This window comes from Microbacterium sp. MMO-10 (genome assembly GCF_037148715.1).
GTDB lineage: Bacteria > Actinomycetota > Actinomycetes > Actinomycetales > Microbacteriaceae > Microbacterium.
On the sequence record NZ_JBBCSV010000005.1, the window covers coordinates 227,267 to 284,050 of the forward strand.

General features: G+C 70.7%; 48 protein-coding genes (2 of these 48 only partly in view). 21 read left to right on the forward strand and 27 right to left on the reverse strand.

Features of this window, described 5'->3' with window-relative positions; all coding sequences use genetic code 11:
- Both mgtA and WFJ17_RS17110 read left to right on the forward strand, forming a co-directional pair.
- Positions 1 to 499, forward strand: partial view of a magnesium-translocating P-type ATPase gene (gene mgtA, locus WFJ17_RS17105; protein WP_336649030.1) — the final stretch only. Its footprint begins 2,174 nt before the window's first position; the window shows 499 of its 2,673 coding nt (coding positions 2,175-2,673); its start codon lies off the left edge, out of view; its stop codon occupies positions 497 to 499.
- Positions 500 to 586: 87 nt separating this feature from the next.
- Complete coding sequence (locus tag WFJ17_RS17110) at positions 587 to 997, forward strand: pyridoxamine 5'-phosphate oxidase family protein (RefSeq protein ID WP_336649031.1); 411 nt, start codon at positions 587 to 589, stop codon at positions 995 to 997.
- A gap of 29 nt (positions 998 to 1,026) precedes the next feature.
- Here the strand turns inward: WFJ17_RS17110 and WFJ17_RS17115 are convergent, their stop codons facing one another.
- Positions 1,027 to 1,245 carry a hypothetical protein gene (locus WFJ17_RS17115; protein WP_336649032.1) on the reverse strand — a complete coding sequence of 73 codons (219 nt, stop codon included), beginning with the start codon at positions 1,243 to 1,245 and terminating at the stop codon, positions 1,027 to 1,029.
- Between the two features lie 85 nt (positions 1,246 to 1,330).
- Between WFJ17_RS17115 and WFJ17_RS17120 the strand changes: the two genes are divergently transcribed.
- Both WFJ17_RS17120 and WFJ17_RS17125 read left to right on the forward strand, forming a co-directional pair.
- Entirely contained in the window at positions 1,331 to 2,350 is a 1,020-nt protein-coding gene (locus WFJ17_RS17120) for a helix-turn-helix domain-containing protein (RefSeq protein ID WP_336649033.1), read from the forward strand.
- Positions 2,351 to 2,418: 68 nt separating this feature from the next.
- Positions 2,419 to 3,492, forward strand: a complete 1,074-nt coding sequence (locus tag WFJ17_RS17125; RefSeq protein ID WP_336649034.1) for a flavin-containing monooxygenase — start codon at positions 2,419 to 2,421, stop codon at positions 3,490 to 3,492.
- A 22-nt stretch (positions 3,493 to 3,514) separates the two neighbouring features.
- On the opposite strand, the gene WFJ17_RS17130 is transcribed toward WFJ17_RS17125, so the two are convergent.
- The 6 genes from WFJ17_RS17130 to WFJ17_RS17155 form a co-directional block, all read right to left on the reverse strand.
- On the reverse strand, positions 3,515 to 4,093 hold the full coding sequence (locus WFJ17_RS17130) for a hypothetical protein (RefSeq protein ID WP_251441649.1): 579 nt from the start codon (positions 4,091 to 4,093) through the stop codon (positions 3,515 to 3,517).
- A complete protein-coding gene (locus WFJ17_RS17135) occupies positions 4,090 to 4,458 on the reverse strand; it encodes a hypothetical protein (protein ID WP_295033725.1) in 369 nt (122 codons plus the stop codon). Before WFJ17_RS17135 ends, WFJ17_RS17130 begins: the two co-directional genes overlap by 4 nt.
- Positions 4,455 to 6,269: a TIGR03767 family metallophosphoesterase gene (locus WFJ17_RS17140; RefSeq protein ID WP_336649035.1), complete on the reverse strand. Its 1,815-nt coding sequence runs from the start codon at positions 6,267 to 6,269 to the stop codon at positions 4,455 to 4,457. Before WFJ17_RS17140 ends, WFJ17_RS17135 begins: the two co-directional genes overlap by 4 nt.
- Positions 6,270 to 6,371: 102 nt before the next feature.
- Positions 6,372 to 7,664 (reverse strand): threonine/serine exporter family protein, encoded by a 1,293-nt coding sequence (locus tag WFJ17_RS17145; protein ID WP_251441644.1) that lies wholly within the window; start codon positions 7,662 to 7,664, stop codon positions 6,372 to 6,374.
- 70 nt (positions 7,665 to 7,734) lie between these two features.
- Positions 7,735 to 8,643: a 3-methyladenine DNA glycosylase gene (locus WFJ17_RS17150; protein WP_336649036.1), complete on the reverse strand. Its 909-nt coding sequence runs from the start codon at positions 8,641 to 8,643 to the stop codon at positions 7,735 to 7,737.
- The gene (locus WFJ17_RS17155) at positions 8,640 to 9,686 is read right to left on the reverse strand and encodes an App1 family protein (RefSeq protein WP_336649037.1); all 1,047 of its coding nucleotides are present in this window, start codon (positions 9,684 to 9,686) and stop codon (positions 8,640 to 8,642) included. The genes WFJ17_RS17150 and WFJ17_RS17155 overlap by 4 nt, the downstream gene beginning before the upstream one ends.
- A gap of 144 nt (positions 9,687 to 9,830) precedes the next feature.
- On the opposite strand from WFJ17_RS17155, the gene leuS reads away from it, so the two are divergent.
- Both leuS and WFJ17_RS17165 read left to right on the forward strand, forming a co-directional pair.
- Positions 9,831 to 12,428 (forward strand): leucine--tRNA ligase, encoded by a 2,598-nt coding sequence (gene leuS, locus WFJ17_RS17160; RefSeq protein WP_336649038.1) that lies wholly within the window; start codon positions 9,831 to 9,833, stop codon positions 12,426 to 12,428.
- Positions 12,429 to 12,471: 43 nt separating this feature from the next.
- Positions 12,472 to 14,211, forward strand: coding sequence for a GDSL-type esterase/lipase family protein (locus WFJ17_RS17165; RefSeq protein WP_336649148.1), 1,740 nt, complete (start codon positions 12,472 to 12,474; stop codon positions 14,209 to 14,211).
- Between the two features lie 19 nt (positions 14,212 to 14,230).
- Here the strand turns inward: WFJ17_RS17165 and WFJ17_RS17170 are convergent, their stop codons facing one another.
- From WFJ17_RS17170 to WFJ17_RS17205, 8 genes are all read right to left on the reverse strand, one after another.
- Complete coding sequence (locus tag WFJ17_RS17170) at positions 14,231 to 14,833, reverse strand: HD domain-containing protein (RefSeq protein WP_336649039.1); 603 nt, start codon at positions 14,831 to 14,833, stop codon at positions 14,231 to 14,233.
- A 78-nt stretch (positions 14,834 to 14,911) separates the two neighbouring features.
- A complete protein-coding gene (locus WFJ17_RS17175) occupies positions 14,912 to 15,886 on the reverse strand; it encodes a glycoside hydrolase family 130 protein (RefSeq protein ID WP_336649040.1) in 975 nt (324 codons plus the stop codon).
- 15 nt (positions 15,887 to 15,901) lie between these two features.
- Positions 15,902 to 16,738 carry a carbohydrate ABC transporter permease gene (locus tag WFJ17_RS17180; protein WP_374208765.1) on the reverse strand — a complete coding sequence of 279 codons (837 nt, stop codon included), beginning with the start codon at positions 16,736 to 16,738 and terminating at the stop codon, positions 15,902 to 15,904.
- Entirely contained in the window at positions 16,738 to 17,634 is an 897-nt protein-coding gene (locus WFJ17_RS17185; RefSeq protein WP_251441629.1) for a carbohydrate ABC transporter permease, read from the reverse strand. The genes WFJ17_RS17180 and WFJ17_RS17185 overlap by 1 nt, the downstream gene beginning before the upstream one ends.
- Positions 17,635 to 17,651: 17 nt before the next feature.
- A complete protein-coding gene (locus WFJ17_RS17190) occupies positions 17,652 to 18,908 on the reverse strand; it encodes an ABC transporter substrate-binding protein (protein ID WP_336649041.1) in 1,257 nt (418 codons plus the stop codon).
- Positions 18,905 to 19,936, reverse strand: a complete 1,032-nt coding sequence (locus WFJ17_RS17195) for a LacI family DNA-binding transcriptional regulator (RefSeq protein WP_336649042.1) — start codon at positions 19,934 to 19,936, stop codon at positions 18,905 to 18,907. The genes WFJ17_RS17190 and WFJ17_RS17195 overlap by 4 nt, the downstream gene beginning before the upstream one ends.
- Before the next feature lie 135 nt (positions 19,937 to 20,071).
- Positions 20,072 to 22,321, reverse strand: coding sequence for an arylsulfatase (locus tag WFJ17_RS17200; protein ID WP_336649043.1), 2,250 nt, complete (start codon positions 22,319 to 22,321; stop codon positions 20,072 to 20,074).
- 472 nt (positions 22,322 to 22,793) lie between these two features.
- Positions 22,794 to 23,846 carry a hypothetical protein gene (locus WFJ17_RS17205; RefSeq protein WP_336649044.1) on the reverse strand — a complete coding sequence of 351 codons (1,053 nt, stop codon included), beginning with the start codon at positions 23,844 to 23,846 and terminating at the stop codon, positions 22,794 to 22,796.
- Between the two features lie 496 nt (positions 23,847 to 24,342).
- Here WFJ17_RS17205 and WFJ17_RS17210 point away from each other — a divergent pair, with 496 nt between their 5' ends.
- Positions 24,343 to 25,581, forward strand: coding sequence for a helix-turn-helix domain-containing protein (locus WFJ17_RS17210; protein ID WP_251441615.1), 1,239 nt, complete (start codon positions 24,343 to 24,345; stop codon positions 25,579 to 25,581).
- 24 nt (positions 25,582 to 25,605) lie between these two features.
- Here WFJ17_RS17210 and WFJ17_RS17215 read toward each other — a convergent pair whose 3' ends face one another.
- From WFJ17_RS17215 to WFJ17_RS17230, 4 genes are all read right to left on the reverse strand, one after another.
- Positions 25,606 to 27,192 (reverse strand): AMP-binding protein, encoded by a 1,587-nt coding sequence (locus tag WFJ17_RS17215; RefSeq protein ID WP_336649045.1) that lies wholly within the window; start codon positions 27,190 to 27,192, stop codon positions 25,606 to 25,608.
- 19 nt (positions 27,193 to 27,211) lie between these two features.
- Complete coding sequence (locus WFJ17_RS17220; RefSeq protein ID WP_251441596.1) at positions 27,212 to 28,531, reverse strand: MFS transporter; 1,320 nt, start codon at positions 28,529 to 28,531, stop codon at positions 27,212 to 27,214.
- An 84-nt stretch (positions 28,532 to 28,615) separates the two neighbouring features.
- The gene (locus WFJ17_RS17225; protein ID WP_336649046.1) at positions 28,616 to 30,094 is read right to left on the reverse strand and encodes a flavin-containing monooxygenase; all 1,479 of its coding nucleotides are present in this window, start codon (positions 30,092 to 30,094) and stop codon (positions 28,616 to 28,618) included.
- Positions 30,091 to 31,035, reverse strand: a complete 945-nt coding sequence (locus WFJ17_RS17230) for an alpha/beta hydrolase fold domain-containing protein (protein WP_336649047.1) — start codon at positions 31,033 to 31,035, stop codon at positions 30,091 to 30,093. Before WFJ17_RS17230 ends, WFJ17_RS17225 begins: the two co-directional genes overlap by 4 nt.
- A 221-nt stretch (positions 31,036 to 31,256) precedes the next feature.
- Here WFJ17_RS17230 and WFJ17_RS17235 point away from each other — a divergent pair, with 221 nt between their 5' ends.
- The 4 genes from WFJ17_RS17235 to holA all read left to right on the forward strand — a co-directional run bounded on the left by WFJ17_RS17235 (position 31,257) and on the right by holA (position 36,680).
- Entirely contained in the window at positions 31,257 to 32,348 is a 1,092-nt protein-coding gene (locus tag WFJ17_RS17235; protein ID WP_336649048.1) for a zinc-binding dehydrogenase, read from the forward strand.
- 221 nt (positions 32,349 to 32,569) lie between these two features.
- The gene (locus WFJ17_RS17240; RefSeq protein WP_336649049.1) at positions 32,570 to 33,163 is read left to right on the forward strand and encodes a ComEA family DNA-binding protein; all 594 of its coding nucleotides are present in this window, start codon (positions 32,570 to 32,572) and stop codon (positions 33,161 to 33,163) included.
- Between the two features lie 89 nt (positions 33,164 to 33,252).
- Positions 33,253 to 35,598 (forward strand): ComEC/Rec2 family competence protein, encoded by a 2,346-nt coding sequence (locus WFJ17_RS17245; protein ID WP_336649149.1) that lies wholly within the window; start codon positions 33,253 to 33,255, stop codon positions 35,596 to 35,598.
- Positions 35,599 to 35,627: 29 nt separating this feature from the next.
- Complete coding sequence (gene holA / locus WFJ17_RS17250) at positions 35,628 to 36,680, forward strand: DNA polymerase III subunit delta (protein WP_336649050.1); 1,053 nt, start codon at positions 35,628 to 35,630, stop codon at positions 36,678 to 36,680.
- A 217-nt stretch (positions 36,681 to 36,897) separates the two neighbouring features.
- Here the strand turns inward: holA and rpsT are convergent, their stop codons facing one another.
- Complete coding sequence (gene rpsT, locus WFJ17_RS17255; protein ID WP_251441545.1) at positions 36,898 to 37,158, reverse strand: 30S ribosomal protein S20; 261 nt, start codon at positions 37,156 to 37,158, stop codon at positions 36,898 to 36,900.
- Between the two features lie 235 nt (positions 37,159 to 37,393).
- Here rpsT and WFJ17_RS17260 point away from each other — a divergent pair, with 235 nt between their 5' ends.
- Positions 37,394 to 38,749, forward strand: coding sequence for a GH1 family beta-glucosidase (locus WFJ17_RS17260; RefSeq protein WP_336649051.1), 1,356 nt, complete (start codon positions 37,394 to 37,396; stop codon positions 38,747 to 38,749).
- Entirely contained in the window at positions 38,746 to 40,029 is a 1,284-nt protein-coding gene (locus WFJ17_RS17265) for an MFS transporter (RefSeq protein ID WP_336649052.1), read from the forward strand. Before WFJ17_RS17260 ends, WFJ17_RS17265 begins: the two co-directional genes overlap by 4 nt.
- Here WFJ17_RS17265 and WFJ17_RS17270 read toward each other — a convergent pair.
- From WFJ17_RS17270 to WFJ17_RS17290, 5 genes are all read right to left on the reverse strand, one after another.
- Positions 39,980 to 40,717 (reverse strand): alpha/beta fold hydrolase, encoded by a 738-nt coding sequence (locus WFJ17_RS17270; protein ID WP_251441390.1) that lies wholly within the window; start codon positions 40,715 to 40,717, stop codon positions 39,980 to 39,982. The two genes, WFJ17_RS17265 and WFJ17_RS17270, sit on opposite strands and share 50 nt — an antisense overlap.
- A gap of 100 nt (positions 40,718 to 40,817) precedes the next feature.
- Positions 40,818 to 42,527 carry an ABC transporter family substrate-binding protein gene (locus WFJ17_RS17275; RefSeq protein ID WP_251441371.1) on the reverse strand — a complete coding sequence of 570 codons (1,710 nt, stop codon included), beginning with the start codon at positions 42,525 to 42,527 and terminating at the stop codon, positions 40,818 to 40,820.
- Positions 42,528 to 42,649: 122 nt separating this feature from the next.
- Positions 42,650 to 44,704: an ABC transporter ATP-binding protein gene (locus tag WFJ17_RS17280; RefSeq protein ID WP_336649053.1), complete on the reverse strand. Its 2,055-nt coding sequence runs from the start codon at positions 44,702 to 44,704 to the stop codon at positions 42,650 to 42,652.
- A complete protein-coding gene (locus WFJ17_RS17285; protein WP_251441357.1) occupies positions 44,701 to 45,621 on the reverse strand; it encodes an ABC transporter permease in 921 nt (306 codons plus the stop codon). Before WFJ17_RS17285 ends, WFJ17_RS17280 begins: the two co-directional genes overlap by 4 nt.
- Position 45,622: 1 nt before the next feature.
- A complete protein-coding gene (locus WFJ17_RS17290; protein WP_251441354.1) occupies positions 45,623 to 46,606 on the reverse strand; it encodes an ABC transporter permease in 984 nt (327 codons plus the stop codon).
- A gap of 344 nt (positions 46,607 to 46,950) precedes the next feature.
- On the opposite strand from WFJ17_RS17290, the gene lepA reads away from it, so the two are divergent.
- Positions 46,951 to 48,804, forward strand: a complete 1,854-nt coding sequence (lepA, locus tag WFJ17_RS17295; RefSeq protein ID WP_251441255.1) for a translation elongation factor 4 — start codon at positions 46,951 to 46,953, stop codon at positions 48,802 to 48,804.
- 9 nt (positions 48,805 to 48,813) lie between these two features.
- Here the strand turns inward: lepA and WFJ17_RS17300 are convergent, their stop codons facing one another.
- Positions 48,814 to 49,035 (reverse strand): hypothetical protein, encoded by a 222-nt coding sequence (locus WFJ17_RS17300; protein ID WP_251441227.1) that lies wholly within the window; start codon positions 49,033 to 49,035, stop codon positions 48,814 to 48,816.
- A 33-nt stretch (positions 49,036 to 49,068) separates the two neighbouring features.
- Here WFJ17_RS17300 and WFJ17_RS17305 point away from each other — a divergent pair, with 33 nt between their 5' ends.
- Genes WFJ17_RS17305 through hemW form a run of 3 tightly spaced genes read left to right on the forward strand, consistent with a single transcriptional unit; the run spans position 49,069 to position 51,924 of the window.
- Positions 49,069 to 49,977, forward strand: coding sequence for a DMT family transporter (locus WFJ17_RS17305; protein ID WP_336649054.1), 909 nt, complete (start codon positions 49,069 to 49,071; stop codon positions 49,975 to 49,977).
- Positions 49,978 to 50,009: 32 nt separating this feature from the next.
- Entirely contained in the window at positions 50,010 to 50,660 is a 651-nt protein-coding gene (locus tag WFJ17_RS17310; RefSeq protein ID WP_336649055.1) for a DUF1990 family protein, read from the forward strand.
- A 13-nt stretch (positions 50,661 to 50,673) separates the two neighbouring features.
- Positions 50,674 to 51,924: a radical SAM family heme chaperone HemW gene (hemW, locus tag WFJ17_RS17315; RefSeq protein WP_336649056.1), complete on the forward strand. Its 1,251-nt coding sequence runs from the start codon at positions 50,674 to 50,676 to the stop codon at positions 51,922 to 51,924.
- A gap of 27 nt (positions 51,925 to 51,951) precedes the next feature.
- Here the strand turns inward: hemW and WFJ17_RS17320 are convergent, their stop codons facing one another.
- Positions 51,952 to 53,394: a carboxylesterase/lipase family protein gene (locus tag WFJ17_RS17320; RefSeq protein ID WP_336649057.1), complete on the reverse strand. Its 1,443-nt coding sequence runs from the start codon at positions 53,392 to 53,394 to the stop codon at positions 51,952 to 51,954.
- A gap of 151 nt (positions 53,395 to 53,545) precedes the next feature.
- Between WFJ17_RS17320 and hrcA the strand changes: the two genes are divergently transcribed.
- The 4 genes in view from hrcA to WFJ17_RS17340 are tightly spaced (at most 49 nt apart) and all read left to right on the forward strand, a layout consistent with a single transcriptional unit that may run on beyond the window.
- On the forward strand, positions 53,546 to 54,580 hold the full coding sequence (gene hrcA, locus WFJ17_RS17325; protein WP_251441135.1) for a heat-inducible transcriptional repressor HrcA: 1,035 nt from the start codon (positions 53,546 to 53,548) through the stop codon (positions 54,578 to 54,580).
- Positions 54,581 to 54,629: 49 nt separating this feature from the next.
- Positions 54,630 to 55,736, forward strand: a complete 1,107-nt coding sequence (dnaJ, locus tag WFJ17_RS17330) for a molecular chaperone DnaJ (protein WP_251442379.1) — start codon at positions 54,630 to 54,632, stop codon at positions 55,734 to 55,736.
- Between the two features lie 5 nt (positions 55,737 to 55,741).
- A complete protein-coding gene (locus tag WFJ17_RS17335; RefSeq protein WP_251441121.1) occupies positions 55,742 to 56,470 on the forward strand; it encodes a 16S rRNA (uracil(1498)-N(3))-methyltransferase in 729 nt (242 codons plus the stop codon).
- Between the two features lie 39 nt (positions 56,471 to 56,509).
- Positions 56,510 to 56,784 carry the 5' portion of an HIT domain-containing protein gene (locus WFJ17_RS17340; RefSeq protein WP_251441107.1) on the forward strand. 73 nt of this gene lie beyond the right edge of the window, so only the first 275 of its 348 coding nucleotides appear in the window; the start codon lies at positions 56,510 to 56,512; its stop codon lies beyond the right edge, outside the window.

Consider the following 56,784-nt stretch of genomic DNA (forward strand, 5'->3'; position numbering starts at 1 on the left):
ACCCTCGCACTGGGACATCGCGGCGGTCCGCCGCTTCATGCTCCTGTTCGGCCCGATCTCCTCGCTCTTCGACTTCGCCACGTTCGGCCTGATGCTGTTCGTCTTCCATGCCGCACCGCCCGAGTTCCGCTCCGGATGGTTCATCGAGTCGATCGCCACGCAGACGCTCATCGTGTTCGCGATCCGCACCCATCGGGTGCCGTTCTTGCGCAGTCGGCCGGCGCCGGTGCTGGTCGTCACCGTGCTCGCGGCGATCGCGGTCGGAGCGTGGCTTCCCTACTCGCCTCTGAACGGGCTGCTCGGGTTCACGCCGCTTCCGGCGCCCTTCTTCCTCGCCCTCGTCGGCATGCTGATCCTGTATCTCGTGCTCGTCGAGCTCGCGAAGCGCGGGTACTTCCGGCGGGTGAGCGCGCGCCCTCCCGGGGCTCGCGCGCCCCGGCGTCCGGCACGGCGCGTGCTCCGCCGGGCCGCCCGGTTCACCGCGCGATCAGGACGCTGAGCGGAGGGACGCCGTCCGGGCCGTCCGGCGGATGCCGGCGGGACTTTCGGCCCGGGCCGTCGTCGCGGCAGGGCGCACGATCGGGACATGGACACCGAAGTGGAGAGGGAGCCGACACGGCCCCTCGAGGAGAGCGAATGCTGGGAGCGGATCCGCCGGGCGCCCTACGGGCGGATCGCCGTCGCCGCGGCGGACGAGATCGACGTCTTCCCGGTCAACCACGCCGTGCTCGACGGGACGATCGTGTTCCGCACCGCGGCCGGCACGAAGCTGCTCGAGCTGACGATCCGGCAGCGGGTCGTGTTCGAGATCGACGGGGCCGACGACGTCGAGGCCTTCAGCGTCGTGGTGAAGGGCCTCGCCGAGGAGTTCGACCGTGATGCGGACACGATGGCCGCGGAGCGCACGGGGGTGACACCGTGGGCGCCGGAGCCCAAGGACCGCTGGGTGCGGATCCGGCCCACGGCGGTGACGGGGCGGATCTTCGCGCGGGGCTAGCCGGTCCTGGGCGGCAGTGGGCGCCCGCCTCACCACTCGCTGCGATCGCGGGCGGCCTCCAGGTCGCGCAGGGCGCGCGCGTCGTCACGGGTGGCGATGCCGCCGCGCTGCAGGATCTGACGGGGGAGCCAGGCGGGGAGGGGGAGCCGTGCCCGACGCGGCGCCTCCCGCGGCGGGACGGGGCGCGCCGCGGATCCGGCGCGGGGCAGGAGCGGAAAGGAGGGCTGGGATGCTGCGGTCTCGGTCATGGCTCTAAAGCTACGATCGGATGATTTCTGCCACCAGATGGCGGAAAGCCTTTCCTCATAAAGATTCAGCCAGTACCATGAGGGCATGATCCGCAGCGTCACTCTTCCCGTCATCGACGGGCTCGCCGTCTTCGAGTTCGGCCTGCTCAGCGAGGTGTTCGGGCTGGATCGCAGCGTCTACTCCGATGTGCCCGCGTTCGACTTCCGCGTCTGCGGCATCGAGGCCGGCCGGCCCGTGAGCACCGAAGTGGGGGCCCAGGTGATCCCGGCGCACGGTCTCGAGGCGATGGAGCGCGCCGATGTGATCGCCGTGCCGGCGGCTCGCGTGCGGCCGGCCGACGAGTACCCGGCGGAGCTGCTGGACGCGCTCCGGCGCGCCGCCGATCGGGGCGCGATCCTGCTCAGCGCCTGCTCGGGAGCATTCGTCCTCGGCGCGGCGGGCCTGCTCGACGGGCGTCCCTGCACGACGCACTGGCGCTACGCCGAAGAGCTGCAGCGCCGGTACCCGAGCGCGCGCATCGACCCCGACGTTCTGTTCGTCGACGACGGGGACCTCATCACCAGCGCCGGGACCGCCGCCGGCATCGACGCGAGCCTGCACCTGGTGCGCCGCGAGCTCGCCAGTGCGATCGCGAACGTCATCGCGCGCAACATGGTGGTGCCGCCGCAGCGCGACGGGGGCCAGCGTCAGTACATCGAGCGCCCGGTTCCGCAGGTGTCCAGCGACGCGCTGAGCGACGTGCTCGCGCACATGGACGACAACCTCGCCGACGCCCACTCCGTCGCCTCGCTCGCGCAGCGCGCGCACATGTCCAGCCGCACCTTCGCGCGCCGGTTCGTCGCGGAGACGGGGGTGACGCCGATGCAGTGGCTTGCCGCTCAGCGGGTGCTGCAGGCGCGCCTGGCGCTGGAGACGACCGACGCCTCGATCGAGGAGATCGCCGCATCCTGCGGCTTCGGCAGCGCCACGCTGTTCCGCCACCACTTCACCCGCGAGGTCGGGATCGCCCCGACCGCGTATCGCCGGTCGTACGCGTGTGACGTCGCGGAGTCGGATGCCCGCCCGGTCGACGCCTCGTCCGGGCACGCTCTGCTGACGACGTAGCAGGGCTCGGGCCGTGTCCGGCGGCCGACCCGGGGAACAGCGCCCGGGCCGCCGATGTTGCACCCGCCGTGGACCTCCTCGACAGCATCGTGATCGGCGCCGGCCAGGCCGGGCTCTCGAGCTCGTACCATCTGCGCCGCCTGGGCATCCCGCACCTGGTGCTCGACGCCGACGACGCTCCGGGCGGAGCCTGGCAGCACCGGTGGGATGCGTTGACGATGCAGGACGTGCACGGCGTCGCCGAACTGCCCGGATCCGTGCCGCCCCCGCGCACCAGCGCGCGGGCGAACACCGCGGTGCCCGCCACGTTCGCCGCCTACGAGCGCGAGCACGAGCTTCCGGTGCGGCGTCCCGTGCACGTGGACCGCGTGACGGACGAGGACGGGATCCTTGTCGTGCACGCGGCCGAGGGCACGTGGCGGGCGCGCACGCTGGTGAACGCGACCGGCACCTGGACGCAGCCGTTCCTCCCGCACTACCCGGGCATGGAGACCTTCCTCGGCGAGCAGTTCCACACCGTCGACTACCCCGGGCCCGAGCACTTCCGCGGCAAGCGCGTACTGGTCGTCGGGGGTGGAGCCTCGGCCGTGCAGTTCCTCGGAGCACTCGCCCCGATCGCCGACGTGCTGTGGGCGACCCGCCGGCCGCCGGTCTGGCGCACCGACGACTTCACCCCGGAGGCGGGCGCGGCCGCGGTCGCCCTGGTCGAGCAGCGCGTGGCGCGCGGGCTCGCACCGCAGAGCGTGGTGAGCGTCACCGGGCTCATGCTGCGTCCGCAGGAGCAGGAGGCGGCCCGGCGGGGCGTGTACGACGCGCGGCGACCGATGTTCCAGCGCATCGAGCCCGATGGCGTGCGCTGGGCCGACGGCTCGTTCGAGCGGGTCGACGCGATCCTGTGGGCGACCGGCTTCCGGCCGGCGATCGGCCACCTCGCGCCGCTGCACCTGCGCAGCGCGCTGGGCGGGATCCAGCTCGATCACGACGGACGCGGCACGACGGCGGTGAAAGATCCGCGGATCCAGCTCGTGGGCTACGGTCCGTCCGCCAGCACGATCGGCGCCAACCGGGCCGGGCGCACGGCCGCGCGCGGCGTGCAGCGGTACCTGAGGACGCCGGCCCCGGCGCTCGACGCGACGGCGTAGGGCGAGGCGAGGGAGCGGAGGTTCAGACCGCTGTCCGCACGGAGCGCGGATGCGCCGATGCCGCCCACCACAGCACGAGGGCGGCCGCCGTGGTCCCGAACCACAGCCATGACAGGGCGCTCGCCGGCCAGCCGGTGACGAAGAGCCCGAGGAGCAGGGACACCGTGGCGGCGAGCCCGATCGCGAGGAGGGTGGTCAGCACGCGCAGCGCTCCGCGAACAGGTCGTCGTCGCCAGGCCAGCGCCGTGGCGCGGGCTCCCGAGGTCAGCAGCGGGACGAGGCCGAGGGCGAGGACGATGACCGCCGCGCCGACGAAGACCGAGACGATCGCGGCCGCGCTGACGGCGGCCGTCGCGAGCAGCGAGAACAGCACGGCGCGTCCGAAACCGACCGTCGGTACGGCAGCGCCGGGTCCCGCCTCGCGCACGGCGACGGCCAGGCCCAGCACGCAGGCCGCGAAGGACGCGACGGCTCCTGCGATCAGGGGCGCCGGAGCGGCCGGAGAGGGGATCAGGGCGACCAGGGCCGCCTGGATCGCCGCGACGCCGACCACGGCGAGGGCCGTCCGCAGCAGCCGGCCTCGGGAGCGGGACGCGGTCATCCGGCTTCTCCCGCCGCGCGATCGAGGAGGTCGGTCAGGGATCCGGAGTACACCGTCTCCCCGCCGACGACGACCTCGATGTCGGGCGAGGTACCGCGCGAGATCGCGCTGATCTCGCGCCCGTCGCTCGCGGTGCCCGTGCAGGAGACGGTGTCGTCCGGCTTCTGCTCGCAGGTCGGCGCCGAGCGGACCTCCACCTCCGCCTCCACGAGTGCGTCGAGCGTGCCGAAGCGCACCGCCGCGAGTCGGTCGCCGCCGACCGGCGCGAGCGCCTGCGCCTGCGAGCAGCCGGTCAGGCACAGGCCCGCCAGCACCAGCACCACGGCGGCGCGGGCGCGGAACGGGCGCGGCGTCCGGCGCCTCATGCGCGGAGCCTCTGCTCGTAGGCGAGCATGCGGGTCTGCTCCGTCATGCGCTGCGCCTCGAGCGCCGCGTCCGAGATCGTGGACAGATCGAAGGGGGCGGGGAGCAGCAGCTCGACGTTGCGGTCCAGCGGGGAGCCGCGGCGCATCGTCGGCGACTCGGCCCAGTCGTTGAACGAGAACTCGCGTGCGCGGGAGGCCAGGTCGGCGGAGGAGCCGCCGGATCCGGGCCTCGCGTCCGACGCGTGGTCGAGCACCGTCGCGAACAGGGAGAGCGTGCCGTCGCGGTTGTCGACGATCTCGATCACCTGCTGCTGCTGCGGGAAGTCGATGCAGGAGGCGGTGGTGATCTCCCAGAACCCGCCCGTGGCCGAGGTGTGCGCGAGGACCTGATTGAGATGGGTGTGCCCGTTGAGCCAGCCGACCGCGACCGGATGGCGCAGCATCACGTCGATGAGCGCATCCGCGCCGTGCAGCACGCTCGTGTCGCCGGGGCGCTGGGCGCGGTTCTCCAGGGTCAGGCTGTTGTGGTGGCTCATCACCAGGACGAGGACGTTCTCGCGCTCGGCGCGTGCGAGCTCCTGCTCCAGCCAGCGCAACTGCACGTCGGGCACGGCGCCGTCGGGTCCGGCGACCGCGTTGCAGGTGTCGAGGCCCAGGGCGCGCACGCGCGGGCTGAGATCGGCCTTCCACCAGGTCTCCCCGGTGTCGAGGTTGTGCTGGGTGAAACCGTGGCCGACCGGCCCCGGGTTCTTCTCCGTACGGAAGTGCTCGGCCATGAACTCGCGCTGCTCGAACAGGAAGCGCTCCGGATTGGGCGGCACCGTGCGGAACCCCGGCCTGCCGAGCGCGAGGCCGAGGCCGTCGATCATCTGCTGCAGCAGTCCGGTCGACGAGGCGTATCCGCCGAGCGCGGTGCCCGCCGTCGCCTCGAGCGTGTACGCCTTCTGCCCTCCGGTGGCGAGCGCCCGCAACTGGGGCGTCAGCCCGAAGGTGCCCAGGAGCAGGGTGTCATGGTTGCCGTACACCGCGTACCAGGGCGCGGGAAGCCCGGGAGACGGCACCTTCGAGGCGATCGCATCGGCGAGGAGCGTCGGGAGGCGAGGGAACCCGTAGTCGCCGAACGCGCCTCCGCGGGGGTCGCCGGGCCGGTACGCCCAGGACGCCTCCGACCACGCCTGCACGCCGCGGTAGGTCGCACCCGCCGTCGCGGGATCGACGGCGAGCCCGTCCATGAGATCGATGTACCAGCGCAGCTCGAGGTGGGAGTGCATGTCGGCGCTGTCGCCCGTGACCACGGCGGCGCCCATCGGGGCCCCGGTCACGGCGCTGTAGCGCGCATCGGAGAACGCGCGCACCATGGCGGCCACGGTGTGCGGGCTGAGCGGATCCTGCGGGTGGAACGCGGATCCCCAGGCCGAGTGGTCCTGCGTGATCATGGGCTCGATGCGGCCCGGGGACTGCGCGTCGATCACGTGCAGGTCGGAGAGGTGCCCGAGATAGAGCAGCGAGCGCCGGGAGGTCTTCCGCGCGTCGTCCGCGACCCGGCGCAGCACGTCGAAGCGGGGGAGGTGCGGTTCGCCGGGCCCCGTCGAGAGCCGGCGGTAGCTGCCCTGCACGACGGGGCCGCGCAGGATGGTCTGAAGCAGCGTGCTGGGTGCCTCCTGAGGCGGACCGGACAGTCCCGGGGCAGAGCGGACGGCAGACGGATCCGCCGTCGCGAGCCGCGGCCCGAGCGCGTCCAGGGGCAGTCGGGAGGCGGCGGCCAGCATCGTCGCATGCGCGAGGAAGTGCCGTCGGCTGAGACCGGGCATACGGGCGCCCTTCGGGGGAGGGAACGTTCGCAGGAGGAACGGTTGACTCATCCTGGCGGGGGAGACGCTCCCCGCGCAAGCGTCGAGCGCCGGAGCGGGCGCTCAGCGGATGATGCGGATCGATCCGGTCGCGGTCGAAGGGGACGCAGGCCGGGTGATCCGCAGCGCGTCCGCCAGGAGCGCGCCGACCTTCGTCCCGATGCACAGGCTGATGAAGACCATCGGCGCCGCCGCGAGAGCCGCGGCGTCGAAGGATGCGAGCGCGACGAGGCCGACGGTCCCGGGGACGAGGAGCAGGAACGCCGGCTGGAAGGAGACCGTCGCCGGCACCGCCAGCGTGACCCGCTCCAGCACGCGGGCGGCGAGGAAGAGCAGCCCCGCCGTGATCCCGGTGGCGATGGTGCTGCCCGTGAACGGGCTCAGCAGCATCAGCGCCGCGTAGGTGCAGATCATGATCACGACGGTGGCGATGGTGAGCCGGAACCCGGATCCGAAGCTCAGGCCGATCCCGACCGCGAGCACGACGACGCCGACCCAGCTCCAGGCCAGGGGCGGCACCGCCTCCCAGCCGCTGTGCCCGGTGACGAGCGAGGTCTCGCCGACGAGGGCCGCGGACCGCGGATCCACCCGCAATCCGGTCGCGGCCGCGCCCGCGAAGATCCCCGCCGCCATGAACGTCAGCATGATGAGCCCGTACACGAGACGGGAGGCTCCGGTCACGATGTCGGCCGCGGTGAGCTCGAGCAGCGCATTCGTGATGAGCGCCCCGGGAACGAGCAGGGCCACCGGGGCGCACACGGCGAACAGCGGTACCGCGCCGAAGTCGAGCCGGTCGGCCACGACCCCGACGACGAGCGTCGAGATCAGCGCCGCCACGAAGGGGACGACGGCGGCCGCCGCCCGGATGCGCTCGGTGAGGAGGACGATCGACGCCACGAGCGCTCCCACGAGCAGCGCCAGCACCACCGCCCACCAGGGGCACCGGAACAGCACCGCGAGTCCGGCGGACAGGAGGGCGCCGCCGAGTGCGGTCTGCAGCGCAGGATGGCGGCGTTCCAGACCACGGATGTGGGAGACGTGCGCCGGGACCTGATCCAGGGCGACACGGCCGGCCTCGAGCCGCCTCGCCAGGCGCGACGCATGCGCGGTCTGCCGGAACGTGAGTCCCGGCCCGCCCCCCGCGGCGATGGTGGTCGCGCGCGGAACCCCGGGACGGCTGACGAAGACGTGCTCCGGCAGCACGGCGAACGCGAGTTCCGTGCCGGGGACGACGGCGTCGCGTGCGCGTTCGAGGGTGCCGCGCACATCGGTGACGGACACTCCCGCATCGAGCAGCAGCGCACCGAGGTCGCCGAGCGCGACGTCGGGGGAGACGGGGTCGGTGGGAGACATCATCAGAAATCGTAGAACCTGCGGCCGTCCTCCCGCGCTCGCGCGCCGGCGTCCGGGGCGAGCGCGGGGCGGATCAGCCCGCGGGCTCCTGCCAGGCCTCGAGGATCCTCGCCCGGAGCGCGTTCCCGCGCTCGGCGAAGCCGCGCTGCCGGCGCACATACTCGGCCTTGCCCTCGGCCGTCTCGATCCGCACCGGTTCCACGCCCCAGTCCGACAGATCGTAGGGCGCGGCCTCCATGTCGAGGACGCGGGTGTCGCGGGCGAGCTCGAACGCATCCAGCAGCAGTTCGCCCGGCACGAGCGGGCCGAGCTTCATCGCCCACTTGTACACGTCCATCCCGGCGTGCAGACAGCCCGGCTGCTCCAGCTGCGGCTGGGTCTCCCGCGTCGGGTGCAGGCGGTTGCGCGGCACGGCCTCCGGGGTGAAGAAGCGGAAGGCGTCGATGTGCGTGCAGCGCAGCTCGCCCTGCTCCACCACGGCGTCGGTTCCTGCCTGGCCGAGCCGCAGCGGCACCGCGTGGCGATGCTCCGGGGTGCGGTAGACCATGGCCCACTCGTGCAGCCCGAAGCAGCCGAACTGCCCGGGGCGCGCGGCGGTGCGGGCGAGCATCAGCCGTACCAGCCGGGCGAGCTCCGGTTTGTCCGCGGCATAGGCGGCCGAGTCGGGTGCGTATGCCGCGTCCCCGGAGCCCGGTGCAGGGGAGTACCAGCGCCATCCCGCGCGCTCGGGCGCATCCTGAAGCACGACACCGACGCCGGGATGCCATCGGCGCAGCTGGGCCGGCTTGTAGCCGTAGTAGGTGAAGAGGAAGTTGTGAACGGGGTGCTTCTCGCGGCGGGCCTGCCGGGCGCGATGCGCGGCGGTCAGGGCATCGGCGCGTTCGGCGTGGGCGTCGGCACGCGCGCTCCAGGTCGCACGGTCGAGCACCGTCCCCGGCGCGTCCGTCCGGGTGGCGGCCGGCGCACCGACGGCGGGCGTCATGGCTCGGAGCGGACGACGCCGGCGTCGATGAGCTCGTCGAGGATGCCCGCGCCGTCCTCGGCGCTCACCCAGGGGGCGAGGTCGTCGGCGTCGCTCGGGTCGCCGTCTCCGCGTCCCGCTGCGCGGCGCCCGGCGAGCACGCCCTCGGCGGGGAGGAGGCGGCGGATCGCGACCGCGGCGACGTTCTCCGGGTGCTCGACGAGGAACTGCCCGTAGATCGCCTCGTCGTGCTGGCCGTCGTCGCCGATGAGCAGCCAGCGCACGTGCGGGAACTCCTCGGCGAGCCGGGAGAGGTTCCGCAGCTTGTGCTCGCGGCCGCTGCGGAACCAGCGCTCGTGCGTCGGCCCCCAGTCGGTGAGCAGCATGGATCCCGCAGGGAAGAGGTGCCGGGAGAGGAAGCGGTTGAGCGTGGGCGCCACGTTCCACGCCCCCGTGGAGAGGTAGATCATCGGCGAGCCGGGGTTGTCCCGCATGAGCCGCTCCAGCAGCACCGCCATGCCGGGGACGGGCGTGCGGGCGTGCTCGTCGACGACGAACGAGTTCCATGCGGCGATCAGGGGGCGCGGCAGGGCGGTCACCATGACCGTGTCGTCGACGTCCGAGACCACGCCGAAGCGCACGTCGTCGGCGACGACGAAGACGCGGGCGGGGATCGGATCCTGGCCCTCGACCGCCATGTCGACCTGCTGCCATCCGCTCGGGAGGTCGGCCTCGATGCGGCAGTCGATCACGCCGCCGCGGTCGGCCGGCACCTCGTACGTGCGGCCGGCGACGGTGATCGTGACGGTCGCGAAGCTCACCGGGATGCCCACGAAGCTGCGCCAGCCGCGCACGCTCGCATCCTTGCCGCCGCGCCGCGTCTTCGGCAGGATCAGCACGCGTCCGACGACGCGGATCCACCCGGGGCCGCCGTAGCCGGGGAAGGGGACGACGGTCGCCGTGCGACCGCGCTTGCGGGCACGCCGTTCACGCCACGCGTGGAAGCGGTGCTCCAGGCGGGCGAACCAGTGGATCCGCTCCGGTCGGGATGAGGACGAGGGCATAGCTTCCCTAGTCTTTCATGCCCGCCCGGTTCTTTCATGCCGATCGCAGGATGTGCACGGGGTCCGCGGGAACCCGGCTCCGCGCAGGCTGGGATAATCTGGAGGTTGCCCTGTTCCGGGCATTCTTCTCCCCTGCCGCAGAGAATGGTCGTCGCGTTGTCTGAGAACCCGTCCCACCCCGCCAGCCCGTCGGAGGATGACGAGTCGCTGTCGGTGCACGAGCTCCAGAGGAAGTGGCAGACCTACTGGGCGGAGAACGAGACGTTCACGGCCGGCGGCGCGGACGACGTGCGCCCGCGCAAGTACGTCCTGGCGATGTTCCCGTACCCGTCCGGCGACCTGCACATGGGCCACGCCGAGAACTACCTCTACAGCGACATCGTGGCGCGCTTCTGGCGTCACCGCGGGCACAACGTGCTGAACCCGATCGGCTGGGACTCCTTCGGACTGCCCGCCGAGAACGCGGCCATCCGGCGCGGAGCGGATCCGCGGGAGTGGACCTACCAGAACATCGCCCAGCAGAAGGCGGGCTTCCAGGCCTACGGGGTTTCGTTCGACTGGACCCGCGAGCTGCACACCTCCGACGAGGAGTACTACCGCTGGAACCAGTGGCTGTTCCTGAAGCTCTACGAGCGGGGCCTGGCCTACCGCAAGAAGAGCCCGGTGAACTGGTGCCCGAATGACCAGACGGTGCTGGCGAACGAGCAGGTCGTCGACGGGCGCTGCGAGCGCTGCGGCGCCGAGGTCGTCAAGAAGAACCTCACTCAGTGGTACTTCCGGATCACCGACTACGCCGACCGTCTGCTGGACGACCTGAACCAGCTCGAGGGCTTCTGGCCGCACAAGGTGCTGCAGATGCAGCGCAACTGGATCGGCCGCTCGATCGGCGCCGATGTGGACTTCGCGATCGAGGGCCGCGAGGGCGTGGTGACCGTGTTCTCCACGCGTCCGGACACCCTGCACGGTGCGACCTTCATGGTCGTCGCGCCCGACTCGGACCTGGCTTCCGAGTTGGCCGCCGGCGCGTCCGAGGACGTGCGGACGCGCTTCCAGGACTACCTCACCCAGGTGCAGAAGACGAGCGAGATCGACCGTCAGTCGGCCGACCGGCCGAAGACGGGCGTGTTCCTCGACCGCTTCGCGATCAACCCGGTGAACGGCGAGCGTCTGCCGATCTGGGCCGCCGACTACGTGCTGGCCGACTACGGCCACGGCGCCGTCATGGCCGTGCCCGCGCACGACCAGCGTGACCTCGATTTCGCCCGCGCCTTCGACCTGCCCGTGAAGGTCGTCGTGGACACGACCGCGCCGATCACGGGTGCACTGCCGGTGATCGAGGTCGACGAGGACGGCGTCCCGATCGAATCCCTCGACTCCCTCGACGACCAGCACCCGGCCAAGACCGGCATCGCCCTGACCGGCGACGGCCGCATGATCAACTCGGGCGAGCTGAATGGACTCTCCAAGCGCAACGCGATCGCCCGTGCGATCGAGCAGCTGGAGGCGGCCGGCACCGGGCGCGCCGCGAAGAACTACCGCCTGCGCGACTGGCTGATCTCGCGTCAGCGCTTCTGGGGCACCCCGATCCCCATGCTGCACACGCAGGACGGCGAGATCGTCCCGGTGCCCGAGGACCAGCTGCCCGTGCGGCTGCCGAGCGTCGAGGGCCTGGACCTGTCGCCGAAGGGGTCGAGCCCGCTGGGTGCGGCGGAGTCGTGGGTGCGCACCGTCGACCCGACGACCGGCGAGCCGGCGCTGCGCGACCCCGACACCATGGACACGTTCGTGGACAGCTCCTGGTACTACCTGCGGTTCCTCTCGCCGAACAGCGACACGGTCGCCTTCGACGTGGACGAGGCACGCCGCTGGGCTCCGATCGACGCCTACATCGGGGGTGTCGAGCACGCGATCCTGCACCTGCTGTACGCGCGCTTCATCACCAAGGTGCTGTTCGACATGGGCCTGATCGACTTCACCGAGCCGTTCTCGAGCCTGATCAACCAGGGCATGGTGATCCTGGACGGCGCCAAGATGTCCAAGAGCAAGGGCAACCTGGTGCTCTTCCAGGAGGAGCTGGACGCCTACGGCGCCGACGCCCTGCGCGTGGCCCTGGCCTTCGCGGGTCCGGTGGAGGACGACAAGGACTGGAAGGACGTCTCGACGACGGGCGCGCAGAAGTTCCTGGCCCGCGCACTGCGGGTCGCGCATGACGTCGCGAGCCCGGTGGACGTGGTCTTCGACGGCGGCGACGCCGCCCTGCGCCGGGTCACGCACCACCTGCTGGCCGACGCGCCCGCCCTGGTCGAGCAGACCAAGTTCAACGTCGTGGTCGCGCGGCTCATGGAGCTGGTCAACGCGATCCGCAAGACGATCGACACCGGTGCCGGCGCGGCGGACCCCGCCGTGCGCGAGGCCGCCGAGACCGTCGCCGTGATCCTCGACCTGGTGGCCCCGCACACCGCGGAGGAGATCTGGGAGATCCTCGGGCACGAGCCCTCCGTGGGACTGGTCACCTGGCGTCAGGCGGATCCGCTGCTGCTCGTCGAGGACACCGCGACCTGCGCCGTGCAGGTCAACGGCAAGGTGCGCACCACCCTCGACGTCCCCGCCAGGATCGGCGAGGCCGAGCTCGAGGCGCTCGCGCGGGCGGACGAGAAGGTGCAGCGCGCTCTCGAAGGCAAGGAGATCGTGCGCGTGATCGTGCGCGCCCCGAAGATCGTGAACTTCGCCGTCAAGGGCTGAGTCCGTGCGCTCCGGGGGGAAAGGAGCGCGCGCCCTCCGGGTGATGCGGCGCGTGCTCGGCACGGCCGTCGTGGTGGCGGTGCTGGCCGGCGCCGGGCTGCTGCTCGCATGGCAGCTGCCGCGGCCGATCAGCACCACCAGCCCGGTCGGTGCGCTCTGGCACCGGCACGGCGACGAGCTGGGCGCAGCGTGGAATCGCGAGACGTGCACGAAGGGCGTCTGCTCGCAGGACTACCGGCGCGGCTCGATCTATGCGGGTCCCGCGGGCTTCGCGCAGATCGTGCACGACGACGCGGTGGGCGAGGCCTTCCACGATCTCGGCGGCGTCGAGGCGCTCGGCCTTCCGATCGCGGCGGAGAGCGGATCGCGGGATCGGCCGTGGCAGGCGTTCCAGCGGGGCGGGGTCTTCGCCGCCGATGGAGCGACGACCCTCGTCCGCGGCCCCTTCTGGAGCTCCTGGCTGCGGTACGCCCACGAGCGCGGCGGCCTCGGCTTCCCGAAGGGCCCGGCGCACTCCGACCGCCGCGGTACCCGCGTGCAGGACTTCATCAACGGGACGATCTACCTCCGTTCCGGTGTTCCCGTGCCGACGATCTCCGACATCGCGGCGGCCCATCGTCGCGCCGGGGGAGCCTTCGGCACCCTCGGCTACCCGAAGAGCACTCAGCGCGCGGTCGGCGACCGTCTGGTGCAGGAGTTCGACGGCGGGGAGGTGTGGTGGTCCTCCGGCACCGGCGCCGTCTCGGTGCAGGCCGCGTTTCTCGCCGCATACCGGGACCGCGGCGGCGCCGGCGGATGGCTGGGCCTGCCGACCGCGGAGGCATCGCGGCTCGAGGGCGGTGCGATGCAGTCGTTCCAAGGCGGCGCGCTGTACCGGACGGACGGCGAGGACGCGATCCGGGCCACCACGGCGGGCGACATCCAGAACCGCTACGAGGAGTTGGGCGGGCCCGAGGGCGAGCTGGGCCTGCCGACGGGGGACAAGGTCGACGTGCCCGGCGGGCGCTACCAGAGCTTCGCGGGCGGTGTGCTGCTGTGGCACGAGGGCGCCGGCGTGTTCCGACTGGACGCCGACAGCTTCGCGATCTGGTCGGCGGATCCTGCCCGGTTCGGCTGGCCGGCGAAGGACTCGTGGGCTGATGACCGCGGGACGCACCAGGCCTGGGAGAAGGGGCAGACCGTGCTGCGCTCGGGGCGGCTTCTCACCGTTCCGAGCACACCGGTCGACGCGTCCACCGCGGTCCTCCTGTGCGACTCGCAGTGCAGCGGCAACTCCTGGATCGAACAGGGCGCGCGCGGGGCGGGGTTCGCGAACGTCGTGAAGTTCGGATTCGGCGGGTCCGGGTATCTCGCCCCCATCAGTGGGATCGGGGCGGGGTTCACCGAGAGCGTGTCGAGCAACCGTGTCCTGCTTCCGGAGGGGGATCCCGGCGCGGTGATCATCACCCTCGGGGGCAACGACGCCGCGCAGAGACGACCGGTCGCGGAGGTGACCGCGGCCGAGGAGCAGCTGATCGGGCTGCTCCGCCAGGCCTACCCGAATGCGGCGATCGTCGTGAACGGCGTCATGAGCCGCAGCGACGCGGCCCATGCCGCACGCCGGGCGATGGACGCCGCCGTGACCGAGCAGGCCCGGCGCGCCGGGGTGTACGCCGTCTCGGTCGCCGGGTGGGTCAGCGACTACTCGGCCCCGCAGGCCGACACCGTGCATCTCACCCCTGCGGGGCACGACAAGATCGCCCCGCACTACGCCGAGGCGCTGCGCGCGGCGCTCGGGCGCTGAGCCGGAGGCCGGGCTCGGATCAGAGGCGCTCGAGGGGGTTCGCCGCGAGCTTCCCGATCAGCCCGCCGTCGACGAGCCGCCGGGCGTGGCTGTGCGGCTTGCGCTGCGACTGCGCGCTCACGCAGGCGCCGAACTCCTCGGCGAGGTCGAGGCGGGGATACGCCGCGAGCACCTCCCGGCGGAAGTCCACGGGGATCTCCTCGTCGCGGCGTCCGGAGATGTCCAGCCCGGTCGCCGTCTCCAGCAGATAGCCCTCCGGATCCACGGCCGGATCCACCGACGGCCAGTTGTGCCGGACGATGACCTCGTTCACGCGCAGGCGGCGTGCGGCAGGCCAGCCGGCGCCGGCGGTCAGGGCCTCGCCGACGAAGCCGCCGGCCTCCTCGTACCCGAGCAGGTGGTTGTCGTACGCCGGCGCGAGCCCGATGTCGTGCAGCAGCGCGGCGGTGTAGAGCAGCTCGTGGTCGATGCCCGTGCGTCCCTCGATCGCCGCGAAGGCCTCCGCCCAGAGCCAGCTGCGCTGCACGTGGTTTCCCAGCCCCGGCGAATGGAACTGCGCGACCAGTTCCTGGGCGCCGCGGGTGGCTGCGGTGTCCGGCGGGAGGAAGTCGTGCAGGCGCATGGAGGGCTCCGGTCGTTCGCGGGAGAGGGGAGTGGGATCAGCGTATCCGGTGGTCGGACGGGCACGGCCTCTCTCCCTTCAGACCTCCCGCAGCGCTCGCCCCCAGGCCTTCCGAGGATCGTGCACGGCCACGGCGAGGGTCGTGTCGGACTGCCCGTAGTAGGCGAACCACGTGCCCCGGAACTTCACCAGCCCCTCCACGAACGTCACGTTCGACACGAGTCCGTGCGTGTCCTCGAAGGTCTGCGGCTGCAGCCAGGGTTCCTGCATGCGGGCGATCACGGTCGTGGGATCGTCGGGGTCGATGGCGATCTGCCCGCAGCGGTAGTCGACGTCGACCGTGCCGTCCTCGTGCACCAGGCGGGTCGCACCGTTCGTGAGCATGACGAGCAGTCCGTTGTCGGCGAGCACCGGGGACGTGCCGATCTCCACGAGGGCCTCGTCCCACGTGCCGGGGGTGGGCGAGTACATCGGCTCGGTGTCCGGGGTGCCCGGGGTCCAGTGGAGGAGATCGTCGCTCGTGGCCCAGTAGATCGCCCCCTCCCCGAAGTACATCCACCACTTGCCGTGCATGCGGCGAGGGACGATCACCCCGGCCTTGGAACAGTTGAATCCGCGGGGATCCACGGTTCTGAACGTGTCGAAGTCGTCGAACAGGGGGCCGTGCTTGGTCCACGTGCGCAGGTCCGTCGACGTGGCGAGGCACAGCTGCGCGCTGCGGCGATCCCACCCCGTGTAGGTGAGGTAGTAGGTGCCGTCGATCTCCGCGATGCGGGGGTCCTCGCAGCCGAAGCGCTCGTAGTCCTCGGACGGCGACAGGAGGGGAGCGTCCTCGCGGGTGAAGTGGATCCCGTCGCTCGAGCGGGCGAGGCCGATGTGCGAGACGATGTCCTCCGCATGCGCGCGGTACAGCAGCAGCACCTCGTCGCCGACGACGAGCGCGGCGGGGTTGTACAGGTTCGAGGACTCCCAGCTGTCGCCGCGCGGGCGCAGGATGGGGTTGCCCGCGTAGGGCGTGAACGGTCCGAGGGGGAAGGCGGCGCCGGTGAACATGGGGCCCTTTCTGCGTCAGCCCTTGACGGCTGCGCCGAGGTCGGTTGCGGTGAAGAAGCGCTGGAAGACGACGAACAGGACGACCACGGGCAGAGCGAGGGCCGTGGCCCCGGCCAGGATCGCGCCGTTCGGATTCGCGGTGGACTGGGCGACGTTCGAGATGTAGTTGGCCAGAGACACGGCGAGCGGCTGCAGGGCCGCGTCCTTGGTGATCAGGAAGGGCCAGAGGAACTCGTTCCAGGGTCCGATGAAGGTGACCAGGATCACCGTCACGAGCACGGGGCGGATGAGGGGCACCGCCACGGACACGAGCGTGCGGAGCTCGCCGGCGCCGTCGATGCGCGCCGCCTCGAAGATCTCGGCGGGCAGCGAACGGAAGAACTGGGTGAAGATGAAGACGGCCGTCGTGTTGATCGCGAACGGCAGGATCATGCCCGCGTACGAGTCCCCGAGCCCGTAGCTGCGCGTGATCTGCACGTACAGGGGGATCATCAGCAGCTGGAACGGGACCATCTGCACGAGCATCATCAGCACCCAGAGCACCCCGCGGCCGCGGAAGTCGAGCCGGGCGAGGGCGAATCCGGCGAGGAGCCCGAACACCACGGTGCCGAGCAGGACTCCGCCCGTGAAGATGAGGGAGTTCGCCAGGGAGCCGAGCAGGTCGATGCGCGAGTCGATGCGGACGAAGTTGTCCCAGGTCCACCCGCCCGTGGGGATCAGGGATGCCGGGGAGTTGGTCGGGTTCTCCTGGAACGCTCCGACGACCATGAAGTAGAACGGGAAGGCGAAGGCGATCGCGGCGACGGTGAGCAGGGCGATGCTCATCCATCGGGCGGGACGGCGGGTGTGCATCATCTCTCCCTCGTGGCTCGGCTGGCGACCAGGGACAGAGCCCCGACGAGGAGCACGAGCAGCATGCCGATCGCCGCCGCCGTGTCCGGGTTCTGCTGCTGGATGCCCTGCTGGTAGATGAGCAGGACCGGGGTCGTCGACGCCCCGTCCGGCCCGCCGCCGCTGGTGAGCAGGTAGGGCTCGGTGAACAGGTTCGCGCCCGTGATGATCGAGAGGATCAGGACCAGGGCGGTGGCGTTGCGCACCCCGGGCACCGTGACGTGGCGGAAGCGTGCGAGCACTCCCGCGCCGTCCGTCTCGGCCGACTCGTAGAGTTCCCTGGGCACGTTCTGCAGGGCCGCGAGGTACAGGAGGATGTAGAAGCCGAGCTGCTTCCACGTGACGTACAGGGCGATCATCGGCATCGCCAGGGCGCTGTTGACCAGCCAGGACGGGTGGGGTGCGAGCGGGCCGAGCACCGTGTTCACGAGCCCGTTCTTCGAGAACAGGAGCATCCAGACGCCGACGAGGGACACGCTGGCGGTGAGGTAGGGCACGTAGAAGGCGACCCGGTACGCGGCCACCCCTCGGATGCCCGAGTTCAGCGCGGTCGCGAGCACCATCGCGAGCACGACCGTCAGGGGGACGTTGATGACGAGGAACACCAGGGTGTTGCGGAACGCGTCCCACACCTTGGGGTCGGTCAGGACCGTCACGAAGTTGTCGAAGCCGACGAACGGCCGGTTCGGCTCGACGCCCGGCGCGGTGAAGAAGTAGTCGTGGAACGCGATGTAGACGGCGAAGGCCAGTGGATACGCGAAGATCGCGAGGATGAAGACGAAGTAGGGCAGCGCGAACAGCCCGCCCAGGGGCTGCGCACCCAGCAGACGGGTGCGCAGCCGTGCCTTGTGCGACATGGTCGGCTCGATCCGGCTCACTTGCTCACGAGCGTGTCGATCTTCTGGGACGCGTCGCTGAGGAACGCCGAGACGGGCTTCTTGTCGAAGATCACCGATGCCGAGTACTGGTCCCGGAAGGCCTGCCATGCCTCGACGGAGTTGGGGATGCTCGGGACGTCCGCGGTGTGCTCGGACTGCGCGGCGAAGGCGACGTAGCTCGGGTTGGCCGTGAAGTACTCGGAGTAGGTCTTCGCCAGTCCCGTGCGCATCGGCATCTGGCCGGTGGTCTTCAGCAGCAGTCCGTCGTTGTCCTCGTCCGTGGCGAACTGCAGGAAGGCCCACGCCGTGCCCTGGTTCTTGCACGAGGTGAACATCGACACGCTCTTCGAGTCGGCGAACGTCGTGGGGTTCGCGCGGCCGTCGGAGGTGGGCACGGGCATGAACCCGACGTCGACCGTGTCCGCGTACGACGGAATGGCCCACGGGCCGGCGAGCTGCATGGCGGTGGTGCCCGCGGACATCGCATCGTCGGTGGAGGCCTCCTGGGGAGCGAGCTTCTGCGCGTACATCTCCGCCCAGAAGTCGGCGACCTTCTTGCCCTCCGCGCTGTCGAACGTCGCCTTGCCCTTCTCGACCAGCTTCGTGCCGTTCGTCTCGGCGAGGTAGAGCGGGTAGTAGTCGAACCACGGCTGGTAGAACTCGCTGGTCGGAGCCGGCCAGATCGCGCTCTGCACGCCCGAGGCGACGAGGGCGTGAGCCCCGGCGAGGAACCCGTCGTAGGTGTTCATGGTGGCGGGATCCACGCCGGCCGCGGCGAAGAGCTTCTTGTTGTACATCACCATGACGGGGTTGGACTTCCACGGCAGCTGGTAGAAGTGTCCGTCCGTCGCGTAGGCGTCGACGTCGCCGCCTCGTCCGGAGATGTAGTCCGCGCCGTCCTTCATCGTGTTGAGATCGACGAGGCCGCCCTGCTTCACCCAGCCGGAGACCGCCGCGGGAGCGATGTTGAACACGAGACAGGGCGCGGTCCCGGCGGTGATCGCGGCGGTGATCGCCTCTTCGGACGACTTCGCCGCCGGGATCTCCTGCGCCTTGACCTTCTGATCGGGGTGCGCCTTGTTCCATGCGTCGACCACCGAGTGGCCCCAGGCCAGTTCCTGCTCGTTGTTCGACAGCCAGACGTCGATGGGGCCGGTGCCGTCGGACGATTGCGCCGGGCCGTTGCCGGCCGAGCAGCCGGTGACGACGAGGGCCGCGGCCCCGATGACCGCCGCGGCGCAGAGCTTCTTCATGATGTCCTCCTTGACATGTCGGGGCCCGCTGCCGCGGGTCCCTGGGTGCTTTCGCGGAGATGGACCACGTTGCAGTCCACGACCTCCGTGCGCGGCTGGGCCCCGAGGATCTCGGCGCGGAGCAGGCGGGCAGCCGCACGTCCTCGGGCGGCCGGATCCGACGACACGCTCGTCAGCCCCGGCGAGAGGTAGGCGGACAGCTGATCGTCGTCGAAGCCGGAGATGGCGAGGTCACGGGGGATCACGAGCCCCTGTGCCCGCGCGTAGGAGAGGCCGGCGATCGCCATGGTGTCGTTCGAGTAGAGGATCGCCGACGGCTTCTCGGGGAGCGCGAGCAGCTCCGCGGTCCGTTCTCGACCGCTGCGCGCCGTGAAGTCGCCCTCGCGCAGCAGCGTGGCATCTCCCACGGCGCCGACGTATGCGGCCGCTCGCACGCGCGAGTGGACGTAGTCCAGCGGACCGGAGACATGCGCGATGCGGCGATGCCCCTGGGCCTTCAGATGCTCCACGATCTCGCGGATCGGCGCGCCGTCATCGGTCCGCACGCAGGAGAAGTCGTGGCGCTGATCGTAGGCGCCGACGATCACCGTCGGCAGATCCAGCTCCTCGAGCAGCGGCACGCGCCAGTCGTCCACCCGCAGGTCCAGCAGGATCGCGCCGTCGGCGCGTCCGTGCATCATCGTCCGGTAGGCGCGCTCCTCGGCCGCGCGATCGGGGACCACCTGGAGCATCAAGGCGGTCTCCGTCTCGGCGAGCACGGACTCGACGCCCGAGATGAACGCGGCGAAGAACGAGTCGTTCGCGATGACGTCCGGATCCCGCGCCAGCACGACCCCGATCGCGTTCGCGCGGCGGGTCGCGAGTGCGCGTGCGCTCTGGCTCGGAACCCAGTTCAGCTCCTCCGCGGCGGCGAGGACCCGGGCCCTGGTCTCCTCCGAGATGGGCCGATTGCCGCTGAGGGCGTGCGAGACGGTCGCCTTGGTGACGCCCGCCATGCGCGCGACGTCAGCGATCGTGGCCTTGCTCATGGCGTCCCCCTACCATTCTCAAACCGGGTGGTTAACCGGTTTGATACCTTGACGGTAAACCGGTTTGATTTCTTGTGTCAAGCGTTTCCCATCCGAAGGAAACGCCGCCCTCGGATCATGCTTCGCCGGATCGGATCAGTCGCGACCGAACGCTTCGTTGATCTGCGCCGCAGGATCCCGCGGAATCTGGTCTCCGATCAGGCGGACGACGACCCGGTCAATGGCGCCCCCGGTGAAAGCGAACGGGGGACTGTATGTCGTCGATACGGGCTGTCCGACTTCGCGGCCGACAGTCGCCCCCTCGCCGGAGAGGCTGAAGTAGCCGGGTTGCGTGCGGATCCGGCGTTGCGAGACGATCTCGTCGTCGATCGTCAAGGTCGCGACGCCCTCGGGGACGATGCCGGCGAAGCCGTCGATTTCGTAGCGCACCTCGATGACGTGGCGGCCCGCAGATACCGGCGCCGCAGCGGCCAGTTCCTGCTCCTGCTCGCCGAGCCAGTTGTAGACGTAGCGGACCCGGTTCTCCTTAAGGAACAGTGCGTGTCCGCCGAAGCGCGCACCGAGGGAGTAGATGACCCCTTTCGCGGCCTGTGCGTCCTCGATGTCGAGATCGGCGGTGATCGAGAATGACCGATGCGGCAGTTCGGGGCCTCCGCCGTGTTCGGAGATCGGCGCACCGTCGGGATAGAGCACGAGCGTGTCGGTAAGGCCGGTCATGTTGGGCCGCTCGACCGCGAGGATTTCCTCGGAGTTGCGGTCGTCGAGGGGGTAGCCGTTGTATTTCGTGGCGAGCTCATCCCAAAGCCGCACGAGCTCGGCGAGCTTCGCTGGCCGCTCGGCTGCGAGGTCCTGCAGCTGGTTCCGGTCGGAGGGCAGGTGGTAAAGCTCCCAACGATCTTCGTCGAAGCGCCCCCAACCGGAGGGCGTGGGGGGATGGACTGCGCTGGCATGCCAGCCGTCCGCCCAGACTCCGCGGGTGCCGAGCATCGAGTAGAACTGATGCGCTTTGGTGGTGGCCGTTCCCTCGTCGAGGAGCGAGCGGAAGAAGCTGACACCTTCGATGGGGGACTGCGGGATACCTGCGATACCCTCAGGAGCCTCGATCCCGATCGCCTCGAGCACGGTGGGAACGATGTCGATCGCGTGGGCGTATGCCGTGATCGGATCCGTGCGCGCCGGGATGCGAGCGGGCCATGAGATAAGGGCAGGATCTGCGACTCCTCCTTCGAACGAGGCGTGGGTCTTGTACATCTTGAAGGGTGTGTTGAACGCCATGGCCCAGCCGTTGGAGTAATGCGGGTGGGTGTTCTCCAGACCGAGATCCTGCAGGAGGGAGAGGTTCAGGTCGGGATCCTCTGGGACTCCGTTGTACCAGCGGTTCTCGTTGACGGAACCGGTGGGCCCGCCCTCCGCGCTCGCGCCGTTGTCGCTGACCACGACGATGACGGTGTTGTCGAGTTGGCCGCTTTGTTCGAGGAAGTCGATGACACGACCGACCTGGGCGTCCGTGTACGAGAGGAACCCGGCGAACACCTCGGCCTGCCGTTCCAGCATGCGGTGCTCGTCGGGTGAGAGCGAATCCCATTCGCGCACCCGATCGCTCTCGTTCCAGCTTTGCCCTGCGGGCCCGACCACGTCGGAATAGGGATTCACCGGAGGCAGCACCGTGCTCTCGGGCATGAGGCCGAGGCGCTTCTGGTTCTCCAGCACGATCTCGCGGTAGCGTTCGTAGCCCATCGAGAAGGCCCCCGCGTATCGGTCGCTCCACGCTCGCGGGGCGTGGTGCGGGGCGTGCCCGGCGCCGGGTGCCAGATATGCGAACCAGGGCTTGCCGGGGGCTGCCGAGAGGGAGTCGCGCAAGAACTCCAACGCCTTGTCCGCGAGGTCCGCAGACAGGTGGTAGCCGTCTTCAGGACGGGACGGCGGATCCACGGGGTGGTTGTCGTAGGTGAGGTCGGGATACCACTGGTCGGTCAGACCGCCGAGGAAGCCGTAGAACCGGTCGAAGCCGCGGGAGAGCGGCCAGGTGCGTTTGGAAGCCCCCATTCCCATCTCGACGGCCGGGCTCAGATGCCACTTGCCGATCGCGAAGGTGTTATAGCCCCGATCGCGCAGCACCTCGGGCAGCATGCCGTTCTCCCGCGGGATCAGACAGCTGAGGCCGGGGAACCCGTCGGCCATCTCGCCGATCGTTCCCATGCCGTTGCTCTGCGCGTTGCGTCCCGTCAGAAGAGCGGCGCGAGTCGGCGAGCACAGAGCAGTGGTGTGAAACTGCGACAGGCGCACACCCCGCTCAGCTATGCGCCGCATCGTCGGCATCTCGATAAGGCCGCCGTAGAGGTCCCAGGCGCCGTAACCGATGTCGTCCCACACCACGAACAGCACGTTCGGAGCACCCTCTGGGGCCGTGGGTTCGAGATACGGCTTCCAGTCCGGTTCCGACTCTCGAACATCTGCAGCGATCCTGCCGGCGAACGGTAACGGCATGAGGGAACTCCCATCATTCATGCTCGTCGATAACTCGACCTGGAACAGCTAGGAGAGTCACGGCGAACCGAGAAGGCTTTTCGTTAGCTTCGTCGTGGTTGCTGATTCCCCCTGTCTGCAACTCACGCGTGTTCTGTGTTTCCGAAAGCAACCGTGACGGCAGACAAGCAAGAAACTACCAACAGCTTCCAGCGAACGGTTCTGAAAGCGAGCGGGCGCGCTCTCCCCACGAGCGCACCCGCCGCACGGGTCACCTCTTACGGGTGGATCGAAGAGAACGGGGAAGGAACACTGCCAATCCGGTGGCGGCGGCTTCCCGATCCGCCACCGGATACGGGCGGTTCCGGGGTGTGCGACTTGCTGGCGTGGTTCAGGACCAGCTGATCACGATCGAACCGTTTCCGCGCGCATCGGTCCGAGGGCCGTCACTCGCGACAGTCACCCCGGTCCCGCCGACGAAGCTCGAGCCTGCTCCTCCTTGAGTGCCGAGGTAGAGGACGCCGGTGGGGTTCCCCCCTGCGGTCTTGCTCACCGCGCGGCCGCCGCCGCCGCCGGCCCAGCCGCCGCCCCCGCCGCCGGCCCCCGCGCCCGACGGGAGCGAAGCGAGCCCGTCGTCGCCGCCGTTGCCGCCTCCGTGGTTCCCCGTCCCGTTATTTCCGCCGGCCGTGCCCGGATACTCTGTTCCCGCAGCTCCTGCACCGTAGACGACGGGTGCCGCGGCAGCGCCTCCCGTGCTGCCGGTCGCTCCCTCGCCGCCACCCACGGCGAGTACCAGTGCGCCGTTGTAGGTGCTCTTGTTGCCATAACCCGTGGACGTTCCCGCAGGGTCGTCCGCCGTTCCCTTCCCGGCATTCACGCCGGATTCAGGTGCCAGCAACCGGATGACGCTGTCGCCCGGGTTTCCTGCCGTGACGTTGGGGTTTCCCCCGCCACCGCCTCCACCGGCGACCACACTCGGGACGCCGTCGAGCAGGATGGCGCTCCCACCGCCGCCACCACCGACTGCTCCGTAACCTGTGCCGCCGTTCCCGAAGCCGATGCCGCCGACACGGGGGATCGCTCCTCCGTTCGGCGACTCGCCTGCGATGAGGGTGATGACGTGCGAGGTACCGGATGTGAGCGCGAGCGTGCCAGAGATCACGGCGCCGCGGCCGACGTCTGTGGCGGAGATGCGCTGCCCGTCGCCGCCGGCCACGACGAAGGTCACGCTGGTGGCGCACGCGGGGATGGTCACAGCGAATTCCCCCGCTGACGGCGTCGTGAACGTGCCTGAGGACGTGCCGCAGCTGGCTGCCGCCATCGGTGCGGCAGCGGCGGCGGCGATGACTGGCACGCTCCACGCCGCCCCCTTGACGATCGTGCGCCGGCGTATCATGTCGTGTTTCTTGGATGCGGGCTGTGTTGCGTGCTGGTCGTCGGACATACTTTTCCCCTTGAGCCTTCGATTCGTCTTGACGCGGGACGAAACAATCCCTGCGCGTCGGCGGTGTCCGTATGCGCCCTCCGCCCCGCTCCAGGCGGGAGATCGAACGACGCACACGATCAGCCTCAATGCTCGCGTTGAGCGCCATCGGGGTCGATCCGTACTTCTACCTGTTGCACTACCTGTGCGATATGGCATGTCGCAGATCGCAGATCGCAGATCGCAGATCGCAGATCGCAGATCGTAGATCGCAGATCGCAGATCGCGGGGCTCGAGCGGAGAAGCAGGATGCGGGCTATGGGGAGGCGGCGAGGAGCGATCCGCGGCGAGCGCCCGGCGGACGAACCAGGTGCCGATGTCAGTGCGCGCTCGCACACCTGGTTCCTTGGGGCTCCGGCGGCAGCGGCGCGGCGATTGACCGCGGGCTCGGGTTGTCCTCGGGCGGGCCGCGCATCCGAGCACGCGCGTCCGCACCCGAGAACGCTATGTTTGCATCGTGGAAGTCTCGGCCGTCGACTCGCTCCTCATGGGGGTGTCGCGGTCGATGGGCGATGACCTCGGCGCGCTCGAAGACGAGCATCTGAGGATGCAGCTCGATGCCTTTCCGGGGATCGCCGCAGACCCGCCGCTGCTGGCTCTCATGCGCACGACGGTGCGGGACACGCTGTCGACTGAGATCGAGGTCGTTGCGCACGGGATCGATCCCGCTGACGTTCATGCTCCACCATCAGTGACGATGTGGGCGCGTCGCGTCGCTCAGCGGGGCTATCCGCTGAGTTCGATCTTGCGCGCTTACCAGTTGGAGCACTCGTTGCTGATGCGGCAATATGTCGAGCGGATCGATGCCGCCAGCCCGTCCCGCGAGCTGGCCATCGCTGGAGTTCTGCGAATCAACGAGCTGAGTTCCCAACTGCATCAGCGAGTCTTCCTGCTGCAGATCGCCGGCAGTTACGACGCAGAAGTCGACCGCCTCGCGCAGACACGGGTAGCCGCCCACAAAGCGAGGGTGCTGCAGTTGCTCTCTGGTTCCCCCACGGATGCGGTCGACGCCGAACGAGCACTCGGCTACCGCCTCGGACGCCGGCATGTCGGAATCGTCGCGCGTCTCGGGGACGGTCGTTCCGATTCTGCCGCGCTGACGTCAGCGGTCGGACGCCTCGCCACGGAGATCGGGGCGGCCTCCCCCCTCGTCACACTGGAAGACGAGACCACTGCGTGGGCGTGGTTCGGTGATGCGGATGCCGACGATCTCGTCCTCGCGGCATCCGGATGGACCGGCAATGATCTGCTCAGACTCGCCGCCGGAGGTGTGCACGCGGACCTCTCCGGGTTCCGTCTCACTCATTCCGAGGCGCTGACTGCTTTCTCCGTCCTCGAGGCCGCGGGTCAGGATGCCCCCTCGAACGCGGTCACGTTCGCGGATGCCGGGGTCGTAGGCATTCTCTCCCAGAATCTCGCTGTGACGCGGGCTTGGGTAGCATCCGCACTCGGGGATCTCGCTCTCGACACGACGACGTGCGCGCGTCTTCGCGAAACGCTCGCCGTGTTCCTGCGGTTGGATCAGAGTTTCGTCGCGGCCGGCGCGGAGCTGACTCTGCACCGAAACACCGTCAAATACCGCGTCGACCAGGCGAGGCGGATGCTGCCCCAGCCGCTCGCGACGCAGCGGCCGGATGTCGAACTCGCACTGCGCACCTGCCGTCTGCTGGGGAAGGTGGTTCTGGCGGTGCCGTAGCACCGCCAGAACCACCTTCAGTCGTCAGGCCACGACCGATTCGCGCGCGCGAAGCTCGCGGCGCAGAATCTTTCCCGACGGCGACTTCGGGATCTCGTCGATGAACTCGACAGCACGGACCTTCTTATGAGGGGAAACACGTTCGGCGACGAACCGCAGGATCTCGTCCGCATTGAGGTCTCCGCCCGGCTGACGCACGAGGAACGCCTTGGGGACCTCCTCACCATCGGCATCGTGTGCCCCCACGACGGCCGCATCCGCCACGGCAGGGTGCGTGAGCAGCAGCGCCTCGAGCTCCGCGGGCGGCACCTGATAGCCCTTGTACTTGATCAGCTCCTTGAGGCGATCCACGATCGTGACGACTCCGCGAGCGTCGACCGTCGCGATGTCGCCGGTGTGCAGGAACCCCTCGGCATCGATCGTCTGCCGCGTCGCCTCGTCGTTGCCGAGGTAGCCGGACATCACGTTCGGCCCCGCGCACCACAGCTCACCCGGCGGACTGGATCCCTCCTCCGGCACGCGGATCTCCTCGCCGGTCTCGATGTCCACGAGCTTGCAGGTCATGTTGGGCACCGTGAAGCCGACCGAGTTCGGATCGACGTCATCGCGTTCGAACGGCACGAGGTGACTGACCGGTGCCATCTCGGACATGCCGTAGCCCTGCCGGATGCGGCAGGCGAGACGCTCGGCCACGACACCGGCGAGGGCTCTGTCGAGCGGTGCCGCGCCGGAGAACACGGTGTGCACCGACGTCAGGTCGTACTCCTCGACGGCCGAGCTCTTGGCGAGCATCACGGCGACCGGCGGGGCGACCAGGAGCAGGGAGCACCGATGGGTCTCGATGGAGCCGAGGAAGGCCTGGATCTCGAACCGGGGCAGAGTGACCAGCGCGGCGCGGGCGCGGAGGGACACGTTCAGCAGCATCGTCATGCCGTAGATGTGGGAGAACGGCAGGATCGCGCTGACGACGTCCTCTCGCGCGACGGGGAAGAGCGGCTCGACCTGGCAGACGTTGGCCACGAGGTTGCCGTGGGTGAGCATCACGCCCTTGGGGCGGCCTGTGGTACCGGAGGAGTAAGGCAGGACCGCGAGATCGCCCGCCGTCACGGTGGGCAGGTCCACGACCGCGTCGCGTTCGGTCCGCGCCCGCTCCATGACGGAGTCGGCTCCGTCGAGCACGAACACACGATGAGGCGGGATGCCGGCGGAGGCGGCCGCGGCGCGAGCCGTCTCCGCGGTCGCCTCCGCGGTGAGCAGGGCGGACGCCTTCGCGTCCGTCAGCTGCGCCGCGCCGTCACCCGCCGTGCAGATCGCGTTCAGCGTGGTCGCGACGGCCCCCGCGCGCAGGATCGCGTGGAAGCCGACGCCGAAGCGGGGCGAGTTCGGGGAGAGCATCCCGACGACGTCGCCCGGGCGGATGCCGTTCCGCGCCAGCAGCATCGCCAGCTCATCCACCTGCTCGCGCAGGCGGCCATAGGTGGTCCTGGCGCCCGAGGTCGCATCGATGAACGCGGTGCGTCCTTCGTCGGCTCCTTCGAGGGAGGCGAACAGCAGGTCGTAGACGCTGCATTCGGGGATGACGAGGTCGGGATAGGGGCCGGAGAAGGGCATCTCTGTTCCTTTCAGTACGTCAGCGGGCCGCGATGCGGGCGGCGTCCCGCGCCGGGCGGGCGAGGAGAAGCGCCACCAGTCCGGCCGCACCGAGGAGGGCCGCGTTGAGCAGGAAGGACTGGTGGAATCCCGTCGGAGAGGCGATGCCGTGCGACTGGACGAGCACGCCGGTGATCGCAGGGGAGACGAGACCCGCGAGCGCCGTGATGGCTGCCACGATCGAGAGGACCGCGGCGCGCTGACGCGGCGGTGCGAGCTCCGCCATCATCGTCGTGCCGATGGTGAACTGCATCCCGGAGACCGAGAACGCCAGGGTGATGCAGACGATCTTGAACGGGAGGGACGGCGCGGCGACGACACCGACCAGACAGGCGGCGGCGGCGAGCATTCCGCAGGCTCCCAGCACTCCGCGGGCCACGCGCGAAGGGACGCCGCGCGACATGAGCGCGTCGCTCACGGCGCCCTGCGTGGACATCAGGAGGGCGGAGGCGAGCCAGGGCAGGATGATGAGGAGGGCGGCGGTGCCCGCGTCGAATCCGAGCGGACCCGCGAGATACACCGGGATCCACGAGACCAGCGTCGCCAGGCCGAAGGAGAGCGCCAGGCCGGAGAACACGACGCTGAGCGCGGTGCCGGTGAGGAAGATCCGTCGATAGGGCACGCGAAGACCGCCGGTCTCCGTCTCGCCGATCGTCGCGGGCCCGGGCGTGCGGTCGGCCGTGCCCTCCCGGCCGAGCGCCGCCCACAGAGCGGCCCACAGAACGCCCAGGGCGCACATCACGCCGAAGGCCGCCCGCCAGCCGAACTGGCCGATGACGACCCCGAGCACGGGGGCCAGGATCACCACGCCGAGAGCCGATCCGGAGTTCAGCAGCGCTGTCGGCGCGTTGCGCTTGTGGTCCGGGAACCACTTCTGCACGGCGTTCATCGCGACCGGCGCCGACGGCCCTTCCGCCGCCCCGAGCGCGACGCGGCTCGCGAGCAGGACGCCGACGTTGGCGACGAACAGGATGGGCAGCTGAGCGAGCGACCAGACGATCGCCATGATCAGGATGAGGACCTTGTTCGACACCCGGTTCGCGATGAAGCCGACGACGATGGCCGACACGCTGAACAGGAGGTAGAAGCCGCTCGAGATCAGTCCGTACTGACTCGGGCTGATCCCGGTCTCCTTCATCAGCGGCGCCGCGGCGAGCCCGAGCACCGCCCGGTCGCCGAAGTTCACGAGCATGAACCCGAGCAGGAGCAGGGTGATCGCCCACGCGCGACGCGAGCCGGTCGGTCCGCCGGCGCCGGCGTTGACCTGCGTCCTTCTCTTCGTGCGGGAAAGGGTGGTCATGTCTGTCTCCTTCGGCAAACGGATGAGGGTCGGGATTCTGCTGCGGGATCGGCGGACGCGGCGCCCGGCGATCCCGCAGCCGGGTCAGGAGCGGGGGGAGGCCGCGTGCGGGACGCGGCGTCCGAAGGACATCGATCGGGTGACACGGCTGAACCGTGCTTCGATGACGTCGCGGACGTAGTGACTGCGCGTCCAGGGCGCGTTCTCGCCGACCTTCGGGAACGCGGCGGATCCGCGTTCCACGTAGCCGGACGCGAGGTCGAGAGCCGGGTGCGTGTGCTGCGTTCCCTCGGGAACCGGCACCGCCCAGTCGTATCCCGTGCGGTCGAGATGGGCGAGCAGCCGACAGACGTAGCGCGCCGATGCGTCGGCGCGGAGGGTCCAGGAGGAGTTCACGTACCCCAGCCAGAAGCCCGCGTTGGGTATGCCGGTCAGCAGCACGCCCTTGTACAGCATCGAATCCCCGAGGCTGACGGGACGCCCGTCCACCTCGAGGCGGATCCCGCCGCCCGCGTGCATCTCCAGCCCGGTCGCGGTGATGATGGCGTCCGCGTCGATCGTGCGTCCGTCCTCCAGCCGTAGACCGGACGGGGTGAACCGCTCGATGCGGCCGGTCACGATCGAGGCGCGCTCATCCCGGATCGCCGCGAAGAGGTCGCCATCCGGCACCAGGCAGAGGCGCTGATCCCAGGGCCGGTAGCGCGGGGTGAAGTCGGCCTCGTAGCGTGCGAAATCGGGAAGCTGCGCGGCTACGCCCGCCTTGATGGCGGCGGCGCCCTTCTCCGGGTTGGCGCGCAGGTACGCATAGCGCTGCTGTCCCTGGATGATGCTGCGCCAGCGCACCACTGAGGACGCGAGGCGACGGGGGAGCCAGCGCCGCGCGCGCACCACGACCGGGTCGACGGACGGCGCCGACACGATGTAGGTGGGCGAACGCTGCACCATGGTCACATGTGCGGCGTCTTGCGCCATCGCCGGTACGAGCGTCACCGCCGTGGCTCCGCTGCCGATCACGACCACGCGCTTCCCGCGATAGTCGTAGTCCTCCGGCCAGTGCTGCGGATGGATGACGGAGCCGCGGAAGGCGTCCTCGTCGGCGAAGTCGGTTCGGTATCCCCGGTCGTAGCGGTAGTAGCCGCTGCAGAGGAGGAGGAATCGGGTCGTCATCGTCCGGCGTCCGCCCGGGGTGTCCACCTCGACGGTCCAGCGGGCGTCGGCGGTGGACCACTGCGCCGAGATGACCCGATGACGGACGCGGATGTGCGGGAGGACCCCGGTGTCGTGCGCCGTGTCACGGATGTACTCGGCGATGCCGGCGCCGCTGCCGAGCGTCTTGACGTCACGCCAGGGACGGAACGGATAGCCGAGCGTCGCCATGTCCGAATCCGACCGGACGCCCGGGTACCGGAAGAGATCCCAGGTTCCGCCGACGGCGTCCCGGGCCTCGAGCACCGCGTAGGAGCGTCCGGGGAAGCGCTGCTGGAGGCGGCAGGCGGCGCCGATTCCGGAGAGGCCGCCTCCGACGATGAGGGTGTCGACGTGTTCCGGCCGGGAGACGCTCATCGCTCTGCACCTTCCCGGGCCGCGTCGAGGATCTCGCGGAAGCTCGCCAGTGCACCGTGCGTGTGCGCCGCTGCGGCATCGGAGACCCCCGCGAAGGAGAGGAATCCGTGCACCATGCCGTCGCAGCGGCGGAGCGTGACGGGTACCTCGGCCGCCTCGAGGGCGAGGGCGAAGGCCTCGCCGCTGTCGCGCAGCGGGTCGTGCTCGGCGACCACGACGACGGCCGGTGCGACCCCGGCGAGGGCGTCGGCGCGCAGGGGTGCGAGGCGCGGGTCGTCGGGCTGCGCCTCCGGTGCGTAGTGGGACAGGAACCACGCGATCGTGGCCCGCTCCAGCAGGTACCCCTCGGCGTTCTCGCGGACCGATGCGTACTCCGTCGCCGGATCGGCGGCGGGATAGAAGAGCAGCTGGCCGGCCACGGCCGCTGCGTCGTCGCGCAGGGCGAGCGCCGCCACCGCGGCGAGGGCCGCGCCGGCGCTGTCGCCCGCGACGGCGAAAGCCTGTTCCCCGCCCAGGCCGGCCGCGTGCTCGGCGATCCAGGTGGCGGCGGCGATCGCGTCCTCCGCCGCAGCGGGGAAGGGGTGCTCGGGAGCGAGCCGGTAGGCGACGGAGACGATGACCGCGCCCAGGTCCCGCGCGAGAACACGGGCGATCGCGTCGTGGGAGTCGAGATCTCCGACGACATACCCGCCTCCGTGGAAGAAGGCGATGGTGGGCCGGGATCCTTCCTCGGGCGTCCGGTAGACACGCGCGGCGAGAGGCCCCTCGGCGCCGGGCACCGTGAAGTCCTGCACGTCGACGTGAGCGACGTCCCGAACGGCTGCGGCGAGGGCCTGGCACTGTTCGCGGTAGATCAGGCGGGCATCAGGGGGCGTCACGTCCTCCAGGCGCGGGCCGGCGCCGGGAGCGATCACGGCGGCAAGTTGCGGATCGAGCATCATTGCTCCTCGTTCGGGGAAGGGGATCCCCCAACGCTAGGAATCGGACTCGCGTCGAACCATGTCCCCGGGAAACCAATTCGTGTCGCGGGTATGGCTTCCGCGCACAAGGTTTGCGCGATGCTCGGGGTAGTTGGTGTCCCGAAGTTGTGCGGCCGAGCCGACGGGTGTTACGACGGGATGCGGGTGCACCCGCATCCCGCGATCGCTCGACGAGGAGAATCATGCGCAGCATGCGCGCACAGCGCCTGAACACCGTCACCCACACGTTCGCCGTGGAGGAGGTGCCCCTTCCGCGCCCGGGCGCGGGCGAGGTCCTCGTGAGCGTCGCGTACTGCGGCATCTGTCACTCGGACCTCAGCCTCATCGATGGCGTGCTCTCCTCGCCCCTTCCCGTCATTACGCAGGGCCACGAGGCGTCGGGGATCGTGGCCGAGATCGGGGAGGGCGTCCGCGGCTGGGCGCCGGGCGACCGCGTCGTGCTGCCCGCAGGCCGGCCCTGTCGCACGTGCCGCTCCTGTCTCCAGGAGCAGGGAGACTGCGCGAGCCCCGATGTCATGGCCTTCCAGTTCGACGGCGCGTGGGCGGAGTACGCGGTCGTCCACGCCGGAGGCCTGAGCCGGGTGCCCGAGGCCGTGCCGCTGGATCAGGCGGCGATTCTCGCCGACGCCGTGGCGACGCCGTATGGCGCCGTCGTCCACACGGGGAACGTGCGCGTGGGCGAGTCTGTCGCCGTGTGGGGCATCGGCGGCGTTGGGACGCACCTCGTCCAGATCGCCCGGCTGGTCGGCGCTGCACCGATCATCGCGCTCGACGTCGATCCGCGTGTCCGCGCCCGCGCGCTGGAGGCCGGGGCCGACCACGCTCTGGATCCTCGCGATCCGTCGACCCCCGCCCGCCTCGACGAGCTGACGCGCGGCGCCGGCGTCGACGTGGCGTTCGACTCCGTGGGGATCACCGCGACCATGACTCAGGCGCTGGCGAGCATCCGCAACGACGGCCGTCTCGTCCTCATCGGCTTGAGTGCCGACCCGGTGCCGCTGGGGCCGAGTGCGACGTTCGCGGTGACCAGGAAGAGGGTGCTCGGGCATCTGGGGTACCGCAACTCGGACATCCCCGCCCTGCTGCGCCTCGTCGAGACCGGGCGTCTGGATCTCAGCGGTTCCATCAGCGATGTCGTCGCGCTGGACGACATCGCCGCCGCGATCGATCGGCTTCGCTCGGATGACGAGCGGCCCGTCCGCATCCTCGTCGCCCCCGGGGATCGCGGAGACGGCGCGACGGGGCGGAGGGTGCACAGCCGCCGGGACGAGTAGTCCGCCCTGCTTTCCTCGCAGAGGCCCGTTCCGGGCGTCGTTCGGCGGTCAGTTCGAGTCCCTGTGACGTGACGATCGCCGACCCCGCCTCCGGCCTCCACAGGGGAGCGGGGCCGGCCGTTCTCCCCGTGTTCCGCTGGCCCGGCGTCGCCCGCCGTCGCGGAAGCCTACCGTCGTCGTGTGAGCGAGCAGACGAAGACCGACGGCCCAGGACCGGACCCGTGCCCGCGCCGCGCCGGTTGCGCCTCGGCCTGGGGGCCGCGGTGGTGCTGGCGCTGACCGCGGTGTCCATCGTCGTGGGCATCGGGCTGCTGGGCAGGGCGACCGCGGGCGAGGAGATCGCCGTGACACCCGAGCCGAGCGCATCGATCGGGATCTCGGCGGGGAGCGCGTACGTCCACGTACTGGGCGATGTCGCGAAGCCGGGGGTCTACGTGCTCGACGAGGGCGCGCGGGTGGCCGAAGCCCTCGCGGCGGCGGGAGGCGCGCTGCCCACGGCGGATCTGACGGCGGTGAACCTGGCGAGGGCGGTCGTCGACGGCGAGCAGATCCTGGTCCCCGCGATCGGGGCCGCGCCGTCGGGCGCAGCCGAAGGCGGGGCAGGACACAGCGCGGGGGCCGGAGGGCTCCTCGACCTCAATGCCGCCGACGCCACGGCGCTCGAGGAGCTGCCGCGGATCGGGCCGGCTCTGGCCCAGCGCATCGTCGAGTGGCGCCCGACGAACGGGCGGTTCACGAGCGTGGACGACCTTCTCGGCGTGTCCGGCATCGGCGAGAAGCTGCTCGCCGGCATCCGCGACCGGGTGCGGGTGTGAACGCGCGCACCGGGGGCCGTGCGGAGGTGCACCCCGGAGGTCCGCGCGCGCACCGGCCGCCCGCACCGGGCAGGCTGCGGGACGTGCGGATGGTGCCGGTGGCCGTGACCGCGTGGGCGGTCGCGCTGCTCGTCTCGTTCCTCCCGTGGTCTGCCGGACTCCTCATCGGCGGGTCCGTGCTCGGGACGGTCTCGGCACTCGTCGTGCTCCGGTGGTGCCGAGGCGGTGCGCGGCTGCGTGCGGTCGTGGTCGGTGCCGCGCCTCTCGGAGCCGTCTGCCTCGCCGTAGCCGGTGCCATAGGGCTCTCGGCGGCGTGGGCGGCCCCGGCACGAGCGGAGGCGGCGACGCTGGCGGGGCATGCGGTGACCGCGGAGGTGAACGTGCGGTCGCTGCCGTCGGTCGGCGCCGACGGGCGTCTCTGGGCCGACGCGGACACGATCCGGATCGGTCCGGGGGAACACCCGGGAGCGCTGTCCGTCCCCGTGCGGATCGGAGTGCCGCCCGGCCCTGCCCTGGCCACGCTCGGGCCGGGGACGGCGCTGCGGTTCACCGCCGAGGTGAAGGGCGCCGATGCCGGCGAGCGGGCGGCCGCCGTGCTGTTCGCGCGCGGAGCGGTGGTGCAGGTGTCCCGGGGAGGGCCGATCGAGACGCTCGCGGGCGACGTGCGGGCCGCGTTCATCGCCCGCGCCCGGCTGCTGCCCGAGCCAGGATCCGAGCTGCTGCCCGGACTGGCGGTCGGCGACGTCCGCGCGGTGAGCGACGAGCTCGACGCCGCGATGAAGGCGAGCGGCCTCTCCCACCTCACCGCGGTCAGCGGCAGCAACCTGGCGCTCGTGGCCGCCGCGGCGTTCGGCGTCGTGGCGCTGTGCGGCGGAGGACGGCGGCTGCGCGTCCTCGCCGCGGTGGTCGCCCTGGCCGGGTTCGTCGTGCTCGTGACCCCGCAGCCGAGCGTGATCCGGGCCGCGGCCATGGCGGGCGTCGCCCTGAGCGCGCTGCTGCTCGGACGACCGCGCGCGGGCCTGTCGGTCCTGCTGCTCGCCGTGACGGTCCTGCTCCTCGCGGATCCGCATCTCGCGGCCGCACCGGGGTTCGCGCTCTCGGCCGCCGCGACCGCGGGTCTCGTGGTGCTCGCCCCGCCGCTCGCCGCAGGGCTCGCGCGGTGGCTGCCGCGCCCGGTGGCCCTCGCTGTCGCCGTGCCGCTCTCGGCCCAGCTGGCGTGCGGGCCGATCATCGCGCTCTTCGCCGCGCAGCAGTCCCTGATCTCGGTGGTCGCGAATCTGCTCGCCGAGCCCGCCTCGCCGATCGCGACGGTGCTGGGACTGCTCGCCTGCCTCGCCATGCCGATACCGCCGCTCGCGGATCTGCTCGCGGCGGCAGCCTGGCTGCCCTCCGCCTGGATCGCCCAGACCGCACTCGTCACCGCCGGCCTCCCGCTGGCGACGATCGAGGCGCCGGCCGGGGTCGGCATGGCCCTGATCATGGCGGTGCTGAGCGCCGCGACGTTCTGGGCGATCGCCTCGCATCGCCCTCTCCGTGGCCCGTGGCGGGCGCTGGTCGGCGGACTCGTCGCGGTGGTGCTCGGCTCGGTGACCGGATGGGGAATCGTGACCGGACCGGTGGCCGTGCTGCAGCGCCCCGCGGACTGGGGAATCGGCCTGTGCGACGTCGGCCAGGGAGACGCCGTGCTGGTGCGCAGCGAGACGCACGCACTGCTCATCGACACCGGGCCCGATCCTGAGCCGCTGCGGCGCTGCCTCTCCGATCTCGGCGTGGGACGGCTGGACGCACTCGTGCTCACGCACTTCGACCACGATCATGCGGGCGCCTCCGACGTGCTCGTGGGCCGCGCCGATGTCGTGCTGCACGGACCGGTCGACACGGCCGCGCACCGGGCGCAGCTCGAGCGTCTCCGGCGCGGGGGAGCGCGGCTCGTGCAGGCATCGGCCGGGATGACCGGGCGGCTGGGCGCGGCGGACTGGCGGGTGCTGTGGCCCCGCCGGGACGACAGGGTGTTCCCGCCGGGGAACGATGCGGGGGTGATCCTCGAGGTCGCCGGGGGAGGAGTCCCGCGGTCGCTGTTCCTCGCCGACCTCTCCGCCCTCTCGCAGGGCATGCTGAGGCGGATCGCGCATCCTCGGCATGCGACCGTCGTGAAGGTCGCGCACCACGGCAGCGCGGATCAGGATCCGCAACTCTACGCGGATCTGGATCCGGCGCTCGCGCTGATCTCCGTCGGTGCGGGAAACGACTACGGTCACCCGCGGGCCGTCACCCTCGACATGCTGCGCGCGTTGCGCGCGCCGATCCTGCGCACGGACGAGCGGGGCACGATCCTCGTCTCCCAGGGCGGGGAGGGGCTGCGCGTGTGGAGCGAGCGGCCGGCGCCGGTCGAGGGGCCGAGAGCGACGCCGCCGTCGACGGCCAGGGCGCCGTGAACGTCGGTCGCCGCCGGTACGCTGGGAGAATGCCCGCACCGCGTTCGTCCTCCGCCGCCCGACGCGGGGGCAAGGCGACGAACATCCCGCAGGTGTCCTGGCGCGAGCCTCGTCCTGCCCCGATCGTGCTCGTCTCCGGGCCCGAGGAGATCTGCGCCGAGCGGGCGATCGCGGGGATCCGCGCATACCTGCGGGCCGAGGATCCGGCACTCGAGGTCAGCGATCTGCGTGCCGACGACTACGAATCGGGGAGCCTGCTGGGCCTCGCATCCCCGTCGCTCTTCGGAGAGCCGCGACTGCTGCGGGTGTCGGGGGTGGAACGCTGCAGCGATGCGTTCCTCGCCGAGGCGGTGTCCTACCTCGAGCATCCTCAAGAGGGGGCGACCGTCGTGCTCCGCCACACCGGTGCGACCGTGCGCGGCAAGAAGCTGCTCGACGCGATCCGCGCCGGCACCGGCGGCGGGATCGAGATCGCCTGCCCCGCCATCAAGCGCGACGACGAGAAGGCCGACTTCGCAGCCGGGGAGTTCCGCGCGGCAGGCCGGCGCATCGCGCCGCAGGCGCTGCGGGCGCTGGTCTCGGCCTTCTCCGACGACGTCACGGAGCTCGCCGCCGCCTGTCAGCAGCTCATCACCGACGTGCAGGGCGACGTCACCCCTGAGCTGGTCGAGCGCTACTACGGCGGGCGGGTCGAGGTCTCGGCCTTCGTCGTCGCCGACACGGCCATCGCCGGCCGCCTCGGCGAGGCGCTGGTGGCGCTCCGGCACGCGCTGGCGTCGGGAGCGGATCCGGTGCCGATGGTGGCCGCGTTCGCCATGAAGCTGCGGTCGATGGCGCGCGTCGCCGGGTCGCGGGAGTCGAACGCGGCCCTCGCCGCGCGCCTCGGCATGAAGGGCTGGCAGGTCGACCGGGCGCGCCGTGATCTCAGCGGGTGGAACGAGCGCACGCTCGGTCTCGCCATCCAGGCGACCGCGCGCGCCGACGCCGACGTCAAGGGGGCGGCGCGTGACCCGATCTTCGCGCTGGAGCGCATGATCACCGTGATCGCCACGCGGGCGCCCTACGGCGAGACCGCGCGCTGACGCGGATCCGCACGGTCCTGGATCCGCATGTGCGTCGCGGGCCCGGCAACTTTGCAGGACGTCTGCCATTCCGCAGGATGATTCCGGCTGATCCGTCCTTCGGAGTCGTCATCATCCTGCGGAGCTGCGGGGCGGGACGCTCCGGCGACCAAGACCGCGGGAGACGACGAAGGCCCGTTCCCAGCGGGAACGGGCCTTCGTTAGGATCGGGTCCGGCTCAGAGAGCGGCGACCTGCTTCGCGATCGACGACTTGCGGTTCGCGGCCTGGTTGGAGTGGATGACACCCTTGCTGACGGCCTTGTCGAGCTTCTTGGTCGCCGTCTTCAGGGCGGCCTCGGCGGCGGCCTTGTCTCCACCGGCGATCGCCTTGCGGGTGTTGCGGACGGCGGTCTTCAGCTCGCTCTTGACGGCCTTGTTGCGCTCGTGCGCCTTCTCGTTGGTCTTGTTGCGCTTGATCTGCGACTTGATGTTCGCCACGGATGGAACCTTCGTTCGAGTGATGGATGGTCGTGCCGGCATGGCGGTAGAGGGGCGCCTCCGGCAGCGTGCAGGGGTGGGACCTGACACGCAAGCCAATCACCGATCTTATCAGGGATCCGCTCCGGCGCCGAACCGACGCATCGGGTGCGGGATCGCGCGGATCGGGGCGCGTCGCGCGCGTGAGGCGGCGAGGGCATGGTGCATGCTGGCGGAGGACCCGAAGGAGTCGTCCATGCCCGCACCCGCTGCCTCCGGCATGCCCCCGCTCGATCGTGCGCTGCTGCGCCGTCTGGAGTTCTCGGCCGCGACTGCGGCCTTCCAGATCGAAGGGGCGAGAACCGAGGACGGACGATCGCGATCGATCTGGGACGACTTCGTCGACATCCCGGGGCGGATCCGCGACGGCAGCACGGCGGATCCCGGTCCCGACAGCTACCACCGGGTCGCGGAGGATGTGGCCCTGCTCGCGCACCTCGGGGTGGACCAGTACCGGTTCTCCCTCTCCTGGGTGCGGGTGCTGCCGGAGGGGCGCCCCAACCCGCAGGGCCTCGCGTACTACGACCGCCTCGTCGACCGCCTCCTCGACGCCGGGATCACGCCGACACCCACGCTCTATCACTGGGACCTGCCGTCCCGCCTGGAGGCGCAGGGCGGGTGGCTGAACCGCAGCACGGCCGAACGCTTCGCGCAGTACGTCGAGGTGGTGGCCGACACCCTCGGCGACCGCGTGCGGCACTGGTACACGATCAACGAACCCGTCTCGACCACGCTGCAGGGCTATGCGATCGGCGAGCTCGCGCCAGGACGGACCCTGCTCTTCGACGCCCTCCCGACCGTGCATCATCAGCTGCTCGCGCACGGATACGCCGTGCGGATCCTCCGCGGCCGCGGCGCCACGACGGTCGGCATCGTCAACAACCACACGCAGGTGCTCCCCGCCTCCGGCTCGGACGCGGATCTGCAGGCGGCGTACCTCTACGACCTGCTGCACAACCGCATGTACGCGGATCCGGTGCTGCTCGGCCGGTACCCCGACCTGGATCCGAGCATCCCGGCCCTTCCGGTGCAGGACGGCGACCTCGCCCTCATCAGCGCTCCCTGCGACGTCTACGGAGTCAACTACTACAACCCGACGACCGTCGCCGCCGCGGACGGTCCCGTGCCCTTCGAGGTGGTCCCGACGCCCGGAGCACCGGTGACCGGGTTCGGTCCGCTGTGGCCGATCGTTCCGGAGGCGCTCACCGCCTTCCTCGTCGACGCGAAGCAGCGCTACGGTGCGGCGCTGCCGCCCGTGGTCATCGCCGAGAACGGGGCGTCGTTCCCCGAGCCCGACCACGTCGCCGGTCCGCTCCACGACGGCGACCGGATCGCGTACCTGCACGGGCACCTGGCGGCCGTCCTCGACGCCGTGCGCGCCGGGGTGAGGGTCGACGCGTACACGGTGTGGTCGCTGCTGGACAACTTCGAGTGGGCGGACGGCTACACCCAGCGGTTCGGTCTCGTCCACGTCGACATGGCGACGGGGCAGCGCACCCCGAAGGCCTCCTACGCCTGGTATCGCGCGCTCATCGAGGAGGCACGATCGTGAACGGACGGCACGCGGACACGACGGCGAAGCGGGTCGGTCCGCTCTGGATGACACTGTTCACCCTCGCCTGGCTGGCGATCTGGACCGTCCAGCTCACGCCGATCCAGCTGCTGCTGCCGTTGCAGCTGGACACGAACAGCCAGGGGCACGACTGGATCGCCGGTGTCGTCTGGGCCGGCATCGTGCTCTCGGTGGGCGGGCTGGTCGGCATCATCGCGGGTCCCGTGTCGGGCCGCTGGTCCGACCGCACCCGCTCGCGCTGGGGACGCCGGCGCCCCTGGGCGATCGGCGGATCCCTGCTCGCCGCCGTGGGCCTCGTGCTCACCGGTCTCGCCACGGGACCGGTCGCCGTCGGCGGGGCCTGGATCGTCGTCTCGGTGGGCGTCTCGGTAGCGATGGCGGCGCTCACGGCGATGATCGCGGATCAGCTGACGGTCCAGCGCGGCTCGGCCTCGGCCGCCGCGAGCTCGGCGCAGGCCGTCGGGATCGTCGTCGGCGTGGGCGCCGTGGTGCTCCTGGGACTGGAGATCTGGCCCGCGTATCTGCTGCTGGCGGCGATCATCGCGGTGGTCGGCGTCGGCACCGCGGTGCTGCTGCCGGACGCCCCCGCGCACGAGTTCGCGGCGCCTGCCCGGCGTTCGGCCTCCCGCCGCGCCTCCTGGCGGGACCGGGACTTCCTCTGGCTGCTGGTCAGCCGGCTCGTCGTCAACATCGGCAACGCGTTCGGCACCTCGCTGCTGCTGTTCTTCCTGCTGTACGGCGTGCAGGTCCCCTCCATGGAAGCGCAGGACGACCTGCTGCTGCTCATCGTCATCTACACGGTGTTCGTGGTGATCGCCTCGATCGTCGCCGGCATGCTGTCCGACCGCGCCGCCGCGAATCCGCTGCGCCGCCGGCGCGCGCTCACCGCCGTGTCCGCCGTGGTGCAGGCGATCTCCGGCGTCGTGATCCTCGTCAGCCCGTCGCTCGTGATGACCTCCGTCGCGGCGGCGATCATGGGCGCCGGCTATGGCGCCTACATGGCCGTGAGCCTCGCCTTCGCGACCGATCTGCTGACGGATCCGGACGACCACGCCCGCGACCTCGGACTCGTCAACGTGTCGGCGCAGCTCGGGCAGCTCCTTGGCCCGCTCCTCGGCGCCGGCCTCGTAGCCCTCGTCGGCGGATTCTGGCTGCTGTTCGGTGCGGCGGCGGTGCTGTCGCTCGTGGGCGCCGTGATGACCTATGCGGTCAGGACGACGTCTCCAGCGTCGTCAGCGCCAGTTCCAGCACCGCGTTGAACACGCGCGGGCGCATCGCCGTGACGAGATGGGTGGTCCGCGGCACGATGATGAACTCCGCGTCGGGGGCGAGCCTGCGGTAGAGGGTCTCGTGGGTGCGGAGCTGGTCGAACTGACCGTTCACGAACCAGGTCGGCACCCGGATCCGGGGCACAGCGGAGACCAGGTCCAGCGCCGCCAGCGCGCGCAGCGCCTCGTCCTGGGCATCCATCGCGAAACCGCCGGCGCCGAAGTCGTCCCGCGTCGAGGCGGGGAGGGTCGCATCCAGCACCTGGCGGCTCAGCCACATCCCGCGGTCGGGCATCGCGTTGAGCGCTCCGGCCAGCACCCGGTACGCGGCGAGTCCGGCGCCGCGGGGCAGCGCGGTGCACGACGCGGCGACGAGACCGGCGATCGGGGGCGTCGCCTCCGCCCCGGCGTACGCGGTGCAGAGCAGCCCGCCCATCGAGTGGCCCACCAGGAGCACCCGGCCCTCGGCTGCGCGCACCGCCTCGTCGACGGTGCGCAGCGCCTCGGCGAGCGTGAACCGCTCGTCCATGCGCGTGCCGTGCCCGGGCAGATCCACGGCGACGAACGCGGTGCCGCGCTCCGCGAGGTACTGCTCCTGTGCGCGCCACATGGTCGCCGACGTGCGGATCCCGTGCACGAAGACCACGGACGCCGGCGGGGCATCGGCGAGGCGGGACATGGGCGCCAGTCTAGGCGGCGCTGAGGGGAGCGGCGCCGCCCGTGCACGCAGAAGCGGGGCCGGTGGCGAACCACCGACCCCGCTCCGGTACCGCGGGTGCTTACTTCTCCCAGCCCACGTTCTCCACCGGGCCGACCCGGTAGAGGTCGAGACCGACGTAGGTCTCCGGGGTCAGGTTGGCGAGGCCCTTCTTCGCGACCTGGATCGAGGGACCGTTGTAGAGCGGGATGACGCCCCAGGTCTCCTTGATGATCTCCGGCTCGAGCTTCATCGCCGCGGCGGTCCACGCCTCGGCGGTGGTCTGCGACTCGACGTCCTTCTTGATCTTGTCGTCGATCGCGCTGGTGCCGGTGCTGGACAGGTTCAGGCTGCTGTCCGAGCAGTACATCTGGCAGAACCAGGCCGGGCCGAACGGGTCGGAGTCGGTGAACCGGAGGCCGAGGGCGTCCCAGTTCTTCGTGGCGACGTCGTTCGAGAAGTTCGACGGCGCACGCGTGTCGATCTTCAGGTCGATGCCGACGGCCTTCTCCTGCTGCTGCAGCGACTTGGCGAGGGCTGCCTGGACGGGGCTGTCGCTGAACACCGGGTAGGTGACGGTCAGCTTGACGCCGTCCTTCTCACGCACGCCGTCCGAGCCGGCCTTCCAGCCGGCGTCGTCCAGGAGCTTCTTGGCGCCGGCGGCGTCGAACTTCAGGCCGGCGGCCTTGAAGGAGTCCTCGTAGCCCTTCTGGAAGGGGTAGAGGATCAGCGAGCCGGCGGACGGCTCGGTGTAGTCGAGACCGTTCCAGGCGACCTTCTTCTGCTGGTCGATGTCGATCGCCATGAAGAACGCCTGGCGCACCTTCGGGTCCTTCAGCTGCGGCTTGGAGCCGTCGAGCTGGATGACGGTCTTGGCGGTCTGCTGAGCGCGGTAGATGACGGCGTCCTTGACGTCCTTCACCTGCTTGATCGCGTCGGCCGAGGCGGTCTCGACCTGGTCGATCTCGCCGTTCTTGAAGGCGTTCAGCGATGCGGCGCGGTCCATGCCCGTGAAGGTGACCTTGTCGAGCAGCGGCTTGTCGCCCCACCACTTGTCGTTCGGCTCGAGGGTGACCTTCTGGCCGTTCACGTCGAAGTTGGTGATCTTGTACGGGCCGGCGCCCCACTCGGGGTGCGCGTTGCCGTTGTACCCCTCGTTGTAGATCTCCGGGGTGTTGACGTGCGGGTTCAGGATGCCGGTGAGGAAGGGCATCGACGGCCAGGCGAACTCGCGGTCGAACGTGACGATGACGTCCTTGTCCGTGTCGCCCTTCGTGACGGACTCGATGTCCTTGTACCCGTCGGTCGCGCTGGCCTTGTAGGCCTCGTTGGTGCCGTTGTTGGCCTTCCACGTGGCTTCGAAGGCGGTCCAGTCGATCGGCGAGCCGTCGTTCCAGACGGCCTTCTCGTTGATCTTCATCGTGACGACCGTCTTGCCGTCCTTGACCGTGGTGTCCCACTTGTCGAGGTAGTTCGGGTTCGCCTTGACGGTGCCGTCCGGGTCCATGAGGAACACCTGGGGGGTGTACCACGCAGCCAGACGCGAGGTGTCGGCGGTGCCGTCACCGTTCATGAAGTTCATCTGCGCCGGAACTTCGCTGATCCAGAAGTGCGCTTCGCCGCCCTGCTTGAGGTTCTCGCGCGGCTGCGGATTGTAGTCCGCGGTCTTGGTCTCCGCCGGCTTGTCGGTGCTGCCGCCGGTCGATCCTCCGGTCGCCGAGCAACCGCTGATGGCGATTGCCAGCGCCCCGCTGAGGGCGATGACGCCCCACAGCTTGTGCTGCCTTTTCATGGTTCTCCTTCGAATGCCTTTCGGCTTTTTGGGGACAGGGGACAGTTAACCTGCGTGAACCGGAACTTCCCGGCACATCGAGGCAACCGTTACCGTTTCGAGTTCAACGGACGCGGGCGGATTCAGCGCCAGTGGCAGGCGTTCGCGTGCGCGTCCGCGCCGTGCAGGGCCGGAGCCACGGTCTCGCAGCGGGTGCGCTGCTCCTCCGGGAGCATCTTGTACAGCGGGCAGCGCGACGTGAACGAGCAGCCGGCGCGGCGGTCGGCGGGGCTCGGCAGATCGCCCTGGAGGACGATGCGCTCCCGGGTGCGCTCGATGTCCGGATCCGGCACCGGGATCGCCGACAGCAGCGCCTGCGTGTACGGGTGCTGCGGGTCGTCGAAGATCTCGTCCACGTCGCCGTGCTCGACGAACTCGCCGAGGTACATGACCCCGACGCGGTCGGCGATGTGGCGGACCACGGAGAGGTCGTGCGCGACGAACAGATAGGACAGCCCGAGCTTCACCTTGAGCTCGTCGAGCAGGTTGATCACGCCGGCCTGGATGGACACGTCCAGCGCCGAGACCGGTTCGTCCAGGACGACGATCTTCGGGTTCGTGGCGAGCGCACGGGCGATGCCGATGCGCTGGCGCTGGCCGCCCGAGAACGCCCCGGGGAAGCGGCTGGCGTGCGCCGGGTCGAGACCCACGAGATCCATGAGCTCGTCCACTCTGAGATCCGCCTCCGCACGCGGCACGCCGATCGCGCGCAGCGGCTCGGCGATCACGTCGGCGACGGTCAGACGCGGATCGAGGGCGCCCATCGGGTCCTGGAAGACGATCTGCAGGTCGCGGCGGACGGTGCGCTCGGCCTTGCCGCCGTGCAGCTCCGACACCTTGGTGCCGGCGATCGTGATCTCGCCGTCGGACTGCTTCGCCAGATCCATGATCTGCAGCAGGGTCGTGGTCTTGCCGCAGCCGGACTCGCCGACGATGGCCATCGTCTCGCCCTCGCGGACGTCGAAGGTCAGCCCCTTGACAGCGTGCACCTCGCCGACCTTGCGCTTGAGGAACGCGCCCTTGGTGAGCGGGAACGTCTTCTGCATGTTGCGGACGTCGAGCGTCACCGCGCGCGCCTCGCGCGGCACGCGGTCCAGGGCGCTCGTGGGCAGCTCGGGGACGGGGTACACCGGCACGCCGCCGATGAGGCCGTTCTCGATCTCGTCGGCGCGCACGCACGCGACCCGGTGGTCGCCGCCCTCGCTCGTCGCGATGGCGCGCAGCTCGGGCTCCTTCGCGCGGCATGCCTCGGTGGCGATCGGGCAGCGCGCCACGAACGGGCACTCGTCGGGGAGGTTGATCAGCAGCGGGGGATTGCCCTTGATCGGCACCAGCGGCTGCTTCTCGGCCTTGTCGACGCGCGGGATCGCACCGAGCAGCCCGATGGAGTACGGCATCCGGGTCTCGTGGAACAGCTCGCGCACCGGCGCCTGCTCCACGGGCTTGCCCGCGTACATCACCAGCACGTCGTCGGCGGTCTTCGCGACCACGCCCATGTCGTGCGTGATCATGATGACCGCAGCGCCGGTCTCCCGCTGCGCCGTGGCGATGAGATCGAGGATCTGCGCCTGGATCGTCACGTCGAGCGCCGTCGTGGGCTCGTCGGCGATGATCAGCTTGGGGTTGTTCGCCATCGCGATCGCGATCACGACGCGCTGGCGCATGCCGCCGGAGAACTCGTGCGGGAACGACTTCAGGCGCCGCTCCGGGCTCGGGATGCCGACCAGGCGGAGCAGCTCGATCGCGCGCGCCGTGGCGTCCGCGTTCGACATGCTGCGATGCACCGTCAGCGCCTCGATGAGCTGGTCGCCCACGGTGAACACCGGGGTGAGCGAGGTGAGCGGATCCTGGAAGATCATCGCGATGCCGTTGCCGCGCAGCGCGGAGAGCTCCTTGTCGCTCTTGCCGACGAGCTCGATCCCGTCGAACATGATCGACCCGGTGACCTTGGCGTTCTCGTCGAGCAGCCCCATGATCGCGAGGGAGGTGACGGACTTCCCGGAGCCGGACTCGCCGACGATGCTGAGCGTGCGGCCCGGCTCGAGGTCGAAGGAGACGCCGCGGACGGCGTCGACGCGTCCGGATTCGGAGGCGAAGCTGACGTGCAGATCGCGGACGGAGAGAAGAGGAGCGGTCATGCGCGGCCTCCCGCCGCCGAGGTGGGATCAAGCGCGTCGCGCAGGCCGTCGGCGATGAGCGCCATCGAGACGGTGAGCAGCGTCAGCGCGGCGGCGGGGAAGTAGAAGGTCCACGGGGCGCTCGCGAGCGAGTTCGCGCCGATCCCGATGAGGGATCCGAGCGAGACGTCGGGGATCTTCACGCCGAAGCCGATGAAGGACAGTCCAGTCTCGGTGATGACCGCGCCGACGACGCCGAGGGTGAAGTTGATCACGAGCAGCGAGCCGATGTTCGGCAGCAGATGGCGCAGCACGATCGTCATGCCGGGAACGCCCATGTAGCGCGCGGCGTGCACGTACTCGCGCTCGCGCAGCGACAGCGACAGCGTCCAGATGACGCGGGCAGGCACGAACCAGCTGATGAAGATCATCGCGAGCGAGATCACGCGCCAGTCGCCGCCCGCGCTGGAGGAGACCAGCGACAGGATCAGGAACGTCGGCACCACCATGAGGAAGTGGATGATCAGCAGGATGATCCGCTCGGTCGTGCCGCGGAAGTAGGCCGCAGCCGTGCCGACGACGGCGGAGATGACGGTCGTGCCGATGGAGACCGTCAGGGCGATCATCAGCGAGCGCTGCAGGCCGACGGTCGTCTGGGCGAACAGGTCGCCGCCGTCCGCCGCGGTGCCGAACCAGTGCGTGCCGTCCGGCGGGGTGCCCAGGGAGAGGAAGTCGAGCTCGCTGAAGCTGAAGCGTGCGACGAGCGGGCCGAAGACCGCGAACAGCACGAGGAGCGCGAAGATGAACACGCCCGCGACGGCGGGGCGGTTGCGCACGAATCGGCGGTAGTAGAGCCGGAACGTGCCGATGCGCTTGCGCGGGATGCGCGCGGCGGTCGTGTCGGGCCCGACGGGGGGCTGGACGGTTGCGGAGGTCATGTCAGCTCACCCTCACTCGTGGGTCGAGGATCACCACGGCGATGTCGGCGAGGATGGCGCCGATCGCCGTGAGCACAGCGGTGAAGGCGGCGATCGCCACCACACCGTGCACGTCGTTGGTTCCGATGGTCTGCACGAAGTACCGGCCCATGCCGTTCCACGCGAAGATCGTCTCGGTCAGCACGGCGCCCGTGAAGACCGCGGGGATGTTGAACGCGAGCTGGGTCGCGACCGGGATCATCGAGGTGCGCAGCGCGTGCTTGCGGATGGCCTGCTGCTTGGTGAGGCCCTTCGCGCGCGCCGTGCGCACGTAGTCGGCCTTGATGTTGTCCAGCAGCAGGGAGCGCTGCAGGAAGTGGTAGCTGGAGTAGCCGATGAACACGAGGGCGATGGTCGGCAGGACCAGGTGCTGCAGCGTGTCGATCAGCACGGGGAAGAACCCGGTCACCCCGTCGCTGCTGGCGCCGGTGACGTAGAACAGCCGGAAGCCGAGGGCGTCGTTGATCGCGATCGCGCCGAGCACGATGACGAGCGCCGCCACGACGATTGGGATGTTCATGGTGACGATCGAGATGCCCTGCCACACGCGGTCCGCGAGCTTGTACTGCCGGGACGCCGTGTAGACGCCGAGCCCGATCCCGAGGACGGCGGCGATGATCGTCGCGCCGAGCACGAGCTCTCCGGAGACCCACATGCGGTACGCGATCTGCGCGTTCACCGACTGGCCGACCGGGCTCACGCCCCAGTTCCAGTGCAGCAGGATGTCCGTGAACCAGTGCCACCAGCGCTGCAGCAACGGCACGGTGTCGCTGAGGTTGCGGGGTTCGAGGAGGCGGTTGATCTGGTCTTCGCTCAGCGGAGGGCGACGTCCGATGTAGTTGCTGCGCGGATCCAGGAAGGCCCATGCGAGGAAGTACGTGACGTTGGTCGCCACCACGATCATGAGAAGCCAGCCGAGGGTTCGGCGCAGCAGGAACTTGATCAAGATGGTGTTCTCTCTCTTGTCACAGACGCCGCACGGGATCTCCGACGCAGCGCTGGGTCGATGTCATTCAACACCACCCGAGACCGGTGACGCGGTGCTCCGTCCGCGCTTCGCGGGACGGAGTGCTGCCGACTCTGAGACCCGGTTCCGGATCGCGGCAACCTCGCGAGACTATCACCGGCCGCACGCTCGCCCGTATATCGGACGCGCCACCCGCCGTGTCCCGTCCGCGGAGGGGAACGGCCACCGCGGGCGTCCCGGCGCTCCCGTAGAATCGATGGGATACCCGGTTCGCTCCGGGAAAGCCCGATCCGCCCGCCGGACCCCGCATCGTTCAGGACCCCATGTCACCTCGCGCCCTCACTCCGCTGCAGCCGGCTGCCACGCCCCCGCAGCAGATCCGCAACTTCTGCATCATCGCCCACATCGACCACGGCAAGTCGACCCTGGCCGACCGGATGCTCCAGATCACCGGTGTGGTCTCCGACCGCGACATGCGCGCGCAGTACCTGGACCGGATGGACATCGAGCGCGAGCGCGGCATCACGATCAAGAGCCAGGCCGTGCGCATGCCCTGGCAGATCGACGGCGAGACGTTCGCCCTCAACATGATCGACACGCCGGGACACGTCGACTTCACCTACGAGGTGTCGCGTTCGCTCGCAGCCTGCGAGGGCGCGATCCTCCTCGTCGACGCGGCGCAGGGCATCGAGGCGCAGACGCTCGCGAACCTCTACCTCGCGCTCGAGAACGACCTCACGATCATCCCGGTCCTGAACAAGATCGATCTCCCGGCGGCCGAGCCGGAGAAGTACGCGAAGGAGCTCGCCGACCTCATCGGGGGCAGCCCCGACGACGTGCTGCGCGTGTCCGGCAAGACCGGCGCCGGCGTCGAGGACCTGCTCGACCGGCTGGTGCAGGAGATCCCGGCCCCGGTCGGCGACGCCGACGCCCCGGCCCGCGCGATGATCTTCGACTCCGTCTACGATGCCTATCGCGGCGTGGTGACCTACGTCCGGATGGTCGACGGCAAGCTCGCCCCGCGCGAGCGGATCCAGATGATGTCCACCGGCGCCAACCACGAACTCCTCGAGATCGGCGTCTCCAGTCCCGAGCCCGTGCCCTCCAAGGGCCTGGGCGTCGGCGAGGTGGGCTACCTCATCACCGGCGTCAAGGACGTGCGCCAGTCCAAGGTCGGCGACACGATCACCCACGCCCGCAAGCCCGCGGCCGAGGCTCTCGCCGGCTACACCGACCCGAAGCCGATGGTCTTCAGCGGCATCTACCCGATCGACGGGAGCGACTACGCCGAGCTGCGCGAGGCGCTGGACAAGCTCAAGCTCTCCGACGCGTCGCTGCAGTACGAGCCGGAGACCTCGGTCGCGCTCGGCTTCGGCTTCCGCTGCGGATTCCTCGGACTGCTGCACCTGGAGATCATCACCGAGCGCCTCAGCCGCGAGTTCGGCCTCGACCTCATCACGACGGCGCCGAGCGTGATCTACGAGGTGCTCACGAGCGACACCGGCGAGACGGTGACGGTGACCAATCCGAGCGAGTACCCGGACGGGCGGATCGGATCCGTCTCCGAGCCGATGGTCAAGGCCGCGATCCTGCTTCCGAAGGACTACGTCGGAACCGTCATGGAGCTGTGCCAGTCGCGGCGCGGCTCGCTGCTGGGCATGGAGTACTTCTCCGAGGAGCGCGTCGAGCTGCGCTACAACATGCCGCTCGGCGAGATCGTGTTCGACTTCTTCGACCAGCTCAAGTCGAAGACCCAGGGCTACGCCTCGCTCGACTACGAGCCCAGCGGATCCCAGGAGGCTGACCTGGTCAAGGTCGACATCCTGCTGCAGGGCGAGAAGGTCGACGCGTTCAGCTCGATCGTGCATCGGGACAAGGCCTACGCCTACGGCACGATGATGGCCGAGCGGCTGCGCAAGCTCATCCCGCGCCAGCAGTTCGAGGTGCCGATCCAGGCCGCGATCGGCGCGCGCATCATCGCCCGCGAGACGATCCGCGCGATCCGCAAGGACGTGCTCGCCAAGTGCTACGGCGGTGACATCACCCGCAAGCGCAAACTCCTCGAGAAGCAGAAGGAGGGCAAGAAGCGCATGAAGATGGTCGGCCGCGTCGAGGTCCCCCAGGAGGCGTTCATCGCGGCGCTCTCCGGCGACGTCGAGGGCAAGGACAAGAAGTAGGCGGCAGCCTCAGACACTCGCGACCGCGCGTCGGAGCGCTTCGATCAGGGCGTTCCGGGTATCGGCGGGGATGCGGTCTGACGCGACCATCGTCAGCGGCAGCGGCGGGGGAGCCGGCAGGTCGAGCTCGCGGAGCTGCGACTCGGTCCGGTGAAAGGCGGGCAGAGCGGTGATGCCCGCCCCGGAGCGCACGGTCGCGAGGACGCTCGAGAGGTCGAGGCACTCGCGCACGACCGTGCGCGACTCGCCCGCCGTCGTCGCGAGGTGACCCTCTACGCCGTGAACTACGCGCTGACCTCGCTCGCCCTGCGCACGACGAGTCCTTTCCTGCTGCTCCTGCTGCGCTTCGCCCTCTCCGTCCTGGTGCTGCTCGTGGTCTGCGCGCTGCTGCGCACACCCGTCCCGCGCGGCCGCCTGCTGGCCGCCGCGGCCGGTGCGGGGCTGCTCTCGCAGGCGGGGCAGTTCGTCGGCACCTACTGGGCGCTCGGGCACGGCGTCGGCGCGGGGTTCACCGCGCTCGTGATCGCCATGAATCCCGTCGTCACCGCGCTCCTCTCCCGGTGGATCCTGCGACGGCGGGCCTCCCGCCGGGCGCTGCTGTCCACTGTGCTGGGAGCCGCGGCCGTGATCGTCGCCTGCCTGCCGGCCGTGCTCGCGGATCCGCGGATCGGGCCGACGATCCTCGCCGTGGGCGGGTCGCTGCTCGCGGTCTCGCTCGGGGCGCTCTGGCAGGGGCGGTCCCTGCGCCGGGTCCATCCCGCGATGTTCACACTGATCGGAGTCGTCGTCTCCACCCCGGTCGCGGGGGCGCTCGCGCTGACCGAACCCGCGCGTCCACCCGCCGGCCTCGCGTCCTGGTCGCTCCTCGGCGGCATCGTCGCGATCGGCCTGGGCGGCACCGTGCTGTACTCGGCGCTCGTCCGTGGCGTCGGCGCGGATGCCGCGTCGATCCTGTTCAGCGTGATCCCGGCAGCCACCGCCGTCGCAGCCCTGATCGTGCTGGGCGAGCCGCTGTCCGTCGCGGGCGTGGCCGGGCTGGTCCTCGGGGCGGCCGCCTCTGCGCTGCGACTCGGTGACGACCGCCCTCTCGCGGCGAGATCCGACCGTTCCGGGAACGGGGACGACGCGCGCGCCCGTGTGAACAGCATCCCAGCCTTGGGAGAACCTGGGTGAGTCCGTCGGGCCCGGCCAGTAGTCTGGTTGTCATGCGTCGCGGGACATTCCGAGAAGGAACGGTGGACTATGCCGCCGTGGGGGCGACCCACGCGCCCGACCTGATGCAGTATCCGCCGGAGCGCAGCATCCCGGCCGAGGAGCCCTGGCGGCTCGGAAGCGGCGAGGAGCGGTTCCGCACGGCCGGTGACGCGCTGCTGTCGTGGACGGCGCAGCGCGCGGCGGGTCTGCAGCTGACGGATGTGCGCCCCGCCTCCAGCCCCGGGTACGCCGGTGTCAGCTTCGACGCGGAGGGCAACCCGATCGCGCCGAGCCACGCCGAGGTCGAGCCGCGCTACGACGAGGACGGCACGCCGTGGGCGGGTCCCGGCATGACCCTGAAGCTGCACGGCCGCGTCGGCGGCATGCGCGCCGACGCCGAGCTGCGGGTGATCTCGGTGACCGAGCAGACGCACCGGATCGGCTTCGTGCTCGGCACGGTCGACGGCTCCGTCGTGAGCGGCGAGGAGTCCTTCGACATCGAGTGGAACGACGCCGACGAGGTGTGGTTCACCGTGCGCGCCTTCGATCGGCCGAACAGCTTCCTGTATCGAACGGTGCCGTATCTCGTGAAGCGCCGTCGCCGTGAGCTGTTCGCGCGCTACCTGCGGGCGATCTCGCCGCTGTACGCGACTCCCGTCTGATGGTCCGACTCTGATGGCCGGACCGCTCCCGCTCGGGGATCCGGCACCGGCGGACGGACGTCTGCCCGCCGACCTGTCGATCGATCCCGCCGCTCCGTTCTCCGCGTACCTGCACGTGCCGTTCTGCCGCGTGCGCTGCGGCTACTGCGACTTCAACACGTACACCGCGTCCGAGCTGCGCGGCGCACGTCAGGACGCCTACGCCGACACGCTGATCGGGGAGATCGGGCTGGCGCGTGCGGTGCTCTCCGAGCACGCCCCGCTGCGTCCGCTGAGCACCGTGTTCTTCGGCGGCGGCACGCCGACCCTGCTGCCGGCGGGCGATCTCGGGCGCATGCTCGGCGCCGCGATCGACGCGTTCGGCATCGTCGACGGCGCCGAGGTCACCGTGGAGGCCAATCCCGACAACGTCACCCCGGCGGTCGCCGAGGAGCTCGCCGCCGCGGGCGTCACCCGGATGTCGATCGGCATGCAGTCCGCCGTGCCTCACGTGCTGGCGGCGCTCGACCGCACGCACCGGCCGGAGAACGTGCGCACCGCGGTCGAGGCGGCGCGCGCCGCCGGGCTCGCGGTCAGCGTCGATCTCATCTACGGGGCGCCGGGGGAGTCCCTGGAGGACTGGCGCGCCTCGCTCGAGACCGCGGTGGACCTGCGTCCCGATCACATCTCCGCCTATGCGCTGATCATCGAGGACGGCACGAAGCTCGCGCGTCAGATCCGCCGCGGCGAGGTGCCCGCGCCGGACGACGACCTGCAGGCCGACATGTACGAGCTCGCCGACACCGCCCTGGCGGACGCGGGATTCGACTGGTACGAGGTGAGCAACTGGGCCCGGCGGAGCACGGGCGACGCCGGCTCGGAGAAGGGCGGCGGCGACCGGCGCTCCCGCCACAACATGGCGTATTGGCGCGGCACCGACTGGTGGGGCTTCGGTCCCGGTGCGCACAGCCACGTCGCCGGGCTCCGCTGGTGGAACGTGAAGCATCCCGCCGCCTACGCACAGCGACTCGCGACGGGGGAGTCCCCGGCGGCCGGCACCGAGCGTCCCGACGCGGAGGCGGCCCAGCTGGAGCGGATCCTGCTCCGCTCGCGGATGGCCGAGGGCCTGCCTCTGGACGACCTCGCCCCTGAGGCGAGGACCCGGGTCGCGGGGCTCATCGCCGACGGCCTGGTCGATGCAGGGGCGGCTCTGCGGGGGACGCTCGTCCTCACCCGGCGCGGGCGCCTGCTCGCCGACGCCGTGGTGCGGGCGCTGACGGACTGACCCGGGACCGGCCGATCGTCTCGGAGCTCAGGCCCGGGGCGTCGGCAGCAGATCCACCACGACGGTGCGGCGCTGCGGGCCGACCACGGGATCGCCGCCGGAACCGGCGAACAGCGCCGCCGTCCGCTGCGCGCCGTAGGCGGGCCAGCCGGGATCGCCGTCGTGGATGAACCGCACCCAGGCGTCGTGCATCGTCGTGGCGAGGGACTGCGGTGCGTCGGCGCCGGCGATCCGGAGGGATTCCGGGTCTGCGAGCACGTCGAAGACGAACGGGATCTCGAGGGCATGGGCGGCGCGGAGGTCGCGCACGGCACTCGGCCACGAGAACTCGTAGAGGTGGGTCGCCGTGCCGGACCGCGCCTGTGCGGCCCGGGTGGCGGGCGCGCGGAGCAGCAGGTCCGTCGCGAGCTGGCCGAACACCTCGCCGGTGCTCGCGCCCGGGTGATCCGTCCGCACGGCGCGGACCGCCGCCGCGGGGATGCGCAGCGCGAGCCGGGCGAGGAGCAGCTTCGCCGGACGGATGGCGGTGAGCGCCTCCGGCGGGAACCAGAGCCGGTACTCGTCGGTGTTGGTGCCGATCAGGATCGGCACATCGGCGTCCCGCAGCGCCTCGTGCGGCGAGCTCGGCAGGGTCTCCTCGTCGATCACGAGGGCGAACCCCGGTGCGCCGCCGAGCGGCGAGGATCCGGCGGACTGGGCGTGCCGCGCCTCGAGGAGCGCGTCCGGAGCGAGGGCGGTGAACGCCTCCGCGGTGGCGGGCACTCCGAGACGTGCGGCGAGCTGCCGGGTCACTCTGCCGCCGCGCGCCGGGGACGACGCCAGCAGCGGACCGGACTGGATGATGCCGCCGCGCACGAGCGCCCGGGTATCCGGGCGGGAGAGGAGCGCGGCGACGAGCGCCCCGCCGGCGGACTCGCCCATGAGGGTGATCCGATCCGGGTCGCCCCCGAACGCGGCGATCTCCTCGTGCACCCAGCGGAGGGCCGCCGCCGCGTCCTGGAGCCCCAGGTTGCGCGGCGCCCCGTCGAGCACCGAGAAGCCTTCGGATCCCAGCCGGTAGTTGATGCTGACGAACACGATCCCGTCGCGGGCGAACGCGGTGCCGTCGTAGAGGGACAGCGCCGCCGTTCCCCGCTCCAGCGCGCCGCCGTGGATCCACAGCACGACCGGTGCGGAACGGGCGCCGACCGGGGCCCACACGTTCGCGGTGAGGATGTCTTCGCCGTCGATGCGGAGGCTGCCGAGGATCTCGGCCGTCGCCCCGGCGTAGGGCAGCTGCGGAGCGGTCGGGCCGAACGCCGAGGCATCGCGCGGCGCCGACCACGCCTCAGGCGGCTCGGGGCTGCGGAAGCGGCGGGGCCCGAACGGCGGTGCGGCGTACGGGATGCCGAGATGGCGGTCGACGCCGTCGATGCGGCGTCCGATGAGCTCGCCGGTGGAGATCCGCGTGCGCACGGCGTCGTGGTCCATGGCGCCATCCTAGGCAGAACCGCGTCCCCGGCCTCCGGGCCCGGGCGCTCCCGCGGTTCTGGAGGCGTCCGCGGCCCCTGAGCCCGCCGGGAGGCCCGGCAGGATAGGATTGGCACTCAGGATGCACGAGTGCCAGCGGTGAGGAGGGGCGATGGTCTCAGAACGGGGACTCCAGGTGCTCCGCGCCATCGTCGAGGACTACGTCGAGACGAATGAGCCGGTCGGCAGCAAGTCGATCGTGGAGCGGCACGCCTTCGGCGTGTCCGCCGCGACGATCCGCAACGACATGGCCCAGCTCGAGGACGAGGACCTCATCGCGGCGCCGCACACCTCCTCCGGGCGGGTGCCGACGGACAAGGGCTATCGGGTCTTCGTCGACCACCTCGCGCAGGTGCGGCCGCTCTCCGCGGCGCAGCGCAGCGCGATCACCGCGTTCCTCGCGGACCCCGCCGACCTCGATGACCTCATGGTGCGCACCGTGCGCGTGCTCACCCGGCTGACCGGGCAGGTCGCCCTCGCGCAGTATCCGTCCTTCGCGCGCGCACATGTCACGCACGTCGAGCTCGTCGCGCTGGCCCCGAACCGCCTGCTCATCGTGCTCGTGACGGACGCCGGCGGCGTGTCGCAGCGCATCGTCCCGCTGCCGGTCGAGCTCGACGAGTCCGAGCTCGGGATGCTCCGCGCCGCGATCACCGAACTGCTCACCGGACACTCGGTGCGCCGCGGCGCCGAGCGGGTCCAGGCGGCGGGAGAGACCTCGTACGGCCCCCGTGTCGACGCCGCGCGGGCCGCGCTGCTGCGGGCGGTGGCCGAAGAGCTCGCCGAGTTCCGCCAGGAGCGCCTGGTCATGGCGGGCGCCGCCACGCTGGCACGCCGCGAGCACGACTTCCGCGGCAGCATCCATCCGCTCCTCGAGGCGATCGAGGAGCAGGTGACGCTGCTGCGGCTGATGAGCGAGATGCGCGTCGACGAGCACGGGCTCGCGGCGAGCATCGGCACGGAGAACGCCGCGTTCGGTCTCGGCGAGGCCTCGATCGTCGCGAGCGACTATCTCACCCACTCCGGGACCGCACGCGTCGGCGTGATGGGCCCGACCCGCATGGACTACCAGAGCAACCTCGCGGCGGCGCGGGCCGTGGCCCGCTACCTGTCCCGGCTGCTCGAAGAGGACGAGTCCGGCCGGTGACCGGCCGCACGACAGACACGCCGCCGCAGGGCGGCCCGGAAAGGCGATGGTGACGGATCACTACGAGGTCCTCGGCGTCTCGCGCGACGCGAGCGAGGACGAGATCAAGAAGGCGTATCGACGGCTCGCCCGGCAGCTGCACCCCGACGTGAACCCGAGCGAGGAGGCCGCGGAGCGGTTCAAGTCGGTCACGCACGCCTACGACGTGCTCAGCGACGCCGATTCGCGACGCCGCTACGACATGGGCGGCGACCAGAACGGCAACGGCGGGTTCGGCGGCTTCGGCGGCTTCGGGGACATCTTCGAGACCTTCTTCGGCGGCGGAGGGGCGCGGTCCGCCCGGCCCCGTTCACGCCGGGAGCGCGGCCAGGACGCCCTGGTGCGGGTGACGCTCGACCTCGGCGATGTCGTGTTCGGCGTGCACCGCGACATCGAGGTCGACACCGCGGTGCTGTGCGAGACCTGTCAGGGTTCCTGCTGCGCGGAGGGCACCTCGCCCGTGACCTGCGACATCTGCGGCGGATCCGGGCACGTGCAGCAGCAGGTGCGGAGCCTGCTCGGCAACGTCCTCACGACCGCGCCCTGCGGGTCGTGCGAGGGCTTCGGCACGACGATCCCGTTCCCGTGCCAGACCTGCAACGGCCAGGGCCGGGTGCGTTCGCGCCGGACGGTCGGGCTCGACATCCCCGCCGGCGTCGAGACCGGTCTGCGCCTGCAGCTCCCCGGCTCCGGTGAGGTGGGCCGCGCGGGCGGTCCGAACGGCGATCTGTACGTCGAGGTCACGGTGACGCCGCACGCGCGCTTCAGCCGCGAGGGCGACGACCTGCTCGCGACCCTCGAGGTCGCGATGAGCGACGCGATCCTGGGCACCACGACGACGATCGAGTCGCTCGACGGCCCGGTGGACCTGGAGATCCGCCAGGGTCTGCAGTCCGGCGACGTGCTCACGATCAAGGGCCGTGGGGTCACGCCGCTGCGGGGCACGCAGCGCGGAGACCTGCGAGTGGGCGTGCAGGTGCTCACCCCCACGAAGCTCGACCACAAGCAGCGTCAGCTCATCGAGGACTTCGCCAAGCGCACGAAGGCGCCGGCACCGCGGCTCGCCGAGTTCCATCAGGGACTGTTCTCCAAGCTGCGCGACCGGTTCCGCGGCTGACGGACATGGCGCTGCACTTCGTCACGCCCGAGGCGACCTCGGCCCGACCGGGGACCACGATCGCCCTGACCGGCGCCGAGGCCAAGCACGCCGCGGTGGTGCGCCGGGTGCGCGTCGGCGAGCCGATCACCCTCGGTGACGGCGCCGGCGTCTGGCTGGACGCCGAGGTCGTCGCGGCCGCGCCGTCGCTCGTCGAGGTGCGGGTTCTGGCCCGGCGCGAGGATCCGCTGCCGACGCCGCGGATCCTGCTCGCGCAGGCGCTCGCGAAGGGCGATCGCGACGAGCTCGCCGTCCAGGCGGCCTGCGAGCTCGGCGTCGACGGGATCGTGCCCTGGCAGGCCACGCGCAGCGTGTCGCGCTGGGAGGGCGCGAAGGCGGCCAAGGGCCGCGAGCGCTGGGCGAGCATCGTCCGCGAGGCCGCGAAGCAGGCGCACCGCTCCTGGATCCCCGAGGTCGTCGCCGTCGAGTCCACGGCGGATCTCGTGCGTCGCGCCGGGGCCCAGCGGGTGCTGATCCTGGATCCCTCCGCCTCGGAGCGGCTGTCCCGCGTCGTGCCGGACGAGCGCGACATCGTGCTCGTCGTCGGGCCGGAGGGCGGCGTCGCGCCGGAGGAGATCGAGCGCCTCGTCGCCGCGGGCGCCGAGCGGGTGCTGCTCGGCGACACGGTGCTGCGCACGTCGACGGCCGGCCCGGCCGCGCTCGCGGTGCTGAACGTGGCCCGCGGACGCTGGTAGGTCCGCCGACCCGCGGCACCGCGCCGATAGACTGATGGCATGAGCGAACCCTCGATCTTCACGCGCATCCTGAACGGGGAGATCCCCGGCGAGATCCTGCTCGAGACCGATGACGTCTTCGCGATCCGCGACATCAACCCGCAGGCGCCGCTGCACGTGCTCGTGATCCCCAAGTCCGAGCAGTATCGCGACGTCACCGAGCTCGCCGCGGGGGATCCCGCCCTGCTGGCGAAGATCGTCGCCGCGGCCAAGCAGATCGCGGTCGATCACGCCAACGGCGAGTACCGCCTCATCTTCAACAACGGCGCGAGCGT

Excerpts from the sequence above, each read along its gene's own strand:
- WFJ17_RS17110 (WP_336649031.1), top strand. The coding sequence starts at position 587 with ATGGACACCGAAGTGGAGAGGGAGCCGACACGGCCCCTCGAGGAGAGC.
- WFJ17_RS17115 (WP_336649032.1), bottom strand. The coding sequence starts at position 1,245 with ATGACCGAGACCGCAGCATCCCAGCCCTCCTTTCCGCTCCTGCCCCGC.
- WFJ17_RS17120 (WP_336649033.1), top strand. The coding sequence starts at position 1,331 with ATGATCCGCAGCGTCACTCTTCCCGTCATCGACGGGCTCGCCGTCTTC.
- WFJ17_RS17130 (WP_251441649.1), bottom strand. The coding sequence starts at position 4,093 with ATGACCGCGTCCCGCTCCCGAGGCCGGCTGCTGCGGACGGCCCTCGCC.
- WFJ17_RS17135 (WP_295033725.1), bottom strand. The coding sequence starts at position 4,458 with ATGAGGCGCCGGACGCCGCGCCCGTTCCGCGCCCGCGCCGCCGTGGTG.
- WFJ17_RS17140 (WP_336649035.1), bottom strand. The coding sequence starts at position 6,269 with ATGCCCGGTCTCAGCCGACGGCACTTCCTCGCGCATGCGACGATGCTG.
- WFJ17_RS17145 (WP_251441644.1), bottom strand. The coding sequence starts at position 7,664 with ATGATGTCTCCCACCGACCCCGTCTCCCCCGACGTCGCGCTCGGCGAC.
- WFJ17_RS17150 (WP_336649036.1), bottom strand. The coding sequence starts at position 8,643 with ATGACGCCCGCCGTCGGTGCGCCGGCCGCCACCCGGACGGACGCGCCG.
- WFJ17_RS17155 (WP_336649037.1), bottom strand. The coding sequence starts at position 9,686 with ATGCCCTCGTCCTCATCCCGACCGGAGCGGATCCACTGGTTCGCCCGC.
- leuS (WP_336649038.1), top strand. The coding sequence starts at position 9,831 with ATGGTCGTCGCGTTGTCTGAGAACCCGTCCCACCCCGCCAGCCCGTCG.
- WFJ17_RS17165 (WP_336649148.1), top strand. The coding sequence starts at position 12,472 with ATGCGGCGCGTGCTCGGCACGGCCGTCGTGGTGGCGGTGCTGGCCGGC.
- WFJ17_RS17170 (WP_336649039.1), bottom strand. The coding sequence starts at position 14,833 with ATGCGCCTGCACGACTTCCTCCCGCCGGACACCGCAGCCACCCGCGGC.
- WFJ17_RS17175 (WP_336649040.1), bottom strand. The coding sequence starts at position 15,886 with ATGTTCACCGGCGCCGCCTTCCCCCTCGGACCGTTCACGCCCTACGCG.
- WFJ17_RS17180 (WP_374208765.1), bottom strand. The coding sequence starts at position 16,738 with ATGCACACCCGCCGTCCCGCCCGATGGATGAGCATCGCCCTGCTCACC.
- WFJ17_RS17185 (WP_251441629.1), bottom strand. The coding sequence starts at position 17,634 with ATGTCGCACAAGGCACGGCTGCGCACCCGTCTGCTGGGTGCGCAGCCC.
- WFJ17_RS17190 (WP_336649041.1), bottom strand. The coding sequence starts at position 18,908 with ATGAAGAAGCTCTGCGCCGCGGCGGTCATCGGGGCCGCGGCCCTCGTC.
- WFJ17_RS17195 (WP_336649042.1), bottom strand. The coding sequence starts at position 19,936 with ATGAGCAAGGCCACGATCGCTGACGTCGCGCGCATGGCGGGCGTCACC.
- WFJ17_RS17205 (WP_336649044.1), bottom strand. The coding sequence starts at position 23,846 with ATGTCCGACGACCAGCACGCAACACAGCCCGCATCCAAGAAACACGAC.
- WFJ17_RS17215 (WP_336649045.1), bottom strand. The coding sequence starts at position 27,192 with ATGCCCTTCTCCGGCCCCTATCCCGACCTCGTCATCCCCGAATGCAGC.
- WFJ17_RS17220 (WP_251441596.1), bottom strand. The coding sequence starts at position 28,531 with ATGACCACCCTTTCCCGCACGAAGAGAAGGACGCAGGTCAACGCCGGC.
- WFJ17_RS17225 (WP_336649046.1), bottom strand. The coding sequence starts at position 30,094 with ATGAGCGTCTCCCGGCCGGAACACGTCGACACCCTCATCGTCGGAGGC.
- WFJ17_RS17230 (WP_336649047.1), bottom strand. The coding sequence starts at position 31,035 with ATGATGCTCGATCCGCAACTTGCCGCCGTGATCGCTCCCGGCGCCGGC.
- WFJ17_RS17235 (WP_336649048.1), top strand. The coding sequence starts at position 31,257 with ATGCGCAGCATGCGCGCACAGCGCCTGAACACCGTCACCCACACGTTC.
- WFJ17_RS17245 (WP_336649149.1), top strand. The coding sequence starts at position 33,253 with ATGGTGCCGGTGGCCGTGACCGCGTGGGCGGTCGCGCTGCTCGTCTCG.
- holA (WP_336649050.1), top strand. The coding sequence starts at position 35,628 with ATGCCCGCACCGCGTTCGTCCTCCGCCGCCCGACGCGGGGGCAAGGCG.
- WFJ17_RS17260 (WP_336649051.1), top strand. The coding sequence starts at position 37,394 with ATGCCCGCACCCGCTGCCTCCGGCATGCCCCCGCTCGATCGTGCGCTG.
- WFJ17_RS17270 (WP_251441390.1), bottom strand. The coding sequence starts at position 40,717 with ATGTCCCGCCTCGCCGATGCCCCGCCGGCGTCCGTGGTCTTCGTGCAC.
- WFJ17_RS17275 (WP_251441371.1), bottom strand. The coding sequence starts at position 42,527 with ATGAAAAGGCAGCACAAGCTGTGGGGCGTCATCGCCCTCAGCGGGGCG.
- WFJ17_RS17280 (WP_336649053.1), bottom strand. The coding sequence starts at position 44,704 with ATGACCGCTCCTCTTCTCTCCGTCCGCGATCTGCACGTCAGCTTCGCC.
- WFJ17_RS17285 (WP_251441357.1), bottom strand. The coding sequence starts at position 45,621 with ATGACCTCCGCAACCGTCCAGCCCCCCGTCGGGCCCGACACGACCGCC.
- lepA (WP_251441255.1), top strand. The coding sequence starts at position 46,951 with ATGTCACCTCGCGCCCTCACTCCGCTGCAGCCGGCTGCCACGCCCCCG.
- WFJ17_RS17310 (WP_336649055.1), top strand. The coding sequence starts at position 50,010 with ATGCGTCGCGGGACATTCCGAGAAGGAACGGTGGACTATGCCGCCGTG.
- hemW (WP_336649056.1), top strand. The coding sequence starts at position 50,674 with ATGGCCGGACCGCTCCCGCTCGGGGATCCGGCACCGGCGGACGGACGT.
- WFJ17_RS17320 (WP_336649057.1), bottom strand. The coding sequence starts at position 53,394 with ATGGACCACGACGCCGTGCGCACGCGGATCTCCACCGGCGAGCTCATC.
- hrcA (WP_251441135.1), top strand. The coding sequence starts at position 53,546 with ATGGTCTCAGAACGGGGACTCCAGGTGCTCCGCGCCATCGTCGAGGAC.
- WFJ17_RS17335 (WP_251441121.1), top strand. The coding sequence starts at position 55,742 with ATGGCGCTGCACTTCGTCACGCCCGAGGCGACCTCGGCCCGACCGGGG.